The 55,460-nt window shown below is 65.7% G+C and carries 58 protein-coding genes (1 of these 58 running past the window's edge); 27 read left to right on the top strand and 31 right to left on the bottom strand.

The genetic code is table 11. The features are described from left to right. Together recQ and K368_RS0122660 are read right to left on the bottom strand one after the other, a co-directional pair. Positions 1-686: the 5' end (the start) of a DNA helicase RecQ gene (gene recQ, locus K368_RS0122665; protein ID WP_027174351.1), read on the bottom strand. Its footprint begins 1,171 nt before the window's first position; only the first 686 of its 1,857 coding nucleotides appear in the window; the start codon lies at positions 684-686; its stop codon lies off the left edge, out of view. Between the two features lie 171 nt (positions 687-857). Further along, on the bottom strand, positions 858-1,469 hold the full coding sequence (locus K368_RS0122660; RefSeq protein WP_027174350.1) for a LysE family translocator: 612 nt from the start codon (positions 1,467-1,469) through the stop codon (positions 858-860). A 143-nt stretch (positions 1,470-1,612) separates the two neighbouring features. Here K368_RS0122660 and K368_RS27170 point away from each other — a divergent pair, with 143 nt between their 5' ends. Together K368_RS27170 and K368_RS0122650 are read left to right on the top strand one after the other, a co-directional pair. Continuing rightward, positions 1,613-1,768 carry a DUF5993 family protein gene (locus tag K368_RS27170; protein ID WP_027174349.1) on the top strand — a complete coding sequence of 52 codons (156 nt, stop codon included), beginning with the start codon at positions 1,613-1,615 and terminating at the stop codon, positions 1,766-1,768. A 10-nt stretch (positions 1,769-1,778) separates the two neighbouring features. Continuing rightward, on the top strand, positions 1,779-2,405 hold the full coding sequence (locus K368_RS0122650) for a disulfide bond formation protein B (RefSeq protein ID WP_027174348.1): 627 nt from the start codon (positions 1,779-1,781) through the stop codon (positions 2,403-2,405). A 1-nt stretch (position 2,406) separates the two neighbouring features. Here the strand turns inward: K368_RS0122650 and recF are convergent, their stop codons facing one another. From recF to rpsT, 4 genes are all read right to left on the bottom strand, one after another. Continuing rightward, a complete protein-coding gene (recF, locus tag K368_RS0122645) occupies positions 2,407-3,570 on the bottom strand; it encodes a DNA replication/repair protein RecF (protein WP_027174347.1) in 1,164 nt (387 codons plus the stop codon). A 41-nt stretch (positions 3,571-3,611) separates the two neighbouring features. Next, on the bottom strand, positions 3,612-4,733 hold the full coding sequence (dnaN, locus tag K368_RS0122640) for a DNA polymerase III subunit beta (RefSeq protein ID WP_027174346.1): 1,122 nt from the start codon (positions 4,731-4,733) through the stop codon (positions 3,612-3,614). Between the two features lie 176 nt (positions 4,734-4,909). Then, positions 4,910-6,421 (bottom strand): chromosomal replication initiator protein DnaA, encoded by a 1,512-nt coding sequence (dnaA, locus tag K368_RS0122635; RefSeq protein ID WP_027174345.1) that lies wholly within the window; start codon positions 6,419-6,421, stop codon positions 4,910-4,912. 538 nt (positions 6,422-6,959) lie between these two features. After that, entirely contained in the window at positions 6,960-7,226 is a 267-nt protein-coding gene (rpsT, locus tag K368_RS0122630) for a 30S ribosomal protein S20 (protein ID WP_019907046.1), read from the bottom strand. A 461-nt stretch (positions 7,227-7,687) separates the two neighbouring features. Between rpsT and K368_RS0122625 the strand changes: the two genes are divergently transcribed. Continuing rightward, complete coding sequence (locus K368_RS0122625) at positions 7,688-8,320, top strand: glutathione S-transferase family protein (protein WP_027174344.1); 633 nt, start codon at positions 7,688-7,690, stop codon at positions 8,318-8,320. A 53-nt stretch (positions 8,321-8,373) separates the two neighbouring features. Continuing rightward, entirely contained in the window at positions 8,374-8,781 is a 408-nt protein-coding gene (locus tag K368_RS0122620; RefSeq protein WP_027174343.1) for a VOC family protein, read from the top strand. Positions 8,782-8,814: 33 nt separating this feature from the next. Here K368_RS0122620 and K368_RS0122615 read toward each other — a convergent pair whose 3' ends face one another. The 4 genes from K368_RS0122615 to ubiE form a co-directional block, all read right to left on the bottom strand. Next, positions 8,815-9,024 (bottom strand): hypothetical protein, encoded by a 210-nt coding sequence (locus K368_RS0122615; protein ID WP_027174342.1) that lies wholly within the window; start codon positions 9,022-9,024, stop codon positions 8,815-8,817. A gap of 245 nt (positions 9,025-9,269) precedes the next feature. Then, positions 9,270-10,541, bottom strand: coding sequence for a phosphopantothenoylcysteine decarboxylase (locus K368_RS0122610; protein ID WP_027174341.1), 1,272 nt, complete (start codon positions 10,539-10,541; stop codon positions 9,270-9,272). Between the two features lie 101 nt (positions 10,542-10,642). Beyond that, on the bottom strand, positions 10,643-12,199 hold the full coding sequence (ubiB, locus tag K368_RS0122605; RefSeq protein WP_027174340.1) for a 2-polyprenylphenol 6-hydroxylase: 1,557 nt from the start codon (positions 12,197-12,199) through the stop codon (positions 10,643-10,645). Positions 12,200-12,410: 211 nt separating this feature from the next. Further along, positions 12,411-13,184, bottom strand: a complete 774-nt coding sequence (ubiE, locus tag K368_RS0122600; protein WP_027174339.1) for a bifunctional demethylmenaquinone methyltransferase/2-methoxy-6-polyprenyl-1,4-benzoquinol methylase UbiE — start codon at positions 13,182-13,184, stop codon at positions 12,411-12,413. Between the two features lie 145 nt (positions 13,185-13,329). On the opposite strand from ubiE, the gene mutM reads away from it, so the two are divergent. Continuing rightward, entirely contained in the window at positions 13,330-14,250 is a 921-nt protein-coding gene (mutM, locus tag K368_RS0122595) for a bifunctional DNA-formamidopyrimidine glycosylase/DNA-(apurinic or apyrimidinic site) lyase (protein ID WP_027174338.1), read from the top strand. Positions 14,251-14,257: 7 nt separating this feature from the next. Here mutM and K368_RS0122590 read toward each other — a convergent pair whose 3' ends face one another. The 3 genes from K368_RS0122590 to uvrB all read right to left on the bottom strand — a co-directional run bounded on the left by K368_RS0122590 (position 14,258) and on the right by uvrB (position 18,131). Then, positions 14,258-15,001 (bottom strand): YidB family protein, encoded by a 744-nt coding sequence (locus tag K368_RS0122590; RefSeq protein ID WP_027174337.1) that lies wholly within the window; start codon positions 14,999-15,001, stop codon positions 14,258-14,260. Positions 15,002-15,038: 37 nt separating this feature from the next. Further along, positions 15,039-15,338 carry a hypothetical protein gene (locus K368_RS0122585; RefSeq protein WP_027174336.1) on the bottom strand — a complete coding sequence of 100 codons (300 nt, stop codon included), beginning with the start codon at positions 15,336-15,338 and terminating at the stop codon, positions 15,039-15,041. A gap of 105 nt (positions 15,339-15,443) precedes the next feature. Beyond that, entirely contained in the window at positions 15,444-18,131 is a 2,688-nt protein-coding gene (uvrB, locus tag K368_RS0122580) for an excinuclease ABC subunit UvrB (protein WP_027174335.1), read from the bottom strand. A gap of 77 nt (positions 18,132-18,208) precedes the next feature. Between uvrB and K368_RS0122575 the strand changes: the two genes are divergently transcribed. From K368_RS0122575 to K368_RS0122545, 7 genes are all read left to right on the top strand, one after another. After that, complete coding sequence (locus K368_RS0122575) at positions 18,209-18,709, top strand: VOC family protein (protein WP_027174334.1); 501 nt, start codon at positions 18,209-18,211, stop codon at positions 18,707-18,709. A 220-nt stretch (positions 18,710-18,929) separates the two neighbouring features. After that, positions 18,930-19,760 carry a transglutaminase family protein gene (locus K368_RS0122570; protein WP_027174333.1) on the top strand — a complete coding sequence of 277 codons (831 nt, stop codon included), beginning with the start codon at positions 18,930-18,932 and terminating at the stop codon, positions 19,758-19,760. Between the two features lie 117 nt (positions 19,761-19,877). After that, the gene (locus tag K368_RS0122565) at positions 19,878-20,948 is read left to right on the top strand and encodes an SDR family oxidoreductase (protein WP_027174332.1); all 1,071 of its coding nucleotides are present in this window, start codon (positions 19,878-19,880) and stop codon (positions 20,946-20,948) included. Positions 20,949-20,962: 14 nt separating this feature from the next. Next, entirely contained in the window at positions 20,963-21,523 is a 561-nt protein-coding gene (locus K368_RS25355; protein WP_036266606.1) for an ankyrin repeat domain-containing protein, read from the top strand. Positions 21,524-21,558: 35 nt separating this feature from the next. Further along, positions 21,559-23,337, top strand: coding sequence for a PQQ-binding-like beta-propeller repeat protein (locus K368_RS0122555; protein WP_027174331.1), 1,779 nt, complete (start codon positions 21,559-21,561; stop codon positions 23,335-23,337). 242 nt (positions 23,338-23,579) lie between these two features. Continuing rightward, positions 23,580-24,077 (top strand): hypothetical protein, encoded by a 498-nt coding sequence (locus K368_RS0122550; protein ID WP_027174330.1) that lies wholly within the window; start codon positions 23,580-23,582, stop codon positions 24,075-24,077. 157 nt (positions 24,078-24,234) lie between these two features. After that, on the top strand, positions 24,235-24,660 hold the full coding sequence (locus K368_RS0122545) for an acyl-CoA thioesterase (RefSeq protein WP_027174329.1): 426 nt from the start codon (positions 24,235-24,237) through the stop codon (positions 24,658-24,660). Positions 24,661-24,693: 33 nt separating this feature from the next. On the opposite strand, the gene K368_RS0122540 is transcribed toward K368_RS0122545, so the two are convergent. Together K368_RS0122540 and K368_RS0122535 are read right to left on the bottom strand one after the other, a co-directional pair. Further along, the gene (locus K368_RS0122540; RefSeq protein WP_027174328.1) at positions 24,694-25,914 is read right to left on the bottom strand and encodes a phosphopentomutase; all 1,221 of its coding nucleotides are present in this window, start codon (positions 25,912-25,914) and stop codon (positions 24,694-24,696) included. Between the two features lie 14 nt (positions 25,915-25,928). After that, positions 25,929-27,557, bottom strand: coding sequence for an ABC transporter ATP-binding protein (locus K368_RS0122535; RefSeq protein WP_027174327.1), 1,629 nt, complete (start codon positions 27,555-27,557; stop codon positions 25,929-25,931). Positions 27,558-27,687: 130 nt separating this feature from the next. On the opposite strand from K368_RS0122535, the gene K368_RS0122530 reads away from it, so the two are divergent. The 3 genes from K368_RS0122530 (at position 27,688) to K368_RS0122520 (ending at position 29,754) form a co-directional block, all read left to right on the top strand. Further along, positions 27,688-28,536 (top strand): lytic transglycosylase domain-containing protein, encoded by an 849-nt coding sequence (locus K368_RS0122530; protein ID WP_051440144.1) that lies wholly within the window; start codon positions 27,688-27,690, stop codon positions 28,534-28,536. An 81-nt stretch (positions 28,537-28,617) separates the two neighbouring features. Beyond that, on the top strand, positions 28,618-29,532 hold the full coding sequence (locus tag K368_RS0122525; RefSeq protein WP_027174325.1) for an alpha/beta hydrolase: 915 nt from the start codon (positions 28,618-28,620) through the stop codon (positions 29,530-29,532). A 30-nt stretch (positions 29,533-29,562) separates the two neighbouring features. Further along, the gene (locus K368_RS0122520) at positions 29,563-29,754 is read left to right on the top strand and encodes a DUF1192 domain-containing protein (RefSeq protein WP_027174324.1); all 192 of its coding nucleotides are present in this window, start codon (positions 29,563-29,565) and stop codon (positions 29,752-29,754) included. Here K368_RS0122520 and K368_RS0122515 read toward each other — a convergent pair. Next, entirely contained in the window at positions 29,744-30,058 is a 315-nt protein-coding gene (locus K368_RS0122515; protein ID WP_027174323.1) for a hypothetical protein, read from the bottom strand. The two genes, K368_RS0122520 and K368_RS0122515, sit on opposite strands and share 11 nt — an antisense overlap. Then, positions 30,058-31,278 (bottom strand): GTP-binding protein, encoded by a 1,221-nt coding sequence (locus tag K368_RS0122510; protein WP_027174322.1) that lies wholly within the window; start codon positions 31,276-31,278, stop codon positions 30,058-30,060. Before K368_RS0122510 ends, K368_RS0122515 begins: the two co-directional genes overlap by 1 nt. A 195-nt stretch (positions 31,279-31,473) precedes the next feature. Between K368_RS0122510 and K368_RS0122505 the strand changes: the two genes are divergently transcribed. After that, positions 31,474-32,118: a TetR/AcrR family transcriptional regulator gene (locus K368_RS0122505; protein WP_027174321.1), complete on the top strand. Its 645-nt coding sequence runs from the start codon at positions 31,474-31,476 to the stop codon at positions 32,116-32,118. A gap of 83 nt (positions 32,119-32,201) precedes the next feature. Continuing rightward, on the top strand, positions 32,202-32,657 hold the full coding sequence (locus K368_RS0122500) for a DUF2852 domain-containing protein (RefSeq protein ID WP_027174320.1): 456 nt from the start codon (positions 32,202-32,204) through the stop codon (positions 32,655-32,657). Positions 32,658-32,734: 77 nt separating this feature from the next. On the opposite strand, the gene K368_RS0122495 is transcribed toward K368_RS0122500, so the two are convergent. Next, positions 32,735-33,001, bottom strand: a complete 267-nt coding sequence (locus tag K368_RS0122495; RefSeq protein WP_027174319.1) for a hypothetical protein — start codon at positions 32,999-33,001, stop codon at positions 32,735-32,737. 225 nt (positions 33,002-33,226) lie between these two features. Between K368_RS0122495 and upp the strand changes: the two genes are divergently transcribed. From upp to K368_RS0122480, 3 genes are all read left to right on the top strand, one after another. Further along, positions 33,227-33,880, top strand: coding sequence for a uracil phosphoribosyltransferase (gene upp / locus K368_RS0122490; protein WP_027174318.1), 654 nt, complete (start codon positions 33,227-33,229; stop codon positions 33,878-33,880). Positions 33,881-33,966: 86 nt separating this feature from the next. Continuing rightward, positions 33,967-34,983: an NAD(P)H-quinone oxidoreductase gene (locus K368_RS0122485; RefSeq protein WP_027174317.1), complete on the top strand. Its 1,017-nt coding sequence runs from the start codon at positions 33,967-33,969 to the stop codon at positions 34,981-34,983. A gap of 169 nt (positions 34,984-35,152) precedes the next feature. Further along, on the top strand, positions 35,153-35,455 hold the full coding sequence (locus K368_RS0122480; RefSeq protein WP_027174316.1) for a lipase chaperone: 303 nt from the start codon (positions 35,153-35,155) through the stop codon (positions 35,453-35,455). A 196-nt stretch (positions 35,456-35,651) separates the two neighbouring features. Here K368_RS0122480 and K368_RS0122475 read toward each other — a convergent pair whose 3' ends face one another. The 12 genes from K368_RS0122475 to K368_RS0122420 all read right to left on the bottom strand — a co-directional run bounded on the left by K368_RS0122475 (position 35,652) and on the right by K368_RS0122420 (position 46,875). Then, complete coding sequence (locus tag K368_RS0122475; protein ID WP_027174315.1) at positions 35,652-36,533, bottom strand: 3-hydroxybutyryl-CoA dehydrogenase; 882 nt, start codon at positions 36,531-36,533, stop codon at positions 35,652-35,654. Between the two features lie 210 nt (positions 36,534-36,743). Beyond that, on the bottom strand, positions 36,744-37,694 hold the full coding sequence (locus tag K368_RS0122470) for an FAD-binding protein (RefSeq protein WP_027174314.1): 951 nt from the start codon (positions 37,692-37,694) through the stop codon (positions 36,744-36,746). A gap of 128 nt (positions 37,695-37,822) precedes the next feature. Beyond that, complete coding sequence (locus K368_RS0122465; RefSeq protein WP_027174313.1) at positions 37,823-38,572, bottom strand: electron transfer flavoprotein subunit beta/FixA family protein; 750 nt, start codon at positions 38,570-38,572, stop codon at positions 37,823-37,825. Between the two features lie 220 nt (positions 38,573-38,792). Further along, the gene (locus K368_RS0122460) at positions 38,793-39,365 is read right to left on the bottom strand and encodes a cob(I)yrinic acid a,c-diamide adenosyltransferase (RefSeq protein ID WP_027174312.1); all 573 of its coding nucleotides are present in this window, start codon (positions 39,363-39,365) and stop codon (positions 38,793-38,795) included. 32 nt (positions 39,366-39,397) lie between these two features. Then, on the bottom strand, positions 39,398-40,015 hold the full coding sequence (locus tag K368_RS0122455; RefSeq protein WP_027174311.1) for an acyloxyacyl hydrolase: 618 nt from the start codon (positions 40,013-40,015) through the stop codon (positions 39,398-39,400). Positions 40,016-40,160: 145 nt separating this feature from the next. Next, positions 40,161-40,346: a twin transmembrane helix small protein gene (locus K368_RS0122450; RefSeq protein WP_027174310.1), complete on the bottom strand. Its 186-nt coding sequence runs from the start codon at positions 40,344-40,346 to the stop codon at positions 40,161-40,163. Between the two features lie 99 nt (positions 40,347-40,445). Then, positions 40,446-43,070 carry a TIGR02302 family protein gene (locus tag K368_RS0122445; protein WP_027174309.1) on the bottom strand — a complete coding sequence of 875 codons (2,625 nt, stop codon included), beginning with the start codon at positions 43,068-43,070 and terminating at the stop codon, positions 40,446-40,448. 114 nt (positions 43,071-43,184) lie between these two features. Further along, complete coding sequence (lysA, locus tag K368_RS0122440) at positions 43,185-44,459, bottom strand: diaminopimelate decarboxylase (RefSeq protein WP_027174308.1); 1,275 nt, start codon at positions 44,457-44,459, stop codon at positions 43,185-43,187. Between the two features lie 62 nt (positions 44,460-44,521). Then, positions 44,522-44,830, bottom strand: a complete 309-nt coding sequence (locus K368_RS0122435; protein ID WP_027174307.1) for a hypothetical protein — start codon at positions 44,828-44,830, stop codon at positions 44,522-44,524. A gap of 113 nt (positions 44,831-44,943) precedes the next feature. After that, on the bottom strand, positions 44,944-45,216 hold the full coding sequence (locus K368_RS0122430) for a hypothetical protein (protein WP_027174306.1): 273 nt from the start codon (positions 45,214-45,216) through the stop codon (positions 44,944-44,946). A gap of 158 nt (positions 45,217-45,374) precedes the next feature. Beyond that, positions 45,375-46,100, bottom strand: coding sequence for a hypothetical protein (locus tag K368_RS0122425; protein WP_027174305.1), 726 nt, complete (start codon positions 46,098-46,100; stop codon positions 45,375-45,377). Between the two features lie 142 nt (positions 46,101-46,242). Further along, the gene (locus K368_RS0122420) at positions 46,243-46,875 is read right to left on the bottom strand and encodes a DUF1134 domain-containing protein (RefSeq protein WP_051440143.1); all 633 of its coding nucleotides are present in this window, start codon (positions 46,873-46,875) and stop codon (positions 46,243-46,245) included. Between the two features lie 135 nt (positions 46,876-47,010). Between K368_RS0122420 and K368_RS0122415 the strand changes: the two genes are divergently transcribed. Next, positions 47,011-47,487, top strand: coding sequence for a YHS domain-containing (seleno)protein (locus K368_RS0122415; protein WP_051439968.1), 477 nt, complete (start codon positions 47,011-47,013; stop codon positions 47,485-47,487). Positions 47,488-47,499: 12 nt separating this feature from the next. Here K368_RS0122415 and K368_RS0122410 read toward each other — a convergent pair whose 3' ends face one another. Further along, a complete protein-coding gene (locus K368_RS0122410; protein ID WP_027174302.1) occupies positions 47,500-48,369 on the bottom strand; it encodes a 3'(2'),5'-bisphosphate nucleotidase CysQ in 870 nt (289 codons plus the stop codon). 192 nt (positions 48,370-48,561) lie between these two features. Here K368_RS0122410 and K368_RS0122405 point away from each other — a divergent pair, with 192 nt between their 5' ends. From K368_RS0122405 to K368_RS0122380, 6 genes are all read left to right on the top strand, one after another. Next, the gene (locus K368_RS0122405; protein ID WP_027174301.1) at positions 48,562-49,296 is read left to right on the top strand and encodes a histidine phosphotransferase family protein; all 735 of its coding nucleotides are present in this window, start codon (positions 48,562-48,564) and stop codon (positions 49,294-49,296) included. Positions 49,297-49,440: 144 nt separating this feature from the next. Further along, a complete protein-coding gene (locus K368_RS0122400; RefSeq protein WP_027174300.1) occupies positions 49,441-52,149 on the top strand; it encodes a hybrid sensor histidine kinase/response regulator in 2,709 nt (902 codons plus the stop codon). 38 nt (positions 52,150-52,187) lie between these two features. After that, on the top strand, positions 52,188-52,676 hold the full coding sequence (locus K368_RS0122395) for a chemotaxis protein CheW (protein ID WP_027174299.1): 489 nt from the start codon (positions 52,188-52,190) through the stop codon (positions 52,674-52,676). Between the two features lie 23 nt (positions 52,677-52,699). Further along, on the top strand, positions 52,700-53,083 hold the full coding sequence (locus K368_RS0122390) for a response regulator (RefSeq protein WP_027174298.1): 384 nt from the start codon (positions 52,700-52,702) through the stop codon (positions 53,081-53,083). A 79-nt stretch (positions 53,084-53,162) separates the two neighbouring features. Beyond that, positions 53,163-54,332 carry a chemotaxis-specific protein-glutamate methyltransferase CheB gene (gene cheB, locus K368_RS0122385; RefSeq protein ID WP_027174297.1) on the top strand — a complete coding sequence of 390 codons (1,170 nt, stop codon included), beginning with the start codon at positions 53,163-53,165 and terminating at the stop codon, positions 54,330-54,332. Further along, positions 54,329-55,204, top strand: coding sequence for a protein-glutamate O-methyltransferase CheR (locus tag K368_RS0122380; RefSeq protein WP_027174296.1), 876 nt, complete (start codon positions 54,329-54,331; stop codon positions 55,202-55,204). The genes cheB and K368_RS0122380 overlap by 4 nt, the downstream gene beginning before the upstream one ends. Positions 55,205-55,460: the final 256 nt, after the last annotated feature.

The following is a 55,460-nucleotide window of genomic DNA, read 5'->3' as shown; positions in this document are numbered from 1 at the left end:
TTCAGGAAGCGCTCGATCTGGCGGGTGGGGTTGTCCTTCGGCGCAAAGGTGAGACGGATATTCGGCCTATCAAAGGAATGGACGAAGGCCTTGAGTTCGCGCCCAGCGGGGAACAGCCGCTCGGTGATGTCGGCTCGCGTCGCCTTATCGGCAGTGGCAGTGAGCGCCAGGGTCTGGACGTTGCCCAGCGCTTCGCGGGCGCGCGACAGATCGCGGTACTCGGGCCTGAAATCGTGGCCCCATTGTGAGACGCAATGCGCCTCGTCCACGGCTAACCGCCGCACGCCAGCCCCGCGCAGGGCCTCCATCAACCCCTCCATCATCAGCCGTTCCGGCGAGACGAAAAGCAGGCGCAGGTCGCCCGAGCGGATCTTGCGCCAAGTCTCGCGGGAGGTTGCCTCCGCCACCGAGGAATTGAGCGTCGCGGCCTCGACGCCGAAGCCGATCATCTGCTGCACTTGGTCGTGCATCAGTGCGATCAGCGGCGACACCACCACCGTGAGTGAAGATTCGACGAGGGCCGGCAGCTGGTAGGTCATCGACTTGCCCGAGCCCGTTGGCATCACCGCGAAGACGTCGGTCCCGTCGAAGACGGCACCGATCACCTCGTCCTGGCCGGGGCGGAAATCGTCGTAGCCGAAGGTTTTCTTGAGGGCCCGTCGAGCTTCGTCGAGGCGGTCGGTCATGAAGGGCCCGTCATCGCGGTCAGGGGAGGGCGACAGGGAGGTGTCGCGCCGGCCATCCTTGGCACGGCGCCCCCGCCGTCGCGGCAGCCGGTTGCCAGGGTGGTGGCTTTGACGGCCCTGAGCCGCGAGGTCAATCGGCGGGATTGCCGCCTCGTCTCAATGGCGGGCGTGTCAGCGCGACGCGATCGCGACGGCGGCACCGGCCATGACCGTGCCGGCCCCACGGTTGAGCACCCGTCGCGCCATGGCGGAGGTCATCACGCGCCGGGCTCTCTCTGCCGCGAGGACGTAGCCGGAGAGGATAGTACCGAGGACGAGAACGATGATCGCGCCGAGTTCCGTCAGCCCCAAAGCATCGACCCGGTTGAGATCGACCACCGTCGGCAGCAGGGCGAGGAAGAACAAGATCACCTTCGGATTGCCCAGGGTGACAGCAAGGCCGCCCGCGAACAGGCGCAATGCGCCCTCGTCGCGGAGAGGAATCGCGTCGATTGCCTTGACCCGAGATGTCCAGGCTCGGAACGCCAGGAAGGCAAGATACAGGGCGCCGGCATACTTCAGGGCTACGAAGAGCGGCGCGAGGGTCTGCGCCATGAGTGCAAACCCAGCCGCCGCGACGGCAAACCACACGAGGTCGCCGACAATGAAGCCCGCGACGAAAGCACCAATGCCGCGCGTACCTTCGGCGAGGACACGCGCCACCAAGGCCGCAATGCCGGGTCCGGGTGAGGCCACGGCGGCCGCGTAGATGGCGGCAAAGACAACTAAATCTGAGACGGAGATGACGCATGCTCCTGTCGACAGCTGCAACACGGGGCGAACCAAGACATCTTTTCTTAAGTCACCCGAAAGGAGATGTCTGCTCAAGTTATCCAAGCGGCGGCAGGACTTTATCGCGTGCCTACAAAAGACTGGCGAGTTGTCCCATGATGGTCCTCCCCTTCCTCGGTTTCGCGGGCGCCACGGGGGCGGCGATCTCCGGGAGACGCGGTCTGGCCTTGCTCCTCTGGGGCCTGTCCCTGGCCGTGCTGCTGGCCTTGTTCCGCGAGCATGCCACCGACGCCCTACATCTCGTCTTCTGAGAGCCATGGAATGTCCGCACTCTCCCTCGCCCGTGCGCTGAACGCAGCCGGCTTGCTAGGCTGCAGCCTGATTCTGCTCGTGGCGTTCTGGTTTCAGATCGTCCTCGGCGAATTGCCTTGCCCGCTCTGCGTGCTTCAGCGCGCCGCTTTCACGGCGGTCGGCCTGGGGCTCGTCCTTAACATCTGCGATCGGCCGAGGCCGTCGCATTATGCCATCGTCATCCTAAGTGCCGCGGTGGGGGGCGCGATCTCGGCCCGTCAGACGGCACTGCACATTGTCCCCGGGACAGGCACCTACGGCGCGGACCTGTTCGGCCTCCATTTCTACGTCTGGGCGCTGATCGCCTTCAGCGGCATCGTCGTCGCCACCGCCATCCTGTGCCTGTGGGATGGGCAGTTCTCGCCCGAAACCGCCATGCCGCGCCCGGAGACTATCTCGATCTTCGGACAGCCCACCGGAACGGCGCCAGCGGTTCTTGCCGGCACCCGGGCCGGAGCACTCGGCCTCTCCGTCGTCCTATTGTTTCTCGTCGTCGCGCTCGCAAATGCCGGCTCGACCTTCGCCGAATGCGGCTTCGGTCTGTGCCCGGACACTCCGGTGAGATACGAGATGTTCGATCGGCTCATCGCACGTTGAGTCAGGCGGGCACGATACGTCCGTCCGAGACCGAAACCATGTCGGCGCGGCCGTCCAATTCAGCGAACAGAGCCGGATCGGCGCCCGTCATCCAGACCTGCCCCTGCAAGGCGCCCAGGGCGTCGAACAGACCTGCCCTCCGTCGCGGGTCGAGATGTGCGGCGACCTCGTCGAGCAGGATGACGGGAGCGATGCCGCACATGGCCTGAACCAAGCGCGCATGGGCCAGGACGAGGCCGATCAGCAGCGCCTTCTGCTCACCTGTCGAGGCCGTGGCGGCGGCCACGTCCTTCGGTCCATGGCGGACCACGAGATCGGTGGCTTGTGGGCCGATGAGGGTGCGGCCTGCGGCGCGGTCGCGGTGCCGGCCCTGACGCAAAGCGGCGCGAAACCGGTCCTCTGCCTCCAGGGCCGGCCACACGGCCACGAGATCGTCGAGGTCACCTTCCAGTCTCAACACCGCCCATGGAAAGGGCTGCGCGTCGTCGCGGGTCTCGGCGATCAGACGGTCCAGCCGTTCGGCGGTCTCCCGCCGCGCCAACGCCACCGCGACGCCGAGTTCGGCGACTTCGCGCTCGATGGCATCGAGCCACTGCCCATCGCTGGGGCGCTCCTCCAGAAGGCGGTTGCGCGAGCGCAGAGCGCGCTCCAGGGCGTTGACCCGCGCACCGTGCGTCGCATCGACGGCGAGGACGAGGCGGTCGAGGAAGCGACGGCGGTCGCCGGCGGGCCCGCGAAACAATCCGTCGAGGTCCGGTGTCAGCCAGACCACCCGGAGGAACTCGGAGAAGGCCACGGGGGAGCCGACCGTCTCGCCATCGATCCGGCACAGCCGCGCTGCCCGACCGTCGCCAACGGCCGGTTCGTAGCCCGTGCCGATGCGATGGTCCTCCTCACCCTGTCTCAGCGCGAGGGAGACCGCGAAACCACCGGGCCCGGGATTCCGTGCCATGCTCGACAGGTCCGCCCGCCGCAGGCCGCGGCCGGGGGAAAAGAGCGAGATGGATTCGAGCAGGTTGGTCTTACCCGCCCCATTCTCTCCAATCAGCGCAACGAAGCGGCTCCCGACGGCGAGGTCGAGATCGGCATGATTACGGAAGTCACGGCAGATGACGCGGGTGAGGCGCAGCCCGACGACAGACGATCCGTCGACGGATGAATTCACGATGCCCGATCTTTCCTGAGACGTCGGCGTGACGACCTCGATCACACCCGCATCGGCATCAGCACATACAGCGCCGAGGCGCCCTCGCGGTCCTGGATCAGGGTCGGCGAGCCGGGATCGGCGAGCTTGAACAGGGCCGTGTCGCCCTCGAGCTGGCCGGTAATGTCGAGGAGATAGCGGGCGTTGAAGCCGATATCGAGGGCGGACGCGTCGTAATCGACGTCGAGCTCTTCCGTGGCGCTGCCTGAATCCGGGTTGTTGACGGAAAGGGCGAGGCGGCCCTCCTGCACGGCGAGCTTCACCGCGCGCCCGCGCTCGGACGAGATCGTCGATACGCGGTCAACGGCGCGGGCGAACTGGTCGCGCTGCACTGTGAGGAACTTGTCGTTCCCCGTGGGGATCACCCGCTGGTAATCCGGGAAGGTGCCGTCGATGAGCTTGGAGATCAGCGTCACGCCGCTGGCGAAACGGAAGCGAATCTTGGCGGGCGACAGGTCGATCTCGACGGTTTCGCCGCCATCCTCCACGAGCTTCTGGATCTCGGCCACGGCCTTTCGCGGCACGATGATACCCGGCATTCCACGGCTGCCTTCAGGGGCATCGATCTCGACGCGGGCAAGGCGGTGGCCGTCGGTGGCGACAGCGCGCATCTTGAGAGCGCCGTCGACGTCGATCGTGTGAAGGTAGATGCCGTTGAGATAGTAGCGCGTCTCCTCCGTGGAGATGGCGAACTGGGTCTTGTCGATAAGGCGCTTGAGGTCGCTCGCACCGATCGCGAAGCTCGTGCCGAGTTCACCAGCGGCGAGGTCGGGGAAGTCGCCTTCGGGCAGGGCTCCAAGCGAGAAGCGCGAGCGGCCGGAACGAATCGTCATCTGCCCGGTTTCGCCGCTGGTCTCCAGCGAGACCTGGGCGCCATCGGGGAGCTTTCGCACGATGTCGTAGATCACGTGAGCCGGCACCGTTGTTGCGCCTGGATCTACGATGTCGGCCGGTACGGATTCCGTGACCTCGATGTCGAGGTCCGTCGCCTTCAACTCCAGTCCGTCAGGCCCGCTGCGCAAGAGCACGTTGGAGAGGATCGGAATCGTATTGCGCCGTTCCACCACACGATGCACGTGGCCGAGCGATCGAAGGAGAGCCGCGCGCTCGACAGTGACTTTCATCGCAACAACTCGTGGTCATTCTAAAAAAACGTCGCCCACCCCGAAAACGATGACGGATGGAGCCGGCGGCTTGGCCGGTGAACTTGGCGAAGGCCCTGTCCGAACGCAAGAGCACGGAACGCTCTATCCAGGGCAATGCGGGAAGGACGTTACCCGCATCGCTTGGATCCCGCCCGTCAGTCCTGAAGCATCCGCTTGAGGAGCTCGACCTCGTCGTTCAGCACGTTGTCCTCGCCGATCAGCTTGTCGATTTTGCGAACCGCGTGAAGAACGGTGGTGTGGTCACGGCCCCCGAAGCGGCGGCCGATCTCGGGCAACGAGCGCAGGGTCAGCACCTTCGAGAGGTACATGGCGATCTGGCGCGGTTTCACCACGGCTGCGGTCCGCCGCTCCGACAGGATGTCGGAACGCGAGACGTTGTAGCGCGAGGCCACCAGCTTCTGGATGTCTTCTATCTTGATGCGCTTGGGCTCACGGTTCTTCACCAAGTCGCGGATCGCGGTCTCGGCCGTCTCCATGGTCACGGCAGTGCCGGTGAGCGTGGCATGGGCGAGCAGCCGGTTCACGGCGCCTTCGAGATCGCGGCCATTGGCGGTGATGGCGCGGGCGACATAGGTCGCGACGGTAGGTGACACCTCGAAATTCGGATGCGCCGCCCGCACCGCGGCAAGCCGTGCGGACAGGATCGACATGCGCAGCTGCTCGTCCAGCGTGCCGATCTCGACCACGAGGCCGCCGGCCAGACGGGAGCGGACCCGTTCTTCCAAGGCTTCGAGTTCGGTGGGCGGGCGGTCCGAGGCGACGACGACCTGACGGCCGGCATCGATCAGAGAGTTGATGGTGTGTCCGAACTCGGCCTGGATCGACTTGCCCTGGATGAACTGGACGTCGTCGAGGATGAGGAGATCGATAGCGCGCAGCTTCTCCTTAAAGGCGAGCGCGCTTTGGGTCTTCAAGGCGTTGACGAAGCCATACATGAAGCGGTCGGCGGTGAGGTAGATCACACGACGGCCGGATTCGCGGGCCGCATGGCCGATGCCGTGGAGAAGATGAGTCTTACCCAGGCCAACGCCGGCATGGAAGTAGAGCGGATTGTAGAGGGCGCCCTGTCCGTCGTGACGGGAGACGCGCTCCGCCGCCGCATGAGCCAGGGCATTGGACCGGCCGACGACGAAGCTTGCGAAGGTGAGGCGATTGTCGAGGGGGGCGCCGTTCAGGTCGCCCGTGGCTTCACCGCGTGTCTGAGAGGACGATTCCGCCTCGGCCGGAAAACTCATCTCGCCGGATGACGGCTGCGCACTGCTGGCGGCCTGGAGACGGGCGAGAGGGCTCGCGGGAGCGGAAGACTTGACCGCGCCCGAAACGACACGGGGAGGGACACCGGCCCCACGTACGCCCACCTCAATGAGCGAGACGCTCTCCACCTCGCTACGGAACGTCGCCAGGACGCGGTCGAGATAATGGGATTCGATCCAGCTCTTCAGGAACCGGGTCGGCACACTGAGGCGCGCGGTCCCGGAAACCACCTCGACCAGTTCGAGACGTGCGAACCAGCTGGCGAAAACGTCCTCGCCCAGCTCCGCCCGCAGGCGTCGCTTCACGCGAGCCCAGGCCGCAACCATGTCCGATCCGCTTGCGCCACCCATGCCGGTCTCGGCGTTGCCCGCCACGCTACCATCGACATGCATCATCGCTCTCCTCGCGCCGAGGACGGAAGCCGCCGCTCGGAACGTACGCACACTTGACTGATATCGCGCCCCGCGAGGAATTCGCGGAACCCATAATGATCCGGCGGAGTCAACTCCCCCACCGCAGGCCTTTGCCGATGAATAGATCCTATCAACAATAAGCTACGGTTCTCCTAACAACGGGAGTTATGGGGAAAGCTCTGTAAGACGCTGATGGAGTCTCTCCGCGGCACACTGAGTCGACGCACGCCCGACATCTTACGGACGATTCGGGCAGGTTTGAATTAAGTGTAAATTTTCCGGCTTTTGGCGAGAGATCATTAATCTACACAGCCCCTCTAGACTCCGCAACACGGTGGATTCGCAGGTAGGGTTAACGCTTCGACTCGGATTTGAGCGGAAGCCGGCCCGCGAGTAGCGCCTCGACATTCCGGCGGGCAGCGGGCAACGGGAAACGCGTCGTGAAAATGGTGCCGGAAACGAAAGAAGCCCGGCACTGAGGCCGGGCTTCTTTCGCGTCATCCAAGGAGAGGAGGGCTCAGGCAGCGAGAGCCTTGACCCGCGCGGCGAGGCGCGAAACCTTCCGGGAGGCGTTGTTCTTATGAACGATGCCGTGCTGGGCAGCCCGCATAATCTCGGGCTCGGCTGCCCGCAGGGCGGTCAGCGCAACGGTCTGGTCGCCGCCGGCAATCGCCTCTTCGACCTTGCGGAGGAAGGTACGCATACGGCTGCGGCGCGAGCGGTTCACAGCGGTCCGCTTCGCGATCTTGCGGGTCATTTTCTTGGCCGACACGGTGTTGGCCATGGGGCATCCTCGTTCATGTGAGGCGATGCCGACGAGCCCGCGGGCTTGGTGTGTCGGTCGTCGCGCGAAGGTTGTTCGGGCAATGGCGAAGCCGGCGAGCTGCGTGAGCGCGGCCTGTCGGCGAAGCGCGCTCTATAGACACGCCCCGCCATTCCGTCAACGCGATCGCAGCGAATGTATCGCGGTGCCGATGCTTCAGAGCTTTCCGCCCTATGGCCGACGATGCCTGCAGTCAGAACTCGGCCAACTGAGCCGGCGCCATGGTTCAAAGTCGATGTTGGCGATTCGTATAGATCATCTCACCGTTCGAACAGTAAACCGCGCTATTCCGATGAAGATGTCGCGGCGATGACGATTTTGTCCGCCTCCCGAATTTTCTGCATCTGCCTCGAGGCGACGTTTGACCCGGACCGGGCATAGAAGGAAACGTCATTCCACGATTCGCAACTGAAGCCGAGTATATGACCTCCGAGATCACGCTCTACCATTCACCCAACACCCGTTCCTCGGGCGTCCGAATCCTGCTGGAGGAGCTTCAGGTGCCTTATCGCCTGCATGTCCTCGACATGAAGGCGGGCGAGCAGCGTCAGGCCGCCTATCTGGCGATCAATCCGATGGGGAAGGTGCCCGCCATCCGTCATGGGGACGCCGTCGTTACCGAACAGCCGGCCATCTTCCTCTACCTGGCCGACGAGTTCGCGGAAAAGGGCCTCGCGCCACAGATCGGCGACCCGCTGCGCGGCCCCTATCTGCGCTGGATGATCCTCTACGGATCGTGTTTCGAGCCGGCGGTGATCGACCGCGCTCTGGAAAGAGAGCCGGGACCCATGGCCATGTCGCCCTATGGCAGTTTCGACGCTGTTCTTGACGGCCTCGTCGCCGCTTTGTCGAAGGGGCCGTATCTTATGGGCGAACGGATCAGCGCCGCTGACATTCTCTGGGGTGCCGCACTCGGCTGGATGACCGCGTTCAAACTCGTCCCGGAAGAGCCGGTGATCGTGGCCTACGTTGCGCGGATCAGGGATCGCCCCTCCTTCCGTAAGATCACGGCCGAGGAGGTAGCCCTGGCGGCCCGGCATCAGGAAGCGGGCTGATCCCTCTTCGTCATCCACCACCTCCACCTGAACCGTGAAAAGGAGTGACAGATATGCGGATGATCTTCGTCAATCTGCCGGTGAAGGATCTCGAAGCCTCGAAGGCGTTCTTCGGCGCACTTGGCTTCACGTTCAATCCGGCCTTCACCGATGAGAACGGGGCCTGCATGGTGGTGTCGGAGAGCATTTTTGTGATGCTGCTGACGGAAGCGCGCTTTCGTGACTTCATCACAGGCGACATCTGCGATGCGACAAAGGCGACGGAAGTGCTGACCTGTCTCTCCTGCGAATCCCGGCAGGAGGTCGATGATACCTTGTCCAAGGCGCTGGCGGCCGGTGCCAAGCCTTGGAAGGCGAATATGGATTACGGTTTCATGTACGGCTACTCGTTCCAAGACCCGGATGGTCACGTCTGGGAGCTGATGCACATGGATCCGGCAGCCGTTCCGCCGCAATCCTGAGACGGCCGCCACGACGAACCACGGCCGCCGATCTCAGCCCGGCGGAAGCGCTGTGCCGGCGGAGCGCGTCATCAGTGTCGAGGGAAGCGTAGCGGGGGCAAACGCCGCTACGAGATGTATGCCGATGACGGGCGCGAAGACCAGCGTCATCATCACGACGAGGATCAACGCCACGCTGTTGTCGCGGGATGGGGAAGCGGCGCGCGAGCGGGCACGACGGAAAGCAAGGGTCTGGAAGGTCATGGGATCACCTCGTTCGACCGGCCGTCAGGGCCGATCGCGGATGAACCCAATCAAACGATCAGGCGCTCAACACGCTGTCGGCCGGAGTCGGCACGGTCCATCGACTACTGTCGCTGGGCATTGGGTTCGAAAGTTCCTGTGATCCGCCGAGCCGAGCATGTGCCGGGCAAAGGCGGTTGCGCCCACATGATGCGGTGCGAAGAGTTCGTCAAGTCTTAACGTCGCATAAGCGAGATCGATCCGCATTAAGATGCGAGCCGTGAGGCGAAGCGCTCCATCAGCCGCCGCCCGACCTCATCCTTGTGGAGGGTCGGCCATGTCTCCAGCCCACCCTCCCGGTCGAGCAGATGGATGGTGTTGGCGGTGCCACCCATGACCCCGCCCTCGGCGGACACGTCATTGGCGACGAGCAGGTCGCAGCCCTTGCGGGCGATCTTCGCGCGGGCATTGGCGATCAGCGAATCAGTTTCGGCAGCAAATCCGACCACCAGAGTCGGGCGCCCCTCGCTCCGCTGGGCGATGCTGGCGAGAATGTCCGGATTCTCCACAAGGGCGAGGGGCGGCACGGTCGCACCGTCCTTCTTGATCTTCGAGGCGCGATCCTGTGCCGGGCGCCAGTCACTCACAGCCGCAGCGAAAATGGCGAGGTCGGCGGGGAGGGCGGCCTCCACGGCAGCCAGCATCTCTCGCGCCGTCTCCACGCGCACCATTGTGACGCCCTTCGGATCGGCGATGGCCACGGGTCCGGAGACCAGCGTGACCTCTGCACCCGCCTCGGCGGCGGCGGCGGCGATGGCATGGCCCTGCCGCCCGGACGAACGGTTCGCGAGATAACGCACCGGGTCGATCGGTTCATGGGTCGGGCCGGACGTGATGAGAACGCGCCGGCCCGCGAGGGGCTTCTGCGGGGACCGTCCGGCGAGGAAGCCGAATCCTCCCGGCGTCGCCGACATCGCAGGTGCATCCTCTCCGAGCAACGCCTCGACCGCGTCCGCGATTTCCACAGGCTCCGCGAGGCGGCCCGGCCCGAACTCGGCTTCCGCCATGGCGCCGTCATTGGGTCCGACCACCCGGACGCCGTCGGCCTTCAAGGTCGCGAGGTTCCGTAGTGTCGCCGGATGCTGCCACATGCGGACATTCATCGCCGGGGCGATCAGGATCGGCAGGGTCGTCGCCAGGAGGACGGTGGAGGCGAGGTCCGAGGCGTCTCCGCTCGCCATCCGCGCCATCAGGTTGGCGGTGGCGGGCGCAACCACGATGGCATCCGCATCGCGCGCCAGCTTGATATGGCCGATATCGGCTTCCTCCGCCCGGTCGAACAGGTCGGTATGGGCGCGCTCCCCAGCGAGTGCGGCGGCGGCGAGGGGGGTGACGAATTCCTGAGCCCCCGCCGTCAGCAGCGGACGCACCCGCGCCCCACGCTCGCGGAGGCGCCGGATCAGATCGAGTGACTTGTAGGCGGCGATACCGCCACCGATGATCAGCAGGATGCGCCGGTTCTGAAGGGGGAGGGTCATGATGGATCGCTACTCCCGCTCATCGTGATCGTCCACCACGGACGGATATGGCACGGCGGCTACGAACGAAGCGGTGCCCTCGCCATCCAATTCATCCGGTTCTACCGGAACGCCATCACCAACGCCCCTGCCGCAATGGCCCACAGCGCCGCCGTGGACCAAAGTGCCCGGCGGCGCTCCTTCCGGGCGATGCTCTCCAGCGCCTTGCGATCGCCGGTTCCGCTCTCGTCGAGACGCACGAGGATCCGGCGCAGGCGCTGGGCGAGGTCGGGCAGGTCGGTGACGACGTCGGACAGGGTCAGGGCCGCACGTCCCGCACCCTCGATTCGCCCGAGAGGTCCGAGATTGCGCGCGATCCAGGAGCGGACCACCGGCTCCGCCCCGGTCCACATGTCGAGCTGCGGATCGAGGGAGCGGGCGACGCCCTCCACCACCACCATGGTCTTCTGCAGCATGACCAGCTCGGTGCGCGTGCTCATGTCGAACAGGGCGGTTATGTCGAAAAGCAAGGTCAGCACCTTGGCCATCGAGATCTCGTCGGCCCTGCGCTGGTGGATCGGCTCGCCGATGGCGCGGATGGCCTGGGCGAAATCCTCCACCGAATGATGGGCCGGTACGTAGCCCGCCTCGAAATGCACCTGCGCCACGCGCTTGTAGTCGCGCAGGATGAAGCCGAGCAGGATCTCCGCGAGGAAGCGCCGCTCCATGATGCCGAGCCGGCCCATGATGCCAAAATCTACCGCCACGAGCGTACCGCTCGCATCCACGAACAGGTTCCCGGGGTGCATGTCGGCGTGGAAGAACCCGTCGCGGATTGCTTGTCGCAGGAACGACTGGATGACCGCGAGCCCCAGCGCCTTGGGGTCGTGGCCGGCAGCGACGATGGCGGCGCGATCGTTAAGGCGGATGCCCTCGATCCACTCGCTCGACAGCACGTCCCGCGCAGTCAACTCCCATTCGGGCTTCGGCACTCGGAAATCCGCGTCGTCCTTCGTGTTCTGGGCAAGCTCAGACATGGCTGCGGCTTCGAGCCGGAAGTCCATCTCCATCATCACCGAGCGGGCGAGGATCTCGACCACGTCGCGCGGGCGCAGGCGCTCGGCCTTCGGCGACAGGGCGTGGACCACGCGGGCCATGAAGCGCATGACTTGGAGATCGCGCTGGAAACGCTCGCGCACGCCCGGGCGCATGATCTTCACCGCCAGCACCCGCTCGACGCCGTTCGCGTCGAGGATATGGGCCTTGTGGACCTGGGCGATGGACGCGGCGGCGACGGGCTCGCTGAAGGACAGGAACAGCTCCCGGACCGGCTTGCCGAACGCGGCCTCGACCACGCGGATCGCCTGCTCCTGCGGGAAGGGCGGCACCCGGTCCTGCAGCTTCTCAAGGTCGAGGGCGGCGTTCATGCCGACGATGTCGGGCCGCGTCGCCAGGAACTGGCCGAACTTGACGTAGGAAGGGCCGAGCCGGGTCAGCGCACGCTGGAGCGGCCCCGCGCCGGAGCCAAGGCCCGGCCGCTCCAGCATCCGCCCGAGCTTCAGGGCGAAGCGTAGGTGCGGCGGCAATTCAGTGGGGTCGATGAAGGACAGCCCGCCTTCGCGCGCCAGTACGAAGCCGACCCCGGCGCCGCGGATGAGGTAGACGATGGCGCCTAGCATGGGAGGCTTCCGAGGCGGGCGTTCAAGTCTGAACGTCGTTTCATTCCACCCATGCCCATCATCCTGATATGCCGCGATAGCGGCCTCGAAGGAAACCTCCAGAAGCCGCAGCGCGACCTGGAAGCCTTCTTCGAGGCTGCCGCTACGCGTCGGCACCTCAGGAAAAGGTGGTGTGTTAAGGTTGCACCGATTTGAGCAGATCGATCCGGCGTCACGAGATCTTCCAGCCGGAATGGATAGCGACGATTCCGCCGGACAGGGGCCGGTGGGTCACGTGCTTGAACCCAGCCTCCTCGATCATGCCAGCAAAGCGCCCCGGACTGGGGAACTTGCGGATGGATTCCACGAGGTAGCGATAAGATTCCGCGTCACCGGCCACGCTGGCGCCCAGGCGCGGGATCACGTGGAACGAGTAGGCGTCGTAGATCCGGTCGAGAACCGGCAGGTCGACCTTGGAAAACTCAAGGCACAGGAAGCGCCCGCCGGGCTTCAGGACGCGGCGCGCCTCGGCCAGGGCCAAGTCGATCCGGGGAACATTCCGGATGCCGAAGGCGATGGTGTAGGCGTCGAACGCCTCGTTCGGCAGGGGCAGCGACTCGGCATTCGCGGTGACGAAATCGATTCGCCCGTCATAACGGTGGCCGGCACGCTCGGCGCCGACGCGCAGCATCGCCTCGTTGATGTCGAGCACCGTGACATGGGTCTCGGGACCACCCGCCTCCAGGCAGCGGAAGGCGATGTCGGCGGTGCCGCCGGCGACGTCGAGATGACGGAAAGGCCGGTTGCGCGGTGGCCGCAGCATCGAGATCAGATGCGACTTCCAGGCGCGGTGGAGCCCGCCAGACATCAGGTCGTTCATTAGATCGTAGCGCTTCGCCACGGAGCGGAACACGTCATCGACGCGCCCCTGCTTCTCGTCGAGCGCAACCTGCTCGAACCCGAAATGCGTGCTGGTCTCGTCCTTCGATCGCTCGGCCGAACTCATGTCACCATCCTCTTGCGCGAGCGTCATAGCGAAAGCCGGCCAGGATCGCCATGTGCCGGGTTCGACAGGTGCATAACGAATGGCGGCGGATGCCGGCCCTCGTCATGCCGGCGCCGTCCCCCGATCGAGAGCCTCGCCCCCCTCCATGCCAGAACTGCCCGAAGTCGAAACCGTCCGTCGTGGGCTGTTCCCCGCCATGGTGGGCGCGCGATTCTCCCGTGTGACCCTTCGCCGGCCGAACCTCCGATTTCCCTTCCCCGAGCACTTTGCCCAGCGGCTCGAAGGCGCCACGGTGACCGATCTGGGGCGGCGGGCGAAATACCTGACCGCTGGTCTCGACACCGGAGAGACATTGATCCTGCATCTCGGCATGAGCGGGCGCTTCGACGTGGCCTTGCCGGATGGGCGCAACGTCTCGCCAGGGGACTTCTACCTCGAAGGAGCGCTGGGCAACGCCAAGCACGACCATGTAGTGATGGCGATGTCTAACGGCGCCACCGTCACCTATAACGACGCGCGCCGCTTCGGTTTCATGGACCTCGTGCCGACGCTGAATCTCGCCGGCTGCAAGCACTTCGCCGCGATGGGGATCGAACCACTGAGCGAGGCCATGAGCCCGGAGAGCTTGGCGCTCCTCTTCCGCAACAAGATCACGCCATTGAAGGCCGCGCTCCTCGACCAGCGGCTGATCGCCGGGCTCGGCAACATCTATGTCTGCGAGGCCCTACATCGCGCGGGGCTGCATCCCGAGCTGCCGTCGGGAATCCTGGCAAAAGACGACGGGCGGCCGACGCCGAACGCACGGTTGCTGGCGCGGATGATCCGCGACGTGCTGACCGAGGCCGTTGCCGCCGGCGGGTCTACCCTGCGCGACTATGCTCATACTGACGGCGGGTCGGGCTCGTTCCAGCATGCGTTTCGTGTCTACGACCGCACGGGCGAGCCATGTACGACGAAAGGCTGCGACGGCACCATTGCGCGGATCGTGCAATCCGGCCGCTCGACCTTCTATTGTGCCACCTGCCAACCCGCGAAGCCAAGCAAACCCGTTGTCAGTCGAGCTTGAAATCCAACTACCAGCTGCGACGGTCTTCTGGGTCGGGCTTACGCCCCTGTGGGGTCAGCCCGTCGATGACACCCGGAAGCGCCTGGGCAAGCTGCGACAACAGATCGTCGCGGGAGAGGCCGGTGCGACTCTGCAGCGTGTTCACCGTGTCCGAGCCCAGGGCGTCGGCGAGGCGATTGGGCTCCACCGCCTGGTTCTGGCCATGCCCGATCCAGGAACCAATGGCGTCGCCGAGGCCGCCGCGCTGCAGCCGGTCGATCAGACCGTCGAGGCCACCAAGATCGTCACCTTGCTCCTGGCCTAGGCGGCTGTAGGGCCCCGTGCCAGAGGAGTGACCGTCGGCTGGCGAGCCATGATCCTGGGAGCCCTGGCTGCCGGGGCCATCGAGCATGCCCGAGAGGTCGCTGAAATCGCCTTCGGGAGACGATCCGCGTGATCCACCGCCATATCCGCCCCGGTCGCGGTCCTGATTGAAGCCGCCCCGGTCGCCGTCGTCATAGGGTTCGGGCGGCCCGCGCCGGTCTTGCTCACGCTCCTCGGGCGCTCCCCGGCCGCCGCCGAGGATATCGCTCAACCCGCCGGCGCCGCCACCCTTCTGCAAGAGAAGCATCAGCAAGGCCTGAACGATGGGGGAGAGCGAGCCTCCAAGTGCTCCGCCACCGGACCCGCCGCTCTGCTGATGATCGCCGCCCCGGCCGCCGCCGAGGACGTTGCCGAGCACACCGCCGATGACCTGATCGAGCAATCCCATGGTGTTTCCTCCTGAGCAGCGGGCCTTACGGTGGATTCTATTCCCTGCGTCCGCCCGTCCCTGCGCGATCGCGCGCAGGTAGATGATCGAGGGGGTTCGTGCGGGTCTTCTTGCCGTCGTCCTCCGTCACCGCCGTCGAAGGGCGGATCGCGTTCGGAGGCTTCACCTCCCCGATCGGCCGCGAGCCGGAGGTTTCGCCCGATCGGGTTTCCGAAGGCACGTCGGCCGGCGTGGGCTGGTCGCGACGATCGGAGATTGCCTGGGCCGGCAAGGTCTGCGCCAGGAGAATGCCGGCAGCGAGGAGCAGGCTGGCCCGGATAAAAGGTTCCTTGCGCATGAAGTGCTCCGTGGGTTCGAGACGAGAAGGCGTCCGGTGATGGGCGCCATCGCATGCCTCACCAAGCCCGAGCCTACGCCGGGGGTTCCGGTGCCGATACCGGTTTCAGTCGCGCTTGCGCCCGCCACCGCCCTTGTATTTCGGCTTCTGACCCCCGAGCCCCTGCGTGGAGCGTGGCTTCGGCCGCTCGGCCCAGACCGGCGCCTCGCCACCCATGGGCAATTCCCGGTCGGTGCCAGGCCCCATATTGTCCAGACTCGGCTTCGAGATGCGGCTCCGCTTCGCGCCGTACTTGCCCGCATCACGCTCGACATCGCCCTGTCGTGTCATCGGATCGTCGGCGAGGAGGAGTTCGGTCGCCTGCAGGCGCTTGAGCTCGTCGCGCAGGCGCGCCGCCTCCTCGAAATCGAGGTCGGCGGCGGCTGTCCGCATGCGCTTCTCGAGATCCGCGATCACGGCCTTGAAGTTGTGGCCGATGGTGACTGCGTCCTTAGCGAGCCCGGTATCCACCTTGACGTGGTCACCCTCGAAGACGCTGCTGAGGATATCGGAGATGCCGCGCTTCACGCTCTGCGGCGTGATACCGTGCTCCTCGTTGTAGGCGAGCTGCTTCAGCCGGCGGCGTTCGGTCTCCGCCATCGCCCGCTCCATCGAGCCGGTGATGTTATCCGCGTAGAGGATGCAGCGGGCATCCGCGTTGCGCGCGGCGCGGCCGATGGTCTGGATCAGCGACGTCTCGGAGCGCAGGAAGCCTTCCTTGTCGGCATCGAGAATGGCGACGAGGGCGCATTCCGGGATGTCCAGGCCCTCGCGCAGCAGGTTGATACCGATGAGCACGTCGAAGGCGCCTAGCCGCAGGTCGCGGATGATCTCGATCCGCTCCAGCGTGTCGATGTCCGAGTGCATGTAGCGCACGCGTACGCTGTTCTCGTGCAAATACTCGGTGAGGTCCTCGGCCATGCGCTTGGTGAGTGTGGTCACGAGGGTGCGATAGCCGGCCTGCGCCACCTCGCGCACTTCGCCCAGCAGATCGTCGACCTGGGAGCGGGCAGGACGGATCTCGATAACCGGATCGACGAGACCGGTGGGACGGATGACCTGCTCGGCGAAGACGCCGCCGGTCTGCTCCATCTCCCATTTCGCAGGCGTCGCCGAGACGTGGACCGATTGCGGTCGCATGGCGTCCCACTCCTCGAACCGCAGCGGGCGGTTGTCGAGGCAGGAAGGGAGGCGGAACCCGTACTCGGCCAGCGTCGCCTTGCGGCGAAAGTCGCCTTTGTACATGCCGCCGATCTGCGGAACCGTGACATGGCTCTCATCGGTGAAAACGATGGCGTTGTCGGGCAGGTATTCGAACAGGGTCGGCGGCGGCTCGCCGGGCTTGCGACCGGTGAGATAGCGCGAATAGTTTTCGATGCCGTTGCAGGCGCCGGTCGCCTCGATCATCTCGATGTCGAAGGTGCAGCGCTGCTCGATGCGCTGCGCCTCGATGAGGCGGCCCATCTTGGTCAACTCGTCCACGCGCAGTTTGAGCTCGGTCTTGATGCCCTTGACCGCCTGCTGGAGGGTGGGACGGGGCGTGACGTAGTGCGAGTTGGCGTAGACCTTCACGAATTTCAGGTCGTTGATCTTCTTTCCCGTGAGCGGGTCGAACTCAGTGATCGACTCGATCTCGTCGCCAAACAGGCCGATGCGCCAGCCGCGATCCTCCAAGTGGGCCGGCCAGAGTTCGATCACGTCGCCGCGCACCCGGAAGGTGCCGCGCGCGAAGTCGGACTGGATGCGCTTGTATTGCAGCGCCACGAGATCGGCGACGAGCTGGCGCTGCTCGATCCGCTCGTTCAGCGACACTGTGAACGACATGGCGGTGTAGGTCTCCACCGAGCCGATGCCGTAGATGCAGGAGACCGAAGCGACGATGATGACGTCGTCGCGTTCGAGCAAAGCGCGGGTGGCCGAGTGGCGCATCCGGTCGATCTGCTCGTTGATCGAGGATTCCTTCTCGATGAACGTGTCCGACCGCGGCACGTAGGCCTCTGGCTGGTAATAATCGTAGTAGGAAACGAAATACTCTACCGCGTTATCGGGGAAGAAGCTCTTGAACTCGCCGTAGAGCTGCGCCGCCAGGGTCTTGTTCGGCGCCAGGATCAGGGCAGGGCGCTGCGTCGCCTCGATGATCTTGGCCATGGTGAAGGTCTTGCCGGAGCCGGTGACGCCCAGTAGCACCTGATCGCGCTCTGCCTTGTTCACCCCCTCCACGAGTTCGGCGATGGCGCGCGGCTGGTCGCCCGCGGGCTCGAACTCGGATTTCAGGGTGAAGGCATAGCCGCCCTCCGATTTCTTCGGTCGTTCCGGGCGGTGCGGCGACCAGGTCTTGCCGTCCCTGAACAGCGGGTTGCCCTCGGTGAGGAGCCGCGACAGGGCATCCACCGTGGCGGAGACGCCGTCGGTGGCCAGCGACGTATCATCCTCGTTCGCCAGTGCCTCCGGTACCGGACCATCCTCCGGCGGGGTGATCCCCAGCGCCTGGGCGAGGCGCGGGTCGACCTCGGCCGCGTCGCCTAGAGTGAACCCGGCCTGCGGCGCTTCGGCGAAACCGCCGGGCGGCGATGCGGGTTTCTTCGGCCGGCCGGGCTTCTTCGGCGGAGCCGGCGGCGTGGAATTCTCCACGGCGGGCAGCCGGTTGCGGTTGAGCGCCGGGCTGAGCAGGGCCGCTAGGTGCTCGTCGAGCGGTTTCAGCTCGGGCTTCGAAGCCTTCGCCGAGGAGACGCGGGGTTTGTTCGCAGGAGGCATGGGTGGAATATGGCCCCGCGGAACGAAAGGGGAAAGGGCGGCCCCTCGCTTCGCGATAATCAGGAGTGAGACCCAGCATGACGACGACGTCGAATCCGATCCATCCGCAGGCGCGGATCGGCCATGTCCATCTTAAGGTCGCCAATCTCGACCGCGCGCTGGCTTTCTATTGCGGAATCCTCGGCTTTTCCCTGAAGGCTCGGTACGGAACCCAGGCCGCCTTCATCGCGGCGGGGGATTACCACCATCATATTGGGCTCAATACCTGGGAGAGCGACGGCGGCGATCCGCCGGCGCCCGGCACGACCGGCCTGTTCCACCTCGCCATACTCTATCCGACGCGGGCCTCCCTGGCAGATGCCCTGCGCCGCCTCGACGAAGCCGGCGTCGCCCTCGACGGCGCCAGCGACCACGGCGTAAGTGAGGCGCTCTACCTGCGTGATCCCGACATGAACGGGGTCGAACTCTATCGGGACCGGCCGGAGGCGGAATGGCCGCGCGATGCGGAGGGCGGTCTTACCATGTTCACCCGCCGCCTCGACCTCGCCGATCTCCGCTCGGCCGTGGAACATTCCTGAGGAGCGGCAAACCGTTAGGCGGCAACCCTCTGGTGTGCTACCTGCTGATTCAGACGGTGCCGCCCTCGGTGAGGGTGGCTGAGGCGAGCATAACGGCACCAGATCGTCGCCGCCTCGACGCCCCTCGCTCGAGCAAGGCCGAAGGCCGCGGGAGCGGGCCGGCGGCGGGTGGAGACGAGTAGCAATCCCACCTGTCCCATTGCCTGATGCGAGCGACCTTATGAAAATCCGGACCGGCTACACGATCGGCTACGACACGTTCGGCCCGACGCCGATCACCTTGATGCTCAACGTCCATCCCTCGCGCGCGGGTGACCTGCTGACGCCGGAGACGATGACGATCGAGCCGCCGGTGGATGCTCACAGCTATCTCGACCCCTTCGGCAATGTCTGCACCCGGATTCTCGCCCCCGGCGGCCGGATCACGGTCTCGGCCGATTTCATGATCGAGGACTCCGGTGAACCGGACGAAGTCGTGCCGGGGGCGAAGCAGCACGCGGTGCAGGATCTCCCGGACGACGTCATGCCGTTCCTGCTTGGCAGCCGCTATTGCGAGACGGACAAGCTTTCGAACATCGCCTGGGGCCTGTTCGGAACCACACCCGAGGGTTGGGCACGGGTCCAAGCGATCCACGACTTCGTTCATCGGCACATCAAGTTCGATTACCAGCAGGCCGATGCCACCCGTACGGCGTTCGAAGCCTACACCCAGAAGATCGGCGTCTGCCGCGACTTCACCCATCTCGCCGTGGCCTTCTGCCGATGCATGAACATCCCGGCCCGGTACTGCACCGGCTACCTCGGCGATATCGGCGTGCCGGTGGTGCCGCCGGGCGACTTCTCAGCCTGGCTCGAGGTCTATCTCGACGGACGGTGGTTCACCTTCGACGCCCGCAACAACAAGCGCCGCATCGGCCGCATCCTCATCGCACGCGGCCGCGACGCCACCGATGTCGCGATCTCCACGAGCTTCAGCACGGCCCTGCTCGCGAGCTTCGACGTGCATACCGACGAGATCAGCGAGACTGGCGAGTTGACCCCCATCGCCTGATGCAGACCCACGCCGGATCGACATCCGGCCTCCCGCGTTCCGATAGACAGCTCCCATCTCCGCCTGTCGATCCGGCAGATGCGCCGAGGGGGGGGATGCACCGCTATCGGAGACGGCATGTCGGACAGTTTAAAGGGTACGGCGCTCATCGCCGGAGCAAGCGGCATCGTCGGCAACAACCTTGCTCGCCACCTTGTCGCGGAGGGCTGGAACGTCCTGGGTCTCGCGCGCCGGCCGGTGGCCATCGCGGGCGTCACCCCGGTGACGGCGGATTTGACCAATCCGGCCTCCTTGCGGGCGGCTTTGTCGGACCTCGCGCCGACACATGTGTTCATCACCACCTGGATGCGGCAGGCGACCGAAGCCGAGAATTGCCGCGTCAATGGCGCCATGGTGCGCAACCTCCTTGACGCTTTGCAATCGTCTCCGCTGCGCCACGTAGCGCTGGTGACCGGGCTCAAGCACTATCTCGGGCCCTTCGAAGCCTACGGGAAAGGCACCCTGCCGCAGACGCCATTCCGCGAAGACCAGGAACGCCTGCCGGTGGAAAATTTCTACTATGTGCAGGAGGACGAGGTGTTCGCAGGGGCCGAGCGCCAGGGATTCGGCTGGAGCGTGCACCGTCCGCACACGATCGTCGGCTATGCCCTGGGCAACGCCATGAACATGGGTGTGACGCTGGCCGTCTACGCCTCCCTGTGCCGCGAGACCGGACGTCCGTTCCTGTTCCCGGGTTCGCCGCAGCAATGGAACGGACTGACCGACGTCACCGATGCGAGACTGCTCGCCCGTCATCTTGCTTGGGCGTCCACCGATCCCGCCGCGGCGAACACCGCATTCAACGTGGTCAACGGTGACGTCTTCCGCTGGTCGTGGATGTGGGGTCGCATCGCGGAGTGGTTTGGCGTGGAGCCGGCAGCCTATCCCGGTGCGCCGACGCCGCTCGAAGACCAAATGGCCAAGGACGCGCCGGTCTGGGCGGATCTGGCGAAACGCCACAGGCTGGTCGAGTCCGATCTCGACCGTCTCGCCTCCGCATGGCACACCGATGCGGATCTCGGTCGGCCGATCGAGGTGGTCACCGACATGGCGCGCAGCCGGCGCCTCGGCTTCCTTGACTATCAGCCCAGCGACGACAGCTTCCTCGATCTGTTCGGTCGCCTGCGGACCGAAAAAGTCATTCCGTGAGACAGACGTTGACGATGCAACCTGAAGCGACGACTCCAGCCGAAAGCGTCCGTCCCGAACTCGACTCGGAGACCCTGGCCTTCGCCGGCCGGGTCTTCCACTATGCACGGGTAGGACATGTGGACGAGCTCGCCGAGCTCTTCGCACAAGGGCTTCCGGCGAACCTCCTCAACGACAAGGGCGACAGCCTCCTGATGCTGGCCGCCTACAACGGCCAGGTGGAGACCACACGCCTCATCCTCGAATACGGCGGCGACCCCGAACTCTCAAACGATCGTGGCCAGACGCCGCTCGCCGGCGCGGCTTTCAAGGGCGACATGGCTATCGTCGAGCTTCTTCTGGAGAAGGGTGCCGATGTGGACGGCGTCGGTACTGGTACGCGCACGGCGCTGATGACGGCGGCCATGTTCAACCGCACCGAGATGGTGGAGCTGCTCCTGTCGAAGGGCGCCGCCCCGTCCAAGCGAGACGGAAACGGGCAAAGCGCGGCCGATCTCGCCCGCTCCATGAATGCGGCGGATACCCCGTTTCAGCTCGAGGCTGCCGAACGCCTCGCCCGACTCGTGATCGATTGAGCCGTGCTGTCATGAATCACCAGGGGCGAAGTGGCATGGCATCTCGGCTCTCGCTCACGCGTGTCTCGTCCTTGTTCCTGCTTGCCGGCACGCTAACGCTCTCGCCAAGTGCCCGCGCCGAGGAATGGCCGATGTTCGGCCGCGACCATACCAACCGGCATTTCTCACCGCTCACCACGATCGACCGGACCAACGTCACCAAGCTGCGCCCGGCCTGGATCTTCCAAACCGGAATCACCGGCTACTTCCAGGCCGAGCCCGTGGTGGTCGACGGGGTAATGTACCTCTCCACCACGCAGAACCACGTCGCAGCTCTCGACGCTCGGACGGGTCGCGTCCTGTGGACTTATACCCACAAGGCGCGGACGGAGAAGATCTTCGGGCCGCCCTCCAATCGCGGCGTCGCGGTCTCCGGCGGCAAGGTCTTCGAGGCGACCATGGACGGGCGGGTGATCGCCCTCGACGCGAAGACCGGTAAGGTCCTGTGGGATCATGAGGCGGTACGCCCGGAGGAGGGCGAGTCGGAGACCGCGTCCGATCTCGCCGGAACGCTCGGTGCTGGCGCGATCCAGGGATCGAGCCGGCTCGGGTTCAAGATGCCGCCCCTCGTGGCCGACGGACTCGTCATCGTCGGCGTGGCAGGGGCGGGCTACGGCCTTCACGTGGAGGACGAGAAGGGCGGACTCGACGGCGGCGCCGTGGTCGGGATCGAGGGTGGATACGGCCGACGCGGCTGGCTCGCCGCCTATGATGCCGCCACCGGCGAGGAGCGCTGGCGCTGGTACGTCACCAAGGAGGAGGGTTGGGAAGGCGGCTTTGTGGAGAAAACCGCCGACGGGGTGCCGCTCAATCGCGACATCGCCGCCGAGAAGGCGGCCGCACCCCGGCACAAGGAAGCCTGGAAGGTCGGCGGGGGCTCGCTCTGGATGACCCCGGCCTACGATGCCGATCTCGGACTGATCTATGTCGGCACCGGCAATCCGGCGCCGCAGAATTTCGGCCTCTCACGTCCGGGCGACAATCTCTACACGATGAGCCTCGTCGCCCTGGATGTGAAGACCGGCCGGTTGCGCTGGTACTATCAGCAGGTTCCGCACGACGAATGGGGCTACGACGTAGCGAGCCCGCCCTTCCTGCTCGATTACGTGACGCCGCAAGGGCCGGTGAAGGCGGTCGCCGAGGCGAGCAAGACCGGCTGGCTCTACGTCCACGACCGACAGACTGGTACGCTTCTTGGCAAGTCCGCTCCGCTCACGACGCAGAAAAATCTCTACGAACCACCCACCGAGGCCGGAACCATCGTCAGCCCCGGTCCCCTCGGGGCGATCTCCTGGCATCCCGTCGCCTTCGATCCGACGACGAGCATGGCCTACGCCCAGGTCCGGCACGGCGCAACGACCTACACGGTGAGGACCGTCCCGGCCTCGAATGGCAGGCCGCAGATCCGCTTCACCGAAACGAGCGAGGCGAAGGGCGAGCCGTCCTTCAGTACGCTCACGGCCGTCGACCTCAAGAAGGAGGGGGCGATCAAATGGTCGGTGAAGGCGGGAAGTCGCCTCTCCGGCGGCACGCTCGCCACCGCAGGCGGTCTGGTCTTCTCCGGCGAGGAGGACGGCCATCTCGATGCCCATGATGCGGCGACCGGGTCGATGCTGTGGCGGTTCCAGTGCGGTGCCGGGATCGGGGGGCCGCCGATCACCTATTCCCTGGATGGCCGGCAATACGTGGCCGTGGCGGCCGGCGGAGCGTCTTTCACCAAGGGCTCGGGCTTCGGCACCGGAGATGCGCTCGTCGTGTTCGCCCTGCCGGACTGACGGCGTTCCGCCATTCCGTGTGTCGGTCTCGAAGGGACGGAGACTTCCTCATCGAGCGAGGGTTCTACGGCCGGAACGACGCCATCCGCCCCCGCCCCCCCCGGCGAGCTTGGCCTGCACGGTGGAGAAGCACCGTGGTAGGGTTTCAAGGATTGGCGGAGTCGAGGAGGCGATGCGCAACCTGCGCCCGGTCGCCGATGACCGGGCGAATCATTTTTGCCCTGGCGGCAGGAAGGGACGGCATGATCCCGAACACCCGGCGATGGGTCATCAGCGGCCTCTTCGGCCTGTTCGTAGGCTGGGCGATCGGAGGAGTGATCTTTCCTGCGATGAGCGCCCTACTGGGCATGATGGTCCGACCCGAGCCTGGAATACGGGATGCCGCCATACCCTGGCAGGGTCCGGCGATCGACGTGCTGCCCTTCCTCGCGATCGGGCTTCAAGCTGCCGTCGTGATCGCCGTCACTCTCCTCCTCGCCCGAGTGCCCGATGAACGCCGCCGGTTTGGCTGGGGCTGCCTCACCATCGGGGGCGCCATCCTACTGAACGGGATCGTCCTGCTAATGATCACCGGTGTCTTGGGCTGGCTTCTCGACCAGCCTCGGAGCGGCGCCATCGGCGGCGAAGCGAGTACCGGCTTCTTCCTGCTGCTGCTGGGCCTGCCTTACGCCCTGCTCTGCATCGGTCTTCTGGCGGGCGGGGCGGTGCTGCTGCGGACGCGCCCGCGCTGGCCGGCTTAGGTAGACGCGGGACAGTCAGCACCGCGATGAGGGGGTAACGATCTGCCTCCCTCCCCAACCAGCTAATCTGTTCGCCACCGGCCGGATGTGACAGGACGACACGGGCGGCGCGCAGTTTGCATTACCGGTCCGCGATAACGGGAGTCCACACCACCCCATGCCGACCGATGTTTCCGAGCCGCGACAGCCCACCGACCGCGGCTCTCCCGTCGTGCGTACCATCGCGATGCCTGCGGATACCAATCCAGCCGGGGATATTTTCGGCGGCTGGCTGATGGGGCAGATGGATCTGGCAGCGGGCAACGTTGCAGCGCGGCGGGCGAGGGGCCGCTGCGCCACGATCTCCGTGGATGCCATGACCTTCCATCGGCCGGTCATCGTCGGCGACGAGGTTAGCATCTATGCATGGATCGTGAAGGTCGGACGTACCTCGCTTCGCATTCAAGTCGAGGTCTGGCGCCGCGAGCGGGAGGGCGAGACCACCATGAAGGTGACGGAAGGACTCTTCACTTTCGTCGCCATCGGCAGCGACCGCCGTCCGAGACCGATCCCACCGGAGGTAGAGGAGAGTTGGGAGGTGTGAGGCTCGGTCCCGCCCGGATCGAGCGGAATCCTCTCACCACCACGATGTGCCGCGTCCCAACTCGCCGATACCGAGATGTCGAGCGATCGAGGCACCGATATCCGCGAAGGTCTCCCGGCGCCCAAGCGGGCGAGCGGTGAGACCGGGACCGAAGGCGAGGACCGGCACCTGCTCGCGGGTGTGCTCCGTCCCGGACCAAGTCGGGTCGTTGCCATGATCGGCGGTGACGATGCAGACATCGCCCTCCTCGAGCACCGCAAGGATTTCGGGTACGCGCGCATCGAAGCGCTCCAACTCGGCGGCATAGCCCGGCACGTCCCGGCGGTGGCCGTACTCCGTGTCGAAATCCACGAGGTTCAAAAAGACGAGCCCGCCCTCGGGGAGGGCACTGAACACAGCGAGCGCCGCATCGAGACATGCGGCGTTGCCGGCGGGCTTGATCTCGCGTCCCGTGGCGCGGTGGGCAAAGATGTCGCCGATTTTACCGACGCTGACGACGGAGCGCCCCTGGTCGCTCAGTCTGTCGAGCAAGGTCTCCCCCGGCGGCTGCGTGGCGAAATCCTTACGGTTCGCGGTACGCCGAAAACCCGCCTCCTCGGAGCCGACGAAGGGGCGGGCGATGACGCGACCGATGCGGTAGGAATCGCAGATCTCGCGGGCGACTCGGCACAGCTCGTAGAGGCGGACTAGCCCGAACGTCTCTTCGTGCGCTGCGATCTGGAAGACGCTATCGGCCGAGGTGTAGCAGATCGGCTTGCCCGTCCGGGCATGCTCGGCCCCATGATGCTCGATGATCGACACGCCGGCAGCGTGGCAATTCCCGAGGATGCCGGGAAGTCTGCCCCGTTCGATGAGTGTCTGGGTGAGCACGGCGGGGAAGGCTGGCGCCGTATCTGGAAAGTAGCCCCAATTCTCGATGATGGGAGCGCCCGCGATCTCCCAATGACCGGAGGGCGTGTCCTTGCCGGGCGCGGTCTCGATGGCATGGCCGTAGGCTCCAACGACAGGACCGGAGGGCTCGAGGCCAGATGGAATGCGACCGCTCGCCCCCGCCGCGGCAAGGCCGAGGCCGAGGCGCGTCAGGTTCGGCAGAGCGAGGGGCCCAGCCCGCAGTCCCTCGCGGTCGCCCGCCCCGGCGGCGCAGTAATCCGCGATGTGGCCGAGCGTATCCGAGCCCTCGTCGCCGTAGCGTGCTGCGTCCGGCCCTCCGCCGATGCCGACCGAATCGAGGACGATGAGGAGAACGCGCGCCATGAGTCTCGTTGTGCTTACGCCGGAACCACGTCTTCGGTGGTGGCGCTGTTCAGATCGAAGGCGGCGGCGAACAGGGCCTTCGTATATTCGGTCTGCGGCCGGGCGAAGATCTCCTCCGCCGACCCTTCCTCAACCACCTTGCCGTTCTGCATGACGAGAACGTAGTTCGCCAACGCGCGCACGACCTTGAGGTCGTGGCTGATGAAGAGATAGGCGAGCTTGCGCTCCTTCTGTAGGTCGCGGAGCAGAGTGACGATCTGCGCCTGCACCGACCGGTCGAGGGCCGAGGTCGGCTCGTCGAGGACGACGAAGCGGGGTTTCAGCACCATGGCGCGGGCGATGGCGATGCGCTGGCGCTGGCCGCCGGAGAATTCGTGCGGGTAGCGGTCCATGGTCGCCGGATCGAGCCCGACATCGGTGAGCGCCTTGGCGACCACGGCGCGTCGCTCGGCCCGAGATTTCACCGCCCCCTGCACCACTAGCCCCTCGGCGACGATGTCGGCCACCGTCATGCGCGGCGAGAGCGAACCGTAAGGATCCTGGAAGACCACCTGCATGTCCCGCCGGAACGGCCGCATCGGTCCTGGCCCGAGCCCGGCGATGGACTGGCCGAGGAACACGATCGGCCCCTCGCTGCCGGTGAGCCGCAGGAGCGCGAGACCGAGCGTGGTCTTACCCGATCCGGATTCCCCGACGATCCCGATCGTCTCGCCCTCGCGAACGGCGAGGGACACGCCGTCCACCGCCTTCACGTGGAAGGTGGTGCGTCGGAGGAGCCCTTCGCGGACAGGGAACCACACTTTGAGAGGACCGGCTTCCAGCAGTCGCGGGGCATCGTCCGCCACGGGGTTCGCGCGACCCTTCGGCTCGGAGGCGAGCAGGCGCTGGGTATACTCGTGTTTCGGACGGGCGAAAATTTCCGCCACCGGCCCGGCTTCGACGATGCGGCCGGCGAGCATCACGCAGACCCGGGAGGCGATGCGCTGCACGATGCCGAGATCGTGGGTGATGAACAGCATCGACATGCCGAGCCGCTTCTGCAGGTCGGCGAGCAGCGTGAGGATCTGCGCCTGGACGGTGACGTCGAGGGCGGTCGTCGGCTCGTCGGCCACCAGCAAATCCGGCTCGCAGGCGAGCGCCATGGCGATCATGACGCGTTGGCGCTGGCCACCGGAAAGTTCGTGCGGATAGGCGCCCATGCGCCGTTCGGCATCGCGGACGCCGACGAGTTCGAGGAGTTCGAGGATGCGGGCGCGGGCCTTGCGGCCGGACAGGCCGCGATGAATCTCCAGAACTTCGCCAATCTGCCGCTGGATCGTGTGCAGCGGATTGAGCGAGGTCATCGGCTCCTGAAACACCATGGTGATGTCGGCACCGCGGATCTTGCGCAACTCCCGCTCGGGGAGGGACAGGATGTCCCGTCCCTTGAACAGGATGCGGCCGCCGGGATGGACGGCGCTGCCGTCGAGAAGACGCAGGATCGACAGGGCCGTCACCGACTTGCCCGATCCCGACTCACCGACGAGGGCCACCGTCTCGCCCTTGCGAAGCGTGAAGCTCACCCTATCCACTGCCAGGGTCTCGCGCTCCTGCGAGCGGAACGCGACCGAAAGGTCCTGTACGTCGAGCAGCGTGTCAGTCATCAAGGCGATGGTACCGGGTCCACGGAGACTGGGATCACACTTCCTATAGCGCGGCGCCGTGGGATCGGCGAACGGTGATTGATCCGCCACCAGACACCAGTACAAACGCCCCGTGACATCCCTCCGCAGTCTGATCTTCCTCTATTGTCTCCTCGCCGCCACGCCGGCCTCGGCCGAGGTGGCGACGGAGACCGTGGAGCAGGCGCTCTGCCGCCTCATCGAGGATGCGGCCAAGGTGCGCGGCCTGCCTGTGCCCTTCCTGACACGGCTGATCTGGCGGGAGAGCAGTTTTCGCGTCACGGCGGTGAGCCCTGTCGGCGCGCAGGGCGTTGCGCAATTCATGCCGGGCACGGCGCGGGAGCGAGGGCTGACCGATCCCTTCGACCCCGAACAAGCTATCCCCCACGCGGCGCACCTTCTCGCCGATCTCAATCGCCAGTTCGGCAATCTCGGCCTCGCGGCGGCCGCCTATAACGGCGGCGCTGGCCGGGTCTCGGGCTGGCTCGCAGGCACGGGCGGGCTGCCTGCCGAAACGCGCGCCTATGTGATGGCGATCACCGGCGCGCCGGCAGAGGATTGGCGCGGAGGCGCGGCCGTCAACGGGGCGGGGGGAGAGACCGAAGCCCCCAAGGCGGAAGCGCCGAAAACCTGCCTCCAGGTCACCGCCGCGTTGCGGATCCCCTCACGCGGCGAGCGCTTCGCCCTCGGCGGCAACGAAGGGCCCGCCGCCCCCTGGGGCATTCAGCTCGCCGGCAATTTCTCAAAATCCCTCGCCCTCCAGAGCTTTTCTCGCACCCGGAAACTCTATGCCGGTGTGATCGGCGAGGTGCGGCCGATGATCATCGGAACGCGCCTGCGCAGCCGCGGCACGCGCGCCTTCTACCGGATCCGCATACCCGCAGAGAGCCGGGCGGCGGGCGATATGCTGTGCGGTCGCATTCGCAAGGTCGGGGGTGCCTGCATCGTGCTGCGGACCTGAGTCCGAATAACCCTTATTCCGGTCATGAATCCGCCGTGCGGCACGTGTCATTCGGGCCTTCGTTCCCCGTTTGAGAGATGCATGACCCGCGCTTTCGCTGCCCTCGCCACTCTCGCCTCCCTCATATTGGCCGCCCTCGGGGTCACGGCCTGTTCGCCCCTCGCCCTGTTCGACGCCATCGGCCCGCGGGACCAGGGCGGACGGCTCGCCCAGAAGAGCGCCGCCTTCGGCATCCATCCGCGCCAGCGCCTCGATGTGTTCACGCCCGCCGGCGGCGCGGCGGATGCGACGGTTCTGGTCTTCTTCTACGGCGGTTCTTGGAAATCCGGCACGAAGGACGATTACGAATTCGTCGGTCAGGCCATGGCAGCCCAGGGCTTCGTCACCGTCATTCCCGATTACCGGGTCTATCCGGAGGTGCGGTTCCCCGACTTCCTCGATGATGGCGCCGCCGCCGTCGCCTGGGTCCGCGACAACATCGCCGAGTATGGCGGCGACCCGCGCCGGATCGTGCTCGCCGGACACTCGGCCGGGGCCTACAATGCCCTGATGCTCGGACTCGATCCGCGTTACCTGCGCAAGGCAGGCGTCGACCCGAAGGTGATTCGGGCCGTGGCCGGTCTGTCCGGTCCCTATGACTTTCATCCCTTCGATCAGGACACGTCGCGGGATGTATTCGGACAGGCCCCCGATCCGGCGGAGACGCAGCCGATCACCTTCGCCGGTCCTCATTCGCCTCCAGCCTTCTTGGCGACGGGCGACAATGACACCATTGTCCGCCCGCGCAACACGCAGAGCCTGGCGGCGCGGCTACGCGCGGTGCGCGTTCCGGTGCAGGAACGGATCTATCCCGGCCTCGACCATGCCGACACGCTTCTGGCCCTCTCGGTCACCTTCCGCTCGAAGGCACCGGAACTGTCGGAGATGACGACCTTCCTCAAGCAATATGCCGGCACTCAGCAGCACGTTCGTTCGGTCTCGCGCTGGGACCGTTAGGCAGGCACCGGACGACAGGAGGGATACGCCATGCACGGCGACGACACGGACCGGCCCAAGCGTCCGGTCTCCCATACGATCGGCGAGAGCCTCGACACCCTCTCCCTCGACGAGATCGCAGCGCGGATCGCTTTGCTGCGAGCCGAGATCGAGCGGCTGGAGACGGCGAAATCGGGAAAGAAAATCGCGCTGGACCGGGCCTCCTCGATCTTCAAGCTGTAGGCGAAGTCGCGCTCTCCCGCCTCAGGGAATCTTCCTCCGCCCCAAGCCGGGTGATATCGTCAGCCTCCACCGCATCCATGCCGCGCGCGATCCGCAAGGCTCGCGTCGGCTCGCCGACCCGCATCACGAGAACGATGGTCTCGCGATCGGCGCAGCCAGGCTCGCCACAGGCGATCTCGTTGACGGCGAGAACGTCATCCTCGCCAAGACGCAGGCCGAGGCGAAGCTCATCCTTGAGTCTAGCCGCATCGGCCGAACGCGCGGCCGAGCGGGCGCGGGCATCCTTCAGGAAAGAGAACGCCATCAGGCGGCGGCTCGCTGCCAGCTGGGAAACGGATCGGGCAGGGAGCGGTAAGGCTCCGGATCGAAGCGCGTCACCCCCTCGGAACCGACCAAGCAGGCGTCGAGTGCGGCGGTGATCGCCGAGCGGTCGAGGCCCGTGCCGATGAAGACCAATTCCTGGCGCCGGTCGCCCCAGGGCTCGCTCCAGTTCCGGGACAGATGGGTGCGCCACTCCGCATCCTCCGGCCAGCGGGCCTTCGGCACGCAGACCCACCACGCCCCCATCGGCGACACCCGCGCGAAGGAACCGGCGAGGGAGAATTCACCGACCCAGTCCGGTCGCGTCGCCAGCCAGAAATGCCCCTTCGCGCGGATGAGGCCCGGCCATGTCGCCTTGGTGAAGGCATGGAAAGCTTCGGGCGCGAAGGGACGGCGGGCTCGGTAGACGAACGAGCCGATTCCATATTCCTCGGTCTCGGGCACGTGCTGCGCGGCGCCAAAGAGTTCCTTGAACCAGAGCGGGTGTTCCTGTGCCTTCTCCTCGCTGAACAGGCCGGTATTCAGGACCTGATCGACGGGGACGCGGCCATAGGCGGCCTCGACGATGCGGGCATCTGCGTTGAGTCCGCGTATAACCGAGCGGACCAGGGCGAGTTGATCCTCGCCGACATCACCGGCTTTGTTGCTGACGATTACGTCGGCGAACTCGATCTTCTCCACCAGCATGTTGACGAGGGTCCGGGCATCGTCCTCGCCCGAGATCTCGCCCCGGTCACGCAGGAACGCCGTCGAGCCGTAATCGTTCAGGAGGCTCACCGCATCGACGACGGTGACCATGGCCTCGAGGCGGGCGACGTCACTGAGCGCCGCACCGTCCTCATCGCGGAACGAGAAGGTGCTCGCTACCGGCAGGGGCTCGGCGATACCGGTGCCTTCGATCAGGAGGTAATCGAACCGCCCATCCTCCGAGAGCGTCCGGACCTCGGCCAGGAGGTCGTCCCGGAGCGTGCAGCAGATGCAGCCATTGCTCATCTCCACCAGCCGTTCGTCGGTGCGGGAGAGATAGGCGCCTCCGTCACGGATCAGGGCGGCGTCGATGTTCACTTCGCTCTTGTCGTTGACGATCACGGCGACGCGTCGTCCCTCGCGGTTGTTGAGGATATGGTTCAGCAGGGTCGTCTTGCCGGCACCGAGGAACCCGGAGAGGACGGTGACGGGGAGACGGGGATCACGTTGGCTCATCGGATATCCGCTATGCAATGTAATACCATTACAATTAAGGGACTCGCTTCTGTCAATCGCGTTCGAAAATCTCTGTCCGCTGGTTGATGGAGGAGGGTCGAAAAGCGCGCTCGGCGTGTTAGGGGAGGGCGCATCCCGGCGGAGTCGCGGCAGACGTGCAGCCGTAGGCCGGCGATCGCCCGAGGATGGAATCGAGTGCGACCCTGGCGAGAAGGACCGGGAGACCGGCGCAGCTATCATCACGGCAACCTCAAGGAGGCGCTGATCGAAGCGGCGCGCCGGTTCATCGCCGAACGCGGCGTAGGCGGCTTCACGCTGGTCGATGCGGCGCGCCTCGTCGGCGTTACCCCGGCGGCGCTCTATCGCCATTTCCGGGGACGCGAAGCTCTATTGGAGGAAGTGGCCGGCCGTGGCTTCACTGACCTTGCCGAGCGTCTTGCCCGCTCTTTGACCTCGCGCGGGACGCCTCTTGAGCGCTTCACTCGGATGGGGGAGGCCTATCTCGCCTTCGCCGAGGAGGAGCCCGGCTATTATGCCGCGATCTTCGAGACACGGGGAGCCCCGATGGCGGCAGACCCGGCGGCGCCTGACGTGCCACCGAGGTCCAGTCCCTTCGACCTTCTGCTCGAAGCGCTGAAAACCACTTTTCCCGATGGATTTGGCGGGGTCGAGCCGCGCTTCGTCGCCCTGGAAGTCTGGGCCCTGTCGCATGGCCTCGCCACGCTCTCGGCCTCGGGGCATCTGCCGAAGGGCCTGGGAATGCCCGACAAATACGAGCTGCTCCGCGCCGGCGTTCTCGCCCTCGTGCATGGCGCCGGGCGACCACGACCATCGGCCTGACGGTTGCGTGAGAACGGCCCTTGAAACCGCCACGTCGGATCCGCAAGTAAATGTGGTTCACATTAACATTGGAGCTGTGAGCCGTGAGCTTTTCCTCGACCTCTCCCTGGGCCACCGGCAAAGCCTGCCGCAGCGGCCCGTTTCCCCGCCGCTCGTTCGAGATTGGCGCCGTCGTCGTCGCGTTCATATATTGGTGGCCGCTGGCGGCTGCCTACATCGCCTGGAAGGTCGCAGGTTATCCGGCCTTGACCGAACTACGCGGCATAGTCGGTCGTGGGACCGACTGGCAGGCGGGCATGCGCAAATCGCGCTTCGCCCAGGCGTTCGAGGCCGCTGACCTGCGCGGCACCGGTAACCTCGCCTTCGACGATTACCGCCGGTCCGAACTCGACCGGCTCGACGCCCAGCGCAAGGCGCTGCACGAAGAGAGCAAGGCCTTCGCCGAGTTCGTGGAAGAATTGAAGCGTGCCAAGGATCGCGAGCAGTTCGATGCGTTCATGGCGAAGCGCGGCAACAAAGGTTCGACGCAGAGCGTCTGACCGAATCTCAATCCGGGGCAACGGAGGGCTTCCGGCAGCGATGCCGGGAGCCCTTTTTCGTTCGTCAGGCAGATCGATCAATCCTGAAGGTTCTTCAGGTGATGCAAGGCGATGACATGCAGGCAGAAGCCGAGGATCAGCGCCGTCACGCTGACGGCCCCAGGTTCCGTCTGAAGGAATTGTAGCGAGACACTCCACGCCTCGGAGCGTGACAGGCGGTGGTCATATCCCTCGTAGAGCCGCATGCCCGGCAGGAAGAAGCCCACCATGACGAGTGATGTCCCAAGCGTATTGAGGAATGTGGCGCGGTAGCGGACCCTATCATAACGGGCAGACTTGCTCATGGGCGTGCTGTTTCGGATAAATTTCATCGACGATCCGGACCACCCCGTTTGTTTCGCACCGGCGACCGGGACGCGTGCCAGCCCCCGTCATGATCGCGCGTCTTTATCGGATTTTCATCCGCCGGCGGGCCATAAGGGCGTCAGACGATGAGAGCACGCGGGTGGTTGCGTGCCGGTCATGGCGCGACGGGCCGGTCTTCGGGGGGAGTGAAGGCAATGGGAAATATGGGCAGTCTCGGCGTGGAGGGCCGCGCGACGGTCACGGTGGTCGACCATCCCCTGGTTCAGCACAAGCTGACCCTGCTCCGGCAGAAGGAACGGTCCACCAAGGGTTTCCGCCAAATCCTCAACGAGATCGGGATGCTCCTCGCGTACGAGGTTACCCGCGACCTTCCCCTGGAACGGGTGATGATCGAGACGCCGATACAGGCGATGGAGGCACCGCAGATCGCTGGCAAGAAGCTGGTCCTGGCGCCGATCCTGCGCGCGGGCGTCGGCTTCCTCGATGGCATGCTGTCGCTGGTGCCCTCGGCACGCGTGGCCCATGTCGGGCTCTATCGCGACCCCGAGACGCTGGAAGCGGTCGAGTATTACTTCAAGGCGCCCTCCGACCTCGCCGACCGCACCGTCCTCGTCCTCGACCCGATGCTGGCCACGGCCAATTCCGCCATCGCTGCCATCGACCTCCTGAAGCAGCGCGGCGCACTCGATCTGCGTTTCGTCTGTCTGCTGGCGGCACCGGAAGGCATCGCCAAGCTCCAGGCGACGCATCCCGACGTACCGGTCTGGACCGCCTCCATCGACAGTCACCTCAACGACCACGGCTACATCGTTCCCGGTCTCGGGGATGCCGGCGACCGGATGTACGGCACACGCTGAGCGACTCCTCCACTCAGCAACTCCTCCCTTGCCAACCCGCCCTCCGGCTGCACATGACGGGTCACGCCAACCGGAGATGTGATGCGATGACGTCAAGCCCAAACCTGCCCGAGACCATGCGCCATATCCGGTTCGCGGGAGCAGGTGGGCCGGATGTCCTGACCCTCGAAACGGTGCCGCTACCCCAGCCCGGCCCAGGCCAGGTGCTCATCGACGTGGTGTCGGCCGGCGTGAACCGGCCCGATATCCAGCAGCGCGAGGGCAAGTATCCGCCGCCGAAGGGCGCCACCGAAATCCCGGGCCTCGAAGTCGCGGGACGGATCGCGGCCCTCGGCGAGGGGGCAGAGGGCTTCGCCATCGGCGACGAGGTCTGCGCCCTGACAATCAGCGGCGGCTATGCGGAATTCGCTGTTGCAGAGACGGGGCAGTGCCTGCCACGCCCATCACCGCTATCGCTGATCGAGGCCGCCGGCCTGCCGGAGACCTATTTCACCGTCTACAGCAACGTCATCGAGCGTGGACGCCTGAAGCCCGGAGAGAGCTTCCTCGTCCATGGCGGATCGAGCGGCATCGGTTCGACGGCGATTCAGATGGCCAAGCTCCACGGCGCGCGGGTCTTCGCAACCGCCGGTTCGGCCGAGAAATGCACGTTCTGCAAGGAGCTCGGCGCCGACGAGGCGATCAACTACCGCGAGGCGGATTTCGCCGAGGAGATCAAGCGTCTCACCGAGGGCAAGGGTGTCGACGTCATTCTTGATATGGTGGGCGCGCCCTACCTCGCCCGCAACCTCGCCTCCCTGGCGATCGAGGGACGTCTCGTCCAGATCGCCTTCATGCAGGGCTACAAGGTCGAGAGTTTCAGCATGACGCCGATCATGATGAAGCGCCTCACCTTCACCGGAGCGACCCTGCGGGCACGACCCGGGACGGAGAAGGCGGCCATCGCCGAGGGCTTGCGCCGGGACATCTGGCCCCTTCTTGCCGACGGCCGGATGAAACCGATCATCCACGCCACCTTCCCCTTGGAAAAGGCGTCCGAGGCTCATGCGCTGATGGAATCCAGCACGCATCTCGGCAAGATCATGCTGACGACCGGGCGCTGAACCAAGACTTCACCTCGATAGCGGTGCGGCCTTTCCGTCAGATATGATCTCTCGAGCCGATCGCCTCGGAACAGGGAGCTCGACCGTCGCGTTCAATCCACCAAATGGGACATCCACGTCTCAGGTTGAACATGACGGTCGTCCCCGGCCGAGCTTGGAAAGGTATCTCATGGCAGAACGACTCGAAGGACAGGACGCGCGTCAGGGTAAGAAGGGCAAGCCTGTCCTCTACGTCCTGATCGGTAGCCTCGTTCTCCTCGCCATCGCCATCACCGGTCTGATGACCTGGCAGGGTGCGAATTCCCCGAAGGATTATGCTTCGCAGAGCCAGGACGCCTCCCGAGGTCAAGTTACCGGTTCCGTGAATGGGGCCGGAAACGGATCATCGTCGGCGAATACCAGTAACGTTCCGGCTGGCAACCCGGCCTACCCGGCGCCGGCCCAGCCTTCGGCTAATGGTGGCCAGAAATAGTCGTGACGTCGTATAGGTCCTAACGGCGGGCATTGATAACATCACGCTACGGCATTGCGGCGGACTTACCCGCTTCGAAGCCGTAGCGTTTTTTATTGAGAAACACCGTCGATCTGGCGACATCTTTCGCAAGAGCTCTTCGCCAGAAGAGTTATGACCCTCACTCGGGGCCTAAGCTTTCCCGTGCTGCAGGAACTCACCGGGTCGGAACGGGAACTTCGCCGCGGTAATCGTAGAACCCGCGCTTGGTTTTCCGGCCAAGCCAGCCCGCTTCGACATACTTCACGAGAAGCGGGCAGGGGCGGTATTTCGAATCCGCCAAGCCCTCATAAAGCACCTGCATCACCGACAGACAGGTATCGAGGCCGATGAAATCGGCGAGTTGCAGCGGGCCCATCGGATGGTTGGCGCCGAGCTTCATCGCGGTGTCGATGGCCTCCACAGACCCAACGCCCTCGTAGAGGGTATAGATCGCCTCGTTGATCATCGGGAGCAGGATGCGGTTGACGATGAAGGCCGGGAAGTCCTCCGACATGGTGGAGGTCTTGCCGAGCTTGGCGATGAAGGCTTTGGCCGAGACGTAGGTCGGGTCCGCCGTCGCGATGCCCCGGATCAGCTCAACGAGTTGCATGACGGGGACCGGATTCATGAAGTGGATGCCGATGAAGCGTTCCGGCCGATCGGTCGCGGCGGCGAGGCGCGTGATCGAGATCGACGAGGTGTTGGTCGCCACGATGGCGTCCGGGCTCAGCGACGGGCACAGGGCCGTAAAGATCTGGCGCTTGGTCGCCTCGTCTTCCGTGGCGGCCTCGATGACAAGGTCGCAGAGGGCGAGGTCATCGTAGCTTTCGGCGGCAAGGATGCGCGCGACGCCGCTGCGCCGCTGCTCGTCGGTGATCGTGCCCTTGGAGACCTGACGCGCCAGATTGCCGTCGATCGTCGCAAGCCCGCTATGGATGCGAGCGGTGTCGCGATCGTTCAACCGCACATCCAGGCCGGCCATGGCGCAGACATGCGCGATGCCGCTTCCCATCTGGCCTGCGCCGATGATTCCGACGGTCTTGATCTCGATGGCCATCGCTTGAACTCGCACCCCTGAGGCGCGGCCGGTTCGGCCGCAGAACGCCCGCCTAGCGATCGAGGCGTTGGCACCGGCAATGACTTGCGGCGCACAAAATTGGTAGATCATTTTCTCGTCGAGGTGCAGCCCGGACGAGCGCGAAAATGGGAAAAGAACTCCGCCGCGGATTGCGGCGGCGGAGTCTCGGCACGGTCACGGACGAGACGGTCACCCCTTGGCTTTGGTGATCTCGGCCTGAAGCTCGGGGACGATCTGGAACAGGTCGCCGACGAGGCCGTAATCCGCCACCTGGAAGATCGGGGCATCCTCGTCCTTGTTGATGGCGACGATGACCTTCGAATCCTTCATTCCGGCCAGATGCTGGATAGCGCCGGAGATGCCCACCGCGACGTAGAGGTCCGGCGCCACGACCTTGCCGGTCTGGCCAACCTGCCAGTCGTTGGGAGCGTAGCCCGCGTCGACGGCAGCGCGCGAGGCGCCCACTGCAGCACCGAGGGCATCGGCCAGCGGTTCGATCAGCTCCTTGAACTTGTCCGACGAGCCGAGAGAGCGGCCACCCGAGACGATGATCTTGGCAGCGGCCAATTCGGGCCGGTCGGACTGGGCGATCTCCTCGCCCTTGAAGGTCGACTTGGAGGCCGCGGGCGCACTAGCCGCAACCGGCTCTACCGGAGCTGTCGATCCCCCGGCGGCGGTGGCCTTGAACGCAGCCATGCGGACGGTGATGACCTTCTTGCCCTCGGCGGCCTGGACGGTCTGGATCGCATTGCCGGCGTATATCGGCCGATCGAAAGTGTCGGGCGAGATCACGCTCATGATGTCCGAGATCTGCGCCACGTCGAGGAGAGCGGCCACGCGCGGCAGCACGTTCTTGCCCGTGGTGGACGCCGCGGCGATGATCACGTCGTACTCGCCCGCGAGCGAAACGATCAGCGCGGCGGTCGGCTCGGCCAGGGCGTGGTCGTAGGCCGCATCCTCGGCCAGCAGCACCTTGTCGACCCCGTCGAGGGTAGCGGCAGCATCCGCTGCCGGACGGCCTCCGGCACCGGCCACCAGGGCGTGGATCGGGCCACCGATCTCTTTGGCGGCGGTGAGCGCCTTCAGGCTGGCGTCGCGCACGGCGCCGTTATCGTGCTCGATGAGAAGGAGAGTGGCCATGCTGTGCGAACCTCGTTGCTGTGCAGCCTATACATCCGTCGCGGCGTCGCGCCGGGCTAAGGCCGAAGTGATTGTCGGACCGGCACCGGCCGTCTTTCGAAGGCCGGTGCGCGGGCGGAGCCGGGCGCTCAGATGACCGAGGCTTCGCACTTCAGCTTCTGGACGAGTTCGGCGGCGGAGCCGACCTTGATGCCTGCTTTGCGGCCAGCCGGCTCGACGGTCTTCAAGACCTTGACCCGGGGCGTCACGTCGACACCGAGCGCATCGGGACTGAGCTCCTCGAGGGGCTTCTTCTTCGCCTTCATGATGTTGGGGAGCGACGCGTAGCGCGGCTCGTTGAGGCGCAGGTCCGTTGTCACGATCGCCGGCAGGGCGAGGGTGACGGTCTGCAGGCCGCCATCGACCTCGCGGGTGACGTCGATCGATCCCTCACCGAACTCGACTTTGAAGGCGAAGGTGCCCTGCGGCCAGTCGAGCAGGGCGGCCAGCATCTGACCGGTCTGGTTGGAATCGTCGTCGATGGCTTGCTTGCCGAGGATAACGAGGCCGGGGGCCTCCTTCTCGACGATGGCTTTCAGGATCTTGGCCACCGCCAACGGCTCTACGATCCCGTCGGTCTTGACCAGGATCGCCCGGTCGGCGCCCATGGCGAGGGCCGTGCGCAAAGTCTCCTGCGCCTGCTGCGGGCCAATGGACACGGCGACGATCTCGGTCGCCTTGCCCTTCTCCTTTAGACGGATCGCCTCTTCGACGGCGATCTCGTCGAAGGGGTTCATCGACATCTTGACGTTGGCGAGTTCAACCCCCGAACCGTCGGCCTTGACGCGGATTTTGACGTTGTAGTCGACGACCCGCTTGACGGGCACCAGAACCTTCATGGCGGTCACAATCCTCCAATGATTTTCTTGGCAAGGGCCGGCGCAACGCGCGAGGGGCCTTCGACGCGGTCGAAGGTCCGGGCACCCTCTAGGAATGAAGCGGCGGACCGTAACGGGGGGATTTCAGACTTGTCAACGCGTGCGACAGTCTAGCCCCGCGTCGAACACATACGGCCCGAAATCCGGGCTCTCTCGTATGCGGTCTACCAAATATCTTGCGTCAGCGGTTCTTGCCCGGAACCCAGAGCACGTCGTCGGCTCCATTGGCATTGGCCGTGCGGCTCGCCACGAAGAGGAAGTCCGACAGGCGGTTGAGATACTGAAGCGCCTCCGGAGAGACGCGCTCGCCCTCGACGGCGGCGAGGGCCACCGTGAGGCGCTCGGCCCGGCGGCATATCGTGCGTGCGAGATGGAGCGCGGCGGAGGCCGCCGAACCGCCGGGGAGCACGAAGGATTTCAGCGGCGACAACTCGGCGTTGAGCACGTCGATATCGGCTTCAATGCGCTTCACCTGGCTCGCGACGATGCGCAGGGGCTCGTAGGCCGGTGGCTCGTCGCTTTCCGGGGTTGCGAGATCGGCCCCGAGATCGAACAGGTCGTTCTGGATACGGCCGAGCATGCCGTCGAGGACGACATCGGCATGGAGCCGGACGAGGCCGATACAGGCATTGGTCTCATCGACCGTCCCGTAGGCCTCAACCCTCAGATCCGCCTTGGAGCGACGTTCGCCATTGGCGAGCGCCGTGGAGCCCTTGTCGCCGGTGCGCGTGTAGATGCGGTTCAGGGTGACCAAGGGTAATCCGATCTCAGATCCAGGCTTCGGGCTCAGAACGTGTAACCGATCTTGCCGCCGAAATTTGTCAGGCCACGGTTCTCGTGACACAGGCCGGCATTCGACATGTGCTCGACAGTTGCCATGATGCTCCAGTGCTCGGTCAGACGATAGCCGAGCGCTGCCGCTTCGCGGAAGAGCGGGTTGCAGCCGAGGGAGTTGAAACCCGCCGGTGCGTTGGCCTTGAGGCCGGTATAGCCGTTATGTGCGCCCGCACCGAAGAAGCCTTCGAGGAAGACCCGGTTGTTCAGGGTCTGCGGGAACAGGTCCACCGTCCAGGTCAGGCCGATATAAGCGTAGCTGGTGCGGCCATCGAAGTTGTAGCTGCCGCCCACGGTCGGGCGCGCCACGAAGGCCTGCCAGAACGGGTCGAGGCTTACCACCGGCTTGTAGAACAGGATCTCGCCATTGATGGCGTTGGTGTTCTTCTCGGCGCTGCCGGGATCCTGGACGGCTCCACCGATACGCACCTCGGAGACGATGCTGAGGGGCTGCACCGGTGTCACGTAGGCAGCCGCGGGGGGCGGCGAACCGAGATCGGCAGCCTGGGCGGAACACACGACGGGCAGGGCGAGAATGCCGGCGACCAGGCGAGAGCAGATGGCTTGCATCGATGACGGATCCAAAGTGAACCAGGCCTTCCTACCACGCGGGAATACGCTGGCGGCAGTCCGAGCACTCAGTAATCCCGTGCCGTCATCGTGTTAGATCGCATGTGAGACCCGTCCGCCACACTCACCGGGTTGTGATCGCGACTCAGACAGAGCGCCACCACACCACCCCCATGATGAAGATGATCGCCAGAAACTGCAGCAATACGCGCAGGCGCATCAGGCGTTGAGACGTGTTGGCGCTGCCGCCGCGCATCATGTTGACGAGGCCGAGCAACAGCACGACGGCCACGGCGAGGCAGGCGACGAGGACGAGGGTGTTGGAGGACATGACGGCTCGGGCTCGGAACGCGGGGACGAAGCCCATATGGCTTCGGCTTTTCCCTAGCCCATAGGGCAGGGCATCGCACCCGATGAACGGGTGCATATCTCAGTTCCGCCGCAGCAGACGTTCGAAATAGTCGAGCTCTTCCCTCGGCCGACTCGGATCGCCGAGCTTGCGCCGTAATTCCTCCATGATCCGGCGCGTGCGCTGGACTGCGGATTCGTCCGCCGTCGGCACTTTGCCACGGCCGTCGGAAAGATCGCGGCCTTTGGTCGGACGTCCGAGCGGATCGTCGTCACGATTACCGGCCTGCCCCTGCTGGCTCGGATTCTCGCCGCCCTCCTGCTCCCCTTCGCCCTCACCCTCGCCCTGGGCCATTTCCTCCATCTGCTTCTGCATGCCCTCGGCACCGCGCTTGAGGCCGTCAAGGGCGCGTCCCTGGGCATCGACAGCATCGCCTTCCTTGCCGTCGCCGAGAGCGCCTTCGGCATCGCGCATTGCCTCCTCGGCATCGGCGAGGCCGTCCTCGCCCTGCATCCCGAGTTCCTTCATCCGCTTTTGGAGATCTTCGAGACGCTGGCGCAGCGCCTGCTGACGATCCCCGGCGCCGCTCTGCCCCTGCTCCCCCTTCTGTCCCTTTTGGCCCTGTTGCCCTTGCTGACCCTGCTCGCCGCCCTGCTGGTGGCCCTGGTCACCGTTCTGCTGCTGGCCCTGCTGGCCGCGCTGGGGCTTCTGGCCCTGTTTCTGTCCAGGCTGCTGGCCGCGCTTGTTCTGCCCGTCCTTGAAGGTCTCGTCGCGCAGGTCTTGCTGCTCGCGGGACATCTTGTCGAGTTCCTCGGCCTGCTTGCTCATTTCGCGAGCGCTTGGGTCGGACTTGCCACCCGGCTCGGCGGTCTGAAGGTTTTCGAGGATGCTGCGGAGCTGTTCGAGCAGGCGCTGCGCTTCGGCGGTATCGCCGCGCTTCATCGCCTCTTCCATATCCTTGAGCATTTTGTTCAGATCGTCCGGAGTGACTGTCTTCGCGTTCTGCTGCGACTTGCCCTTGTCGCCCTGCTGCTGAGGCTGCTTCTGCTGGCGCTCGGCCATCTGCTTCATGAATTTGTCGAGGGCCTGTTTCAGATCCTCGGTCAGCTTCTTGATCTCGTCGTCCGGCGCGTTGCGGTCTATGGCGTCCTTCAGCTTGTCCTGGGCGGCGCGCAGGCTCTTCTCCGCTTCGGAAAGGTCGCCGTCCTCGATCTTGAGGGCCATCTCCCACAACAGGTCGGCGACCTCGATCAGGGCTTCGTCGGACCGCGCCGCCTTGAGCCGACGGGATGCAGTGCGCAGCCCGAGGAAGATCGACGGCTGCGGCGTGAACTGGTCTGGCGCGATCATCAGCGCATCAAGGGCGGTCTGCACACGGCGCCGGCTCTCGTCGGGAGCAGTGACGAGGCGTCGGCGCTCTTCTGCCAGGGCCCGCGCCAGAGGCTCGCGGAAGGGCCGCGCCGGTAGTGTGATCTCCGCCGTCTCGGTCCGCCCCTCCTGACCGGCCTCGTCCTTCACGACGAGGGTCAGGCGAACGCGCGCGCCCGACCAGGGATTGTCGGTGAGGTCCACCAACGTCTTCGTATCGGTCTCCCCGCTCGCGTCGGAGGGCAGGGCGAGGGGCATCTTCGGCAAGGGAACCAGGGAGCGCCCACCGGCCAAGGGCTCGACGATCCCATCGGCCGAGGCGATGCCATAATCATCCTTGGCGCGGTAGCTCAGGTTGAAGGTGCCGCGTGCATTCACCTCCAGGGCGCCGACGCGCCTGACTTCCGGGACGAGATCGGGGATGGTCTCGACGCTGAGATGCTGCTTCGGCGCAGAGCCCGCGGCAATCACGAGATCGGCGGTCCCTCCGACGAGCTGGAAGCGGTCCTCGCGAAGGTCCGGACGGGCCTCCTTGCCGGGCAGGGGCTTGAAACCAGCATTCGGCGTCAGCACGACGTCGCCTTGACCGGCGATCCGGACGATCAGCGTCGAGTTCACCGGCGCGCGCAGGTGCTGCTCGGTCCCGTTCATGGTGACGATGAGGGGCGGGAGGCGGGTGTAGAGCGGCGGATCGATCCAGCCGTCGACGCGGAAGTTCGGTCCAGGGCCCGCGGCCTCGTGCCAGTCGAAGGCACTGCCGATGCGCTGGCGCCATTCCGAGCCGGCGACGAACAGGCTCGCCAAAGCCGCCACCACGAGGCCCGCGCGCAGGGCGAAGGGGTCGCGGCGCGGCATGTCCGGACGGGGCAGGCCGACGCTCAACCGGGCCACGGCCTCGGCCGCGCGGCGCTGATGCAGCGCCCACAGGGCCTGGGTCGCCGGATCTGTCGTCCCGACCGCGAGGGTATCCTCGATGGCGGAAGCCGGGTTGTGGGACGACGCCCCTTGGGCAGCATCGCGGTCGAGCCGCGCGAGAGCCTCGCGGCGGCTCGGGCGGGAGAGCCGGACCAGCGAGCCCAGGGCGGCGAAGAAGGCGATGGCGAAGGCAGCAAGTCCGGCAATGCGCCATGTCGGCGGCAGATCAAGCCAGAGCCCCAGCCATGAGGCTGCGAGGAAGACCAGGACCACGGCGAGCGCGCGCCAAACGAGCGGCCATACCCGTTCCCAAAGCCCGGCGGCCTGCGATTGCGACACGAGCCGGTCCAGCCGGCTTCGCGCGGCCGGCGGCTTCGGCGTCATTTGGGTCACGCCGGAGGTCGTCGCGTCGGCCTCGTCCATTATGCTGGGCTCCCGAGGCGGGGCACGCTCACTGCATCCCGCCTTGTCAGCCTAGCATGGTGGCGGTGCACGGCGATCGGGTCAAATCGGCCCACCCACATTGCGAACGCGCGGCTATTCCGACTGCAGCCAGTCGGGCACGCGGTCGAGGCCGATGAGGTCGTCGTAGGTCTGGCGCGGCCGGACGATGGCCGCGCGGTCGCCGCTCACCAGAACTTCGGCCACGAGGCGGCGGGTGTTGTAGGTGCCGGCCTGGACAGCCCCATAGGCGCCCGCCGTCATCACGGCAACAAGGTCGCCCGGTGCGACATCGGGAATGTCGCGGCCCAGCGCGATGTAGTCGCCGCTCTCGCAGACCGGTCCGACCACGTCGGCGACGAGGCGTGGGGTATCTGCACCGGGTTCGATGACCGGACGGAGGGCGTGATAGGCCTCGTAGAGCGTCGGGCGAATGAGGTCGTTCATCGCCGCGTCGACAATGACGAAGGTACGGCTCTCGGTCCGCTTCACGTAGAGGACGCGGGTGACCAGGATGCCGGCATTGCCGGCGATCATGCGACCGATCTCGAAGACCGGGCGCAGGCCGAGGGACCGGTAGTGCGGGCGCAGGATCTCTGCCAGGGCACCGGGCTCCGGGGGAGGGGCGTTGTCCTCGCGATAGGGAATGCCGAGGCCGCCGCCGAAATCGATGTGATGCAGGGGGTGCCCCTGCGCCATCAGGCTGCGCGCCAGTTCCGCCAGCAGCCCGGCCGCATGGGCGAAGGGCGCTAGATCGGTGATCTGGCTGCCGATATGCATGTCGACGCCGGACACGGCGATCCCCGGCAGGGACGCCGCGCGGGCATAGACGTCGGCCGCGCGCCCGATGGGAATACCGAACTTGTTCTCGGATTTTCCGGTGGAGATCTTGGCATGGGTCCCGGCATCCACGTCCGGATTGACCCGGACGGAGACCGGAGCGGTCGCGCCCAGGGAAGAGGCCACCTCGGACAGGGTTTCGAGCTCGGGCTCGCTCTCGACGTTGAAACAGTAGATGCCCGCATGCAGGGCCGCCGCCATCTCCTCGCGGGTCTTGCCCACGCCGGAGAACACGATCCGTTGCGGATCGACGCCGGCGGCGATGGCACGGCGCAGCTCACCCTCGGAGACGATGTCCATCCCCGCGCCGAGACGCGCCAGCGTGGTGAGCACCGCCTGGTTCGAATTCGCCTTCATGGCGTAGCAGACGAGGGCGTCGTCCCCGGCAAAGGCCTCGGCGAAGACGCGGTAGTGCCGCTCGAGGGTCGCGGTGGAGTAGCAGTAGAACGGCGTGCCGACCTCGGCCGCGAGGCCGGTCAGGTCGACATCCTCGGCCACCATCAGGCCGTCGCGATAATGGAAATGGTGCATCGGCGGGCCTTGGGGCGCGGACTTGAAGACGGAAGCGCGGCGGTCAGCCCGCCAGCGATCGTCTACAGCAGCGGGTCGAGGATGAAGGGTGTCTTGGGAATGGTGTAGCCGCGCTTGACACCCTTTGACGTCTGTACCGGAGCCTCAACGATGGCCTGGGGCGTGCCGGAAATCGCCGAGGGGTCGAGGTCGTCGCCGTCGGCCACGGCGGTGGAATCCGCCACCGGGGACGATCCGAGCCCGAGCCCGGAGGATTGCACCGGAGCCCGCGTATCGGGGGCCTGCAGGGCACCGCGTCGGCCGCAGCCTGAGCCGGCAAGGGCCACGCCGCCCAGAACGAGGAGCAACGTCAGTCGGGAACGAAACAACATCAACGTGGGTCCGGAGCCTCGGGCGGCGGCATCATAGCCGCTGCTTCTCGCCGATGCGAGCGCAACGGCCACGCTTTGTGCTACCTGAGGCCGCGATGCCTCAATTCCGACGATCAGCCCTTCTTGCCGGAGGTCTTCTCGTAGGCGTCGATGGCGCGACGGCAATTCTCGGACAGTTTGGTCCAGTTGGTCTGGAAGCACTTGTCCATGGCCGGATCATCGGGCGAGAGGTTGCCGCAATAGGTCAGGTAATCGCCGGTGCAGTACTTCTTCAGCGTCTCGTTGCCCCGCTTCGTCTGGGGAGCAGCTTGGGCGAAAGCCGCCGCCGACGAAAACACGGACACTGTCGCAAGTGCGAGGGCAAGCGAAGTCATCTTGAAAGTCATAGGGAACGCGATCCGTCTCAGACAGTGAGGATGTGACGAACCCGATGATGCCTTTGCATGGTCGAAACAAGGCACGCCGGTGGTCATCCCATGAAGACGCGGCTTCTACGCCACTCCTTCGGCCACCTGCAACGTCCCTCTCGCCACCCGGCGGTGGATCAGACGGGTTCGGTCCGTTTCACCGGAATCGAACCGGCCTGCGAGCCCGGCATGGCGAACACATCGACAGAGGGAAGCCGGTTCTGTCGAAGCAGCGAATCCGCCACCTCGACGATCCGCTGGCGAAGGGCGGCGATCTCCGCGTCTGGAGGCGCCTTTGCCATGCGCAGGACCTCACATTCGGCGAGAAGCGCCGCGTAGCGCGCCTGCAGATCCTGCCCAGCTTGGTCGTCACCGGTGGCAACACCCAACTGCCTCACCTTCGCCTCGCGCAGGGCGTGGAGATCGTCGAGGAGATCGCGGTGGGCGTTCTCGAGCACCTCAAGCGTGGCGAGGCTGAGAGTTCCTTCCGCGCGCGCCGCGGCAAGGTCGTGTTCGACACCGTCGAGGGTGGCCCGCGTCGAGGCGAGAGTGGCATCCCGCTCTTCCACATTCTGCGACAGGGCGGCGATCTCGAGGGTCCGCGCACCGATCGCTGCCATATCCGCATGGCGGCTGCCACGCGCGGCCTCGACTTTCCGCTCGAGACGACGCTGGGTGACCGCGAACCGCGCGCGCAGATAATCCTTCTCGGCAGCGATCTCCGAAGCGGAAAGGGGAACGAGACCTTCGAGCCGTCGCTTGGCGAGGCGCGTCGCCCGGGCATTCACGGCCGGCAGGACCATGAGCGCGCACAGGCTCGCTGCAAGAAAGCCGAGCGCGAAGATCATCACGGTTTCGATCACGCGGGAATGCTCTTCCTAGCCGCTGGGCGCGGCCGGACAGGCCGCGACGCCCATGTCTTTAGACCATTTCTCCCAGGTGAGACCAATCCTTTGAAGGATTTGAGACGAACCGTCGCCCGCCGAGATTTCGCCTCGGGTCGGATCAGAACGGGTTCCAGGTCGGCTTCGACGTGAATTTCAGGTAGCCGACATTGATCCCGAGGCGTGCACCGACGCCGGTCCTGATCGGCACCACCACCATTCCGTCGTTCGTGACGGCGGTCATCCCGAACCCGCCGATGAAATAGGCAGACCCATCGACCCCGCCGAATCGGCGATAGAGGCCAGAGACCGAGGGGAGGTTGTAGAGCAGCATCATCGTGCGATCACCGTCGCCGCCGAGGTCGAACCCGATGGACGGTCCCTGCCAGTAAATCCGGCGCTGTCCGGCGTTGCGGGTATAGAGCGTGCCCTCACCGTAGCGAACGCCGCCGACGATCGCGCCTGACGCTTCCTGTCCGAGGATGTAGCCGTTGGGCTCGCCCCAGCGCCGGGTCGCTTCCTCCACGGTGAGAGCGAGACCGCGCGACATGGAGCCGAAGAACTTATGCCCGTTATCCACGATCTCGGCGGGCCGGAACCGACCGGGGGGCTGCTCGTCGAAGGCTAGAGCTGGGGCGACGGTCGCTGCGATCGACAGAGCGGCGGCGGTCACGCCGAGGATGAGCGCGCGGCGACGGGCCGCAAGCGCTAAGGGTTCAGCCGATGCGGCGACGGGGTTTGAAGGATCTGTCATCCGGAGCACCATGTTCGCCCATCATAAGGTTCGACATCCGTCCCGTTCGCCGACATTCTCCCGGCAGGATTTGTCCGAGCCGGGACAAGCGGAGGCACGAGCCCGCGTAGCGTCGATTAGAGCACGAAGTACCGCATGATAGGGTTAACGCGCCGTAACCTCGCCGGAATCGCGCTGGCATCGTGTCTCGCCACACCCCGCGTCTCCTCGGCGGGGCAGGGTCTCATCGCCCTCGATGGGTTCGACGCGGTCAGCTATTTCCTCGATCCCAAGGGGCAGCCGGTGCCGGGCAAGCCGGCCTTCGAATGGGAGTGGAAAGGTCGGACATGGCGATTCTCGCGGATGGGGAACCTCGCCGCCTTCCGCGATGCGCCCTCCGCCTATGCACCGCGTCTTTCTGGCTACGATCCGATCGGGGTGCTCGATGGCCGGATCGTGGATACGGACCCTCAGATCTTTGCGATCCTGCCCGGTCCGGCGGGGGAGGGTCTCTACCTGTTCCGCAACCGGGAACACCGTTCGAAAGTCGTCGCGTCACCCACCATCGTCGCGGCGGCGGAAGAAAAATGGCCGGCCCTGCGCAAGCTCACCGAAGATGGCGCGCCGCCGTGATACGGTCCCCTCTTACACCGGCGGCGGCGTCGTCGCGGTACATCCCTGCCGGGCCGTGCTCAGGTTAGGCCCGCGATCGGGTAGGCCCAGGCGACCCGTATAGCTCGGATCGCCGAGGGCCGCGAAAGGGCCGTTACGATAGAAGATGCCGTAATGCCCATAGGTGATCTCGCGCCCCGACGGCACGATGACGCAGCCGCCGGCTGTGGTCAGCACGTGGTCCCCGGCCGCAGTGTCCCATTCCATGGTGGGGCCGCAGCGGACATAGATGTCGGCCTCGCCGGAAGCGATGAGGCAGAACTTCAGGGCCGAGGCGACACCACGCCTCTGGCCGATGGGCAGTGCCGCGAGGCACGCCTCCGTCTCGGTATCGCCGTGGCGGCGGCTGACGAGCGCGACGAGCCCGTCCTCAGGCACCTTCCGGACCCGGATCGCGTTCCGCGTCGTCGGTCGCCCGCGATGGATCACCGCCTCGAACGCCGTAGCGCCGGCTCCCCAGACGCGGCCGATGCCGGGTCCGGCCACCGCCGATGCGACCGGCCTGTTTCCTTCGATCAGGCAGATATTGACGCTGTAATCCGGGTTTCCGGCCAGAAAATCACGCGTGCCGTCGAGAGGATCGACCAGAAAGAACAATTCGGCCGGCGGCAGGTCGTGAGTGGATTCCTCGGAGACGATCGGGATCGTCGGGTAGCGTTGCCTCAGAGCATCGAAGATCAGCTTTTCGGATGCGATGTCGGCGACGCTCGACGGGGTCCCGTCCGGCTTGATCACGTGTGCGCAGTCGCCACCATGATGTCGTCGGAGGATGTCGCCGGCTTCGCAGGCGATGTCGGTCAATGTCGTCGCGATGCTGTCGCGCATCCGCGGATCGAGGGGCATAGGAAAGTCTTGCCTTGCGAGCCGCGCCTTGTCGACTCTAGAGTCGACCCCGAAGCGGACTACGCACTCCTCGCGTCGCTTTTCAAAGCATCCTGTGCCGTCTATCGGTGCCGCCCTCGGTTGGTTTCATCTCTCGAAGCCGACGGACCGGCCGCAACCGCGGCCCATTCATTGCCCTGTGCGGAGAGCACGATGACCCCCGTCGATCTCGATTCCCTCGATCTCTCCGCGCTGCTTTGCTCGCGCGTCTGCCACGACGTCATCAGCCCGGTCGGCGCCATCGTGAACGGGCTCGAAGTCCTGGAGGACGAGAGCGACACATCGATGCGGGAATTCGCCCTCGAACTGATCAGCAAGAGCGCGAAGCAGGCCTCGGCACGTCTGCAGTTCGCCCGCATTGCATTCGGTGCCGCCGGATCGGCGGGGGCGTCCATCGACCTGGCCGATGCCGAGAAAGTCTCGCGTGGGATGTTCGGCGACGAGAAAACCCAGCTGACCTGGAGCGCACCGCAGGCGCTCTATCCGAAGAACAAGGTCAAGCTCCTCCTCAACCTCGTCATGATCGCCACCACCACCATTCCCCGTGGCGGCCGGATCGACGTGGTCGTCAGCGGCGACGGGGAGGCGCCCTCCATCGTCATCACGTCGAAGGGGTCGCACGCCCGCATCCCTGCCCATGTGGAGGATCTGATCGCGGGAACGCCGGAGAACGGCGCGGTGGACGCCCACAGCATCCTGCCGTTCTATGCCGGGCTCGTGGCCCGCGCAGCCGCGATGAACGTCCACTTCGCGATCGAGGGCGACGAAGTGACGATCCGGGCCGAGCCCGTGGCCGCCACCGTCGCACCGGCTGCTGCACGCGCCGAGCGCCCCCTGGAGGATACGCGCCCCTCCGACAGCGAGCCGCCCGAGACGTCGCTCGCCTAAGTGACGGAATGACCGTCGCGGCAGGCTGGATTAAATCCTGCCGCGACTTGTGAATTTGTCCCTCTGTCGAAACTCTTCACTAACCTGTCGGCCTCAAGATGGAATTCGCACAAACCTAGTGCGCGTCTGGACCGAGTGCCTCTAATGGATGACTTGCTGCGTGAGTTTCTGACCGAGAGCGCAGAGCATCTCGACACCGTGGACGCCGAACTCGTTCGCTTCGAGCAGGATCCCAATAACCAGACGATCCTCCGAAACATCTTCCGCCTCGTCCACACGATCAAGGGGACGTGCGGGTTCCTCGGCCTGCCGCGCCTCGAAGCGCTGGCACATGCGGCCGAGACGCTGATGGGCCAGTTCCGCGACGGGATGCCGGTGAGCACCCCCGCCGTGAGTCTCATCCTCGTGACGCTCGACCGGCTCAAGCAGATCCTCGGCGATCTCGAAATCACCGGCACCGAGCCGACCGGCAACGACGACGACCTGATCAACGCCCTCGATGCGATGTCGGCCGCCCCGTTCGTCGCGCCGGCCCCGGTCGTCGAAACGAAGCTCCCCGACCCCGTCGTGCGTGAGTTGAAGCCGGGCGAAGTCTCACTCGACGATCTGGAGCGCGCCTTTCTCGAAGCCGAGGGTCCCGACCTGTCGGAGCCGCTCCCCGTCGAGCCGGTCGCCGTCGCTGAACCGAAGCAGCCCAAATTCACCGCTCCTGAGTTCGAACCCGCGTCTCTCGCCGAGGATGCGTCCACGAAGGGCGCGAACCGTAAGAATGGGGCAGACGCTCCCTCCGGGGAATCCGAGGGCGGTGCCTCGAAGGTCCAGAGCATCCGCGTCAACGTCGACACGCTCGAACACCTCATGACGATGGTCTCCGAGCTGGTTCTGACCCGCAACCAGCTCCTCGAGATCGCCCGCCGCCACGACGATTCGACCTACAAGGTTCCCCTGCAGCGCCTCAGCCATGTGACGGCCGAGCTGCAGGAAGGTGTCATGAAGACGCGTATGCAGCCGATCGGCAATGCCTGGCAGAAGCTGCCGCGCGTGGTCCGCGACCTCTCGTCGGAACTCGGCAAGCAGATCGAGCTCATCATGAGCGGCGCCGAGACCGAGCTCGATCGTCAGGTGCTGGAGGTCATCAAGGACCCGCTCACCCACATGGTGCGGAATTCGGCCGATCATGGCATCGAGTCCACCGCCGACCGGAAGGCGGCGGGCAAGCCGGCCCGCGGCACGATCCGTCTCGCCGCCTATCACGAGGGTGGCACGATCACGATCGAGATCGCCGACGACGGCAAGGGCCTCGATCTCGCCGCTATCCGCCGCAAGGCCGTGGAGCGCAACGTCGCGAGCCAGAGCGATATCGACAAGATGACCGACGCCCAGGTGGCGAAGTTCATCTTCCATCCTGGCTTCTCCACCGCGAAGGCCGTCACCTCCGTCTCCGGCCGCGGCGTCGGCATGGATGTGGTGAAGACGAATATCGAGCTGATCGGCGGTGTCATCGACATCAACACGCAGCTCGGCCGCGGCACCACCTTCACGATCAAGATCCCGCTGACGCTGGCGATCATCGCCGCCCTCATCGTCAAGGCCGGCGACCTTCGCTACGCCGTGCCGCAGGTGGCCGTGCTGGAACTCGTGCGCGTCGACAGGGCCACAGCGCAGAAGGTGGAGCGCATCAACGGCTCGCCTGTGCTGCGCCTGCGTGAGCGCCTTCTCCCGATCGTGACCCTGACCGGTGTCCTCGGTCAGGAAGAGAATGCCGCGAGCATCGATTCCGGCTTCGTGGTGGTCGCACAGGTCGGCCGCCAGCGCTTCGGCATCCTGGTGGACGAAGTCTTCCACACGGAAGAGATCGTCGTGAAGCCGATGTCGTCCAAGCTGCGCCACCTGCCGCTGTTTGCCGGCAACACCATCCTCGGCGATGGCGCGGTGGTCCTGATCGTCGATCCCAACGGCATCGCCCGTCAGGTCAGCCAGGGCACGCAGACGGGCGCCATTCCGGTGGATGCCGAGCCGGAGGAGACCGATGCCGGCGACGCGAAGGCGACGCTGCTTGTGTTCAAGGGTGGCGGAGGCAGCTTCAAGGCGGTGCCGCTCTCGCTCGTGACACGGCTCGAGGAGATCGAGGCCAACAAGATCGAGTGGGTCGGCGGACGCCCGCTGATCCAGTACCGTGGCCGGCTCATGCCGCTGGTCCCGGCAGACCAGTCGATCGAGATCAGGAGCGAGGGAACCCAGGCCTTGGTGGTGTTCTCGGACGGCGAACGGGCCATGGGCCTCGTGGTGGACGAGATCATCGACATCGTCGAGGAGCGCCTCGACGTGGAGATCGCGGCCGAGCGTTCGGACCTCATCGGTTCGGCGGTCCTGCGCGGACGCGCCACCGAGATCATCAACATCGCCCACTTCCTGCCGCTGGCCTATGACGACTGGGCCCGGGGGGCGCACAAGCCCGAGAAGCGCAACGCGACGCTGCTTCTTGTGGACGATTCGGCCTTCTTCCGCGACATGCTGAGTCCGGTCCTCAAGGCCGCCGGCTACAACGTGATCACCGCCGGAAGCGCGGAAGCCGCCCTCACCACGCTGATGGCCAATGGCCGTATCGACGTGGTCGTGTGCGACCTCGAAATGCCGGGCCGAAACGGCTTCGACCTCGTCGCCGCCATGCGGAAGGGCGACGAGCGCGTCTGCCGGCTACCGGTCATCGGCCTGTCCGGCACGGTCGGCATCGACGCCATCGAGCGGGCTCGCTCCCTCTCGATCCTCGATTTGGTGGCGAAGTTCGATCGCAGCGGGTTGATCTCGGCTCTCAGCGAAGTCGACATCGTCAGCCTTCCCAAAGCCGCCTGAACCCGGCCTTCGAACGAGATCGGACAATCTGAGCCATGATGCAGGCCGCAAACAGCAACAAGGGCGTCGAGACCGGCGCTACCACCGACTTCATCACGGTCTTTGTCGCCGACACCATGTTCGGCCTCGCCATCGACCGCGTTCACGATGTCTTCATCCCCGCCGGGGTCACGCCCGTGCCGCTGGCCCCGCCGGAGATCGTCGGCCTCCTTAACCTACGCGGACGCGTGGTCACGGCCCTGTGCCTGCGCCGCCGTCTCGGTCTCCCGGATCGTGCCGAGGATAGCCAGAAGATGGCGATCGGGCTGGAGCAGGGAGGGGAAACTTTCGCCCTCGTGGTCGACGGTGTCGGCGAGGTGCTGAAGTTGGGGGGTGACACGCACGAGGCGGTGCCGATCAACCTCGATTCCCGCTGGCGCAATCTCTCTCTCGGTGTGCACCGCCTCGACGGCCGGCTCCTCGTCATCCTTGATGTCGACGCGCTCCTCGCCTTCGGAACGCAGCGCGACATCGCTGGCGCCGCCTGACCTTCCAGATCGAGGACAGCCCCATGAAGAACTGTCTCGTCGTCGACGATTCCGCCGTCATCCGGAAGGTCGCACGGCGCATCCTCGAGACCATGAATTTCAAGGTCGGTGAAGCCGAGGACGGCGCCAAGGCCCTGACGGCCTGCATCGCGGCAATGCCCGACGTGATCCTGCTCGACTGGAACATGCCGACCATGGACGGCTACGAGTTCCTTCGTGCCCTGCGCCAGACCCCGGGCGGCATGGCGCCCAAGGTCCTGTTCTGCACAACCGAGAACGACGTCGGCGCCATCGCCAGGGCCCTGCATGCCGGTGCCGACGAGTACATCATGAAGCCGTTCGACCGCGACATCGTCACGGCCAAGCTCGAACAGGTGGGGTTCGGCCAAGAGGCCGATGCCGCCTGACACGGAGGCGGCGTGGACCCCTGGTCTCGCCGGATCGTCGCTGCACAGTCCCCGTCATCACGACGAAGCGTAGAGTTCCATGGCCGCTGCCGCCTCCGTTCCAGTCTTCGCGCCCCCCGCGGGAGGCATCGCGAGCAACGCCGCTCGCGTGCGCGTCATGATCGCCGATGATTCGGCGGTCGTTCGCGGCCTCGTCGCCCGGTGGATCGGCGAAGCGGGATTCGAGGTGGTGGCGACCGCCTCGAACGGCCGGATCGCGCTGGAATCCATGTCGCGCACCGATCCCGACGTGGTGCTTCTCGACATCGACATGCCAGAGCTCGACGGGACGCAGGCCCTGCCTCTGATTCTCGCCAAGAGCCCGGGCGTCCAGGTCGTCATGATGTCGACGCTGACGACGCGCAACGCCGACATCTCTCTACGATGCCTTGCCCTCGGCGCCGTCGACTACCTCGCCAAGCCGGAAAGCAATCGCGGCGTCACCACCTCGGATACGTTCCGCGCCGAACTGATCGAGCGCGTCCGTGTCTTCGGAGCCGCCCGTGCCCGGCGACGACCGCATGCCGCTCCCGCCGCCGTGGGAGCAGTCCACATCGCCCCGGCCCCGCCACAACGACCGGCGACGCCGATCGTCCTGCGCCCGAAGGCCCGCACTGGAATCCCGCCGCGGTGCCTTCTCATCGGCTCCTCCACGGGCGGCCCGCGCGCGGTCGGCGAAGTGCTGGAGAAGATCGGCAGCGCCACCCTGCGCCAGTTCCCCGTACTGATCGTCCAGCACATGCCACCGGTCTTCACGGCAGTCTTCGCCGAACATCTCGGTGCCAGAGTTGGACTGCCGGCCGCGGAAGGGAAGCCCGACGAACGTATCCAGCCGGGCCGCATCTACGTGGCTCCGGGCGGCCGTCATATGGGCCTGCAGGGAAGCCGGAACGACCTCTCGATCCGTCTCGACGACGGTCCGGTCGTGAATTTCTGCCGGCCGGCGGTGGACGTGCTGTTCCACGATGCTGCTGCCCTCTACGGCGCGGCGGCCCTCGCGGTGATCCTGACCGGTATGGGATCCGACGGGACCAACGGCGCACGCTCCCTCACGGAGGCTGGAGCCGCCGTGCTTGCGCAGGACGAAGCGACGAGCACCGTCTGGGGCATGCCCGGCAGCGTCGCGAAGGCGGGCCTCGCCCAGGCCGTCCTGCCGCTCGGTGATCTCGGACCGGCACTCCGCAACCTCCTGACGGGGCATGCCGCATGACCGACCTCGAATTCGACTTCCTGCGCGGCTACCTCAAGACGCGCTCGGGCCTCGCGCTCAGTGCAGAGAAGCGCTACCTCATCGAAAGCCGGCTCACGCCGGTTTGCCGACGCTTCAGTCTCGCGACTCTCCACGATCTCGTGACCATGCTGAAGGCATCGCGCGACCAGAACCTGGAACGCGCGGTGGTCGAGGCGATGACCACGAACGAGACCTTCTTTTTCCGCGACCGGGTCCCCTTCGATCTGTTTCGGGACGTGCTGCTGCCGGAGGCCCTGATCCGCCGCGCGGCCCAGCGCCGCCTGCGAATCTGGTGCGCGGCTTCCTCCACGGGCCAGGAGCCGTACTCCCTGGCTATGCTGATCCAGGACGCAGCGCCTCGCCTCGCCGGATGGCAGGTGGATATCGTGGCCACCGATCTTTCCACCGAGGTGCTGGAGAAAGCTAAGGCAGGCCTCTACAGCCATTTCGAGGTGCAACGCGGCCTGCCGGTACAATCCCTACTCAAGCATTTCGAGCAGGTCGGGGAGCAGTGGCGGATCTCTGCGAGCCTGCGCCAGATGGTCGATTTCCGCCCCCTGAACCTGCTCCATCCTTTTGATTCGCTCGGCACATTCGACATCATCTACTGCCGCAACGTCTTGATCTATTTCGATGCACCGACGAAGGGCGACGTACTGGCGCGCCTCGGTGCCAGCCTGGCTCCGGACGGTGTCGTTCTTCTCGGCGCCGCCGAGACCGTCATCGGTCTCACCGATCGGCTCGTTCCTCACACACAACATCGCGGGCTCTATGGTCAAGCGCCGGGCGCCGTGCGGCCGGGCCTAGCCACTCAACCGCAGCCGATGTTGCGGAAGGTAGTGGGCCTGTAGTTACCGGCCGCTCCAGGACACGACTCGTGAGAGCGCGCCTGAATGCCTGAGCAGGTTGGCAATACCCCGCCAACGCTTGCCCTTGCTCAGCCCTTGGGGGCCAGCAGACTTCGGACGCGAAATCGTGAGGACTTCGTGAAGCCTGCTCAGGACGCCGGGGCATGCATCGTCGTCCAGAACTCGGTGGCATCGAAGTCGATGACTTCGATGGTCGCAATAGCTGCGTTCGTGCACGACAGGTGGGGTCCGAATGTCG

The organism is Methylobacterium sp. 10 (assembly GCF_000519085.1).
GTDB lineage: Bacteria > Pseudomonadota > Alphaproteobacteria > Rhizobiales > Beijerinckiaceae > Methylobacterium.
Note: the sequence above shows the minus strand (reverse complement) of the source record. Positions and strands in the feature narration are given on the sequence as shown.

What these genes read in the sequence shown, in the direction of transcription:
- K368_RS0122465 (WP_027174313.1), bottom strand. Translation starts at nt 38,572, where the DNA reads ATGAAGGTTCTGGTGCCCGTCAAGCGGGTCGTCGACTACAACGTCAAA.
- K368_RS0122590 (WP_027174337.1), bottom strand. Translation starts at nt 15,001, where the DNA reads ATGGGATTGCTCGATCAGGTCATCGGCGGTGTGCTCGGCAACGTCCTC.
- K368_RS0122415 (WP_051439968.1), top strand. Translation starts at nt 47,011, where the DNA reads ATGATAGGGTTAACGCGCCGTAACCTCGCCGGAATCGCGCTGGCATCG.
- lysA (WP_027174308.1), bottom strand. Translation starts at nt 44,459, where the DNA reads ATGCACCATTTCCATTATCGCGACGGCCTGATGGTGGCCGAGGATGTC.
- rpsT (WP_019907046.1), bottom strand. Translation starts at nt 7,226, where the DNA reads ATGGCCAACACCGTGTCGGCCAAGAAAATGACCCGCAAGATCGCGAAG.
- K368_RS0122450 (WP_027174310.1), bottom strand. Translation starts at nt 40,346, where the DNA reads ATGTCCTCCAACACCCTCGTCCTCGTCGCCTGCCTCGCCGTGGCCGTC.
- K368_RS25355 (WP_036266606.1), top strand. Translation starts at nt 20,963, where the DNA reads ATGCAACCTGAAGCGACGACTCCAGCCGAAAGCGTCCGTCCCGAACTC.
- K368_RS0122625 (WP_027174344.1), top strand. Translation starts at nt 7,688, where the DNA reads ATGACCTCCGAGATCACGCTCTACCATTCACCCAACACCCGTTCCTCG.
- K368_RS0122515 (WP_027174323.1), bottom strand. Translation starts at nt 30,058, where the DNA reads ATGGCGTTCTCTTTCCTGAAGGATGCCCGCGCCCGCTCGGCCGCGCGT.
- K368_RS0122480 (WP_027174316.1), top strand. Translation starts at nt 35,153, where the DNA reads ATGGCAGAACGACTCGAAGGACAGGACGCGCGTCAGGGTAAGAAGGGC.
- K368_RS0122455 (WP_027174311.1), bottom strand. Translation starts at nt 40,015, where the DNA reads ATGCAAGCCATCTGCTCTCGCCTGGTCGCCGGCATTCTCGCCCTGCCC.
- K368_RS0122620 (WP_027174343.1), top strand. Translation starts at nt 8,374, where the DNA reads ATGCGGATGATCTTCGTCAATCTGCCGGTGAAGGATCTCGAAGCCTCG.
- K368_RS0122650 (WP_027174348.1), top strand. Translation starts at nt 1,779, where the DNA reads ATGTCCGCACTCTCCCTCGCCCGTGCGCTGAACGCAGCCGGCTTGCTA.
- K368_RS0122485 (WP_027174317.1), top strand. Translation starts at nt 33,967, where the DNA reads ATGACGTCAAGCCCAAACCTGCCCGAGACCATGCGCCATATCCGGTTC.
- K368_RS0122555 (WP_027174331.1), top strand. Translation starts at nt 21,559, where the DNA reads ATGGCATCTCGGCTCTCGCTCACGCGTGTCTCGTCCTTGTTCCTGCTT.
- K368_RS0122495 (WP_027174319.1), bottom strand. Translation starts at nt 33,001, where the DNA reads ATGAGCAAGTCTGCCCGTTATGATAGGGTCCGCTACCGCGCCACATTC.
- K368_RS0122420 (WP_051440143.1), bottom strand. Translation starts at nt 46,875, where the DNA reads ATGACAGATCCTTCAAACCCCGTCGCCGCATCGGCTGAACCCTTAGCG.
- K368_RS0122400 (WP_027174300.1), top strand. Translation starts at nt 49,441, where the DNA reads ATGGATGACTTGCTGCGTGAGTTTCTGACCGAGAGCGCAGAGCATCTC.
- K368_RS0122565 (WP_027174332.1), top strand. Translation starts at nt 19,878, where the DNA reads ATGTCGGACAGTTTAAAGGGTACGGCGCTCATCGCCGGAGCAAGCGGC.
- K368_RS0122435 (WP_027174307.1), bottom strand. Translation starts at nt 44,830, where the DNA reads ATGTTGTTTCGTTCCCGACTGACGTTGCTCCTCGTTCTGGGCGGCGTG.
- K368_RS0122410 (WP_027174302.1), bottom strand. Translation starts at nt 48,369, where the DNA reads ATGCCCCTCGATCCGCGGATGCGCGACAGCATCGCGACGACATTGACC.
- K368_RS0122395 (WP_027174299.1), top strand. Translation starts at nt 52,188, where the DNA reads ATGCAGGCCGCAAACAGCAACAAGGGCGTCGAGACCGGCGCTACCACC.
- K368_RS0122540 (WP_027174328.1), bottom strand. Translation starts at nt 25,914, where the DNA reads ATGGCGCGCGTTCTCCTCATCGTCCTCGATTCGGTCGGCATCGGCGGA.
- ubiB (WP_027174340.1), bottom strand. Translation starts at nt 12,199, where the DNA reads ATGCTAGGCGCCATCGTCTACCTCATCCGCGGCGCCGGGGTCGGCTTC.
- cheB (WP_027174297.1), top strand. Translation starts at nt 53,163, where the DNA reads ATGGCCGCTGCCGCCTCCGTTCCAGTCTTCGCGCCCCCCGCGGGAGGC.
- uvrB (WP_027174335.1), bottom strand. Translation starts at nt 18,131, where the DNA reads ATGCCTCCTGCGAACAAACCCCGCGTCTCCTCGGCGAAGGCTTCGAAG.
- K368_RS0122475 (WP_027174315.1), bottom strand. Translation starts at nt 36,533, where the DNA reads ATGGCCATCGAGATCAAGACCGTCGGAATCATCGGCGCAGGCCAGATG.
- K368_RS0122575 (WP_027174334.1), top strand. Translation starts at nt 18,209, where the DNA reads ATGACGACGACGTCGAATCCGATCCATCCGCAGGCGCGGATCGGCCAT.
- ubiE (WP_027174339.1), bottom strand. Translation starts at nt 13,184, where the DNA reads ATGAGTTCGGCCGAGCGATCGAAGGACGAGACCAGCACGCATTTCGGG.
- upp (WP_027174318.1), top strand. Translation starts at nt 33,227, where the DNA reads ATGGGCAGTCTCGGCGTGGAGGGCCGCGCGACGGTCACGGTGGTCGAC.
- mutM (WP_027174338.1), top strand. Translation starts at nt 13,330, where the DNA reads ATGCCAGAACTGCCCGAAGTCGAAACCGTCCGTCGTGGGCTGTTCCCC.
- K368_RS27170 (WP_027174349.1), top strand. Translation starts at nt 1,613, where the DNA reads ATGATGGTCCTCCCCTTCCTCGGTTTCGCGGGCGCCACGGGGGCGGCG.
- K368_RS0122550 (WP_027174330.1), top strand. Translation starts at nt 23,580, where the DNA reads ATGATCCCGAACACCCGGCGATGGGTCATCAGCGGCCTCTTCGGCCTG.
- K368_RS0122390 (WP_027174298.1), top strand. Translation starts at nt 52,700, where the DNA reads ATGAAGAACTGTCTCGTCGTCGACGATTCCGCCGTCATCCGGAAGGTC.
- K368_RS0122585 (WP_027174336.1), bottom strand. Translation starts at nt 15,338, where the DNA reads ATGCGCAAGGAACCTTTTATCCGGGCCAGCCTGCTCCTCGCTGCCGGC.
- K368_RS0122520 (WP_027174324.1), top strand. Translation starts at nt 29,563, where the DNA reads ATGCACGGCGACGACACGGACCGGCCCAAGCGTCCGGTCTCCCATACG.
- K368_RS0122380 (WP_027174296.1), top strand. Translation starts at nt 54,329, where the DNA reads ATGACCGACCTCGAATTCGACTTCCTGCGCGGCTACCTCAAGACGCGC.
- K368_RS0122535 (WP_027174327.1), bottom strand. Translation starts at nt 27,557, where the DNA reads ATGACTGACACGCTGCTCGACGTACAGGACCTTTCGGTCGCGTTCCGC.
- dnaN (WP_027174346.1), bottom strand. Translation starts at nt 4,733, where the DNA reads ATGAAAGTCACTGTCGAGCGCGCGGCTCTCCTTCGATCGCTCGGCCAC.
- K368_RS0122525 (WP_027174325.1), top strand. Translation starts at nt 28,618, where the DNA reads ATGACCCGCGCTTTCGCTGCCCTCGCCACTCTCGCCTCCCTCATATTG.
- K368_RS0122470 (WP_027174314.1), bottom strand. Translation starts at nt 37,694, where the DNA reads ATGGCCACTCTCCTTCTCATCGAGCACGATAACGGCGCCGTGCGCGAC.
- K368_RS0122510 (WP_027174322.1), bottom strand. Translation starts at nt 31,278, where the DNA reads ATGAGCCAACGTGATCCCCGTCTCCCCGTCACCGTCCTCTCCGGGTTC.
- K368_RS0122545 (WP_027174329.1), top strand. Translation starts at nt 24,235, where the DNA reads ATGCCGACCGATGTTTCCGAGCCGCGACAGCCCACCGACCGCGGCTCT.
- K368_RS0122405 (WP_027174301.1), top strand. Translation starts at nt 48,562, where the DNA reads ATGACCCCCGTCGATCTCGATTCCCTCGATCTCTCCGCGCTGCTTTGC.
- K368_RS0122615 (WP_027174342.1), bottom strand. Translation starts at nt 9,024, where the DNA reads ATGACCTTCCAGACCCTTGCTTTCCGTCGTGCCCGCTCGCGCGCCGCT.
- K368_RS0122430 (WP_027174306.1), bottom strand. Translation starts at nt 45,216, where the DNA reads ATGACTTTCAAGATGACTTCGCTTGCCCTCGCACTTGCGACAGTGTCC.
- dnaA (WP_027174345.1), bottom strand. Translation starts at nt 6,421, where the DNA reads ATGCATGTCGATGGTAGCGTGGCGGGCAACGCCGAGACCGGCATGGGT.
- K368_RS0122570 (WP_027174333.1), top strand. Translation starts at nt 18,930, where the DNA reads ATGAAAATCCGGACCGGCTACACGATCGGCTACGACACGTTCGGCCCG.
- K368_RS0122610 (WP_027174341.1), bottom strand. Translation starts at nt 10,541, where the DNA reads ATGACCCTCCCCCTTCAGAACCGGCGCATCCTGCTGATCATCGGTGGC.
- K368_RS0122445 (WP_027174309.1), bottom strand. Translation starts at nt 43,070, where the DNA reads ATGGACGAGGCCGACGCGACGACCTCCGGCGTGACCCAAATGACGCCG.